Origin of the sequence: Actinocatenispora rupis (assembly GCF_016861975.1) — a bacterium.
Lineage (GTDB): Bacteria > Actinomycetota > Actinomycetes > Mycobacteriales > Micromonosporaceae > Actinocatenispora > Actinocatenispora rupis.
The window spans coordinates 281,434-339,104 of sequence record NZ_BOMB01000010.1 but is presented as its reverse complement, the minus strand read 5'-3'; the positions used below and the strand labels follow the sequence as shown (position 1 = coordinate 339,104).

The following is a 57,671-nucleotide window of genomic DNA, read 5'->3' as shown; positions in this document are numbered from 1 at the left end:
GGACGGTGGCCGTGTCGGTGAGCAGCGCGACCGGTGCCGCGTCGGCGAGCAGGTAGCGGATCCGGTCGGCCGGGTGGTCCGGCTCGACCGGCAGGTACGCGGCGCCCGCGCGGTGCACGGCCAGCAGCCCGACCACCGCCGACACGGAACGACCGAGCGCCAGCGCCACCGTCGACCCCGGCCGTACACCGGCGGCGGCGAGCCGGGCGGCGAGCGCGTCCACCCGCGCCACCAGGCCCGCGTACGTCAAGGGGCCGGTGTCGGCGTCGACGGCGACCGCGTCCGGGGTGTCCGCCGCCGCCCGGTCGACCAGGTCGACGAGGGTGGCGGGCGGCGGTGCCGGCGGGCCGGATCCGGCTTCGTCGAGCCATTTCCGCTGTTCCACGGACAGCCAGGGCGCGGCGTCCACCGGCGCGTCCGGCTCGGCCAGCAGCCCGCCGAGCAGTACCCCGAACGCGTCGGCCCACCGCCGTACGGTCTCCGGCGGGTACACGTCGGTGCGGATCTCCAGCGTGCCGGCGATGCCGTCGTCGGTGTCGCGGAGGATGCCGACGAGGTCGTGCTCGCCGCCGGTGTGCACCCGCCGCGGGTCGGCGATCGAGCGCAGCGCGGTGACGCTCGGCTGCTTCGGCAGGTGCATGAACACCCAGCGGAACAGCGGCGACCGGCCCGGCACCCGCTGCGGGTCCACCGCACCGACGATCCGCCCCACCGGTACGTCCGCGTGCGCCAGCAACCCCGGGAACTCCGCCGTGAACCGCCGCAGCAGCCCGGCGAACGTGTCGTCCGGCCCGATCCGCCACCTCGTCGGCACCGCGTTCATCACGTACCCGATGGTGCGGGCGAGGCCGCGGGCGGACCGGTTCGCGCTGGGGGTGCCGAGGACCAGGTCGGGCGCGCCGGACAGCCGGTGCGCGAGGACCGCGAACGCCGTCATGAGCACGCCGTACACGGTGGCGTCGTGCCGGCGGGCGACGTCCCGTACCGCCGCCGCGACCTCGGCGTCCAGGTGGAACGGCACCTGCTCGATGTCGAACGAGGTGGCCGGCGCGTCCGTGCCGCCGACGGTCAGCGGCGCCGGCGGATCCGCCAGGTACCGGCGCCAGAAGTCGAGCTGCGCGTCGAACACGCCGGCCCGTTCCAGTTCGCCCTGCCAGCCGGCGAAGTCCGCGTACTGCGTGGCCGGGCGCTCGTGCGGCAGCGGCGCCCCGTCCCGCACCGCCCGGTACGCCGCGGCGAACTCGCCGTGCAGTACGTCGAAGGACCACCAGTCGGTCGCGATGTGGTGCAGCGCAAGGACTAGCGTGCTGCGCCGCTCGTCCACGGTGACGAGCCGGCCGCGGATCGGCGCCTGCTCCGCCAGGTCGAACCGGGTCCGGCTGAAGTCGGCCAGCGCCGCGTCCAGGCTCGTCCCCGCGTCGGCCAGATCGACGCGCTCCAGCGGGAACTCGCCCGCTGCCGCGTACTCGACGCGCGGGTCGTCGGGCGGCCCCACCACCCGCATCCGGAGCACGTCGTGCTGCGCGCACACCGCCGACAGCGCGGCCACCAGGTCGGCCGCCACCACCGGCTCGTCGAAGTGGTACGCGCAGCACAGGTTGAGGGCGGCGGCCTCCGGGTACAGCGCCTCGAAGACCCACAGGTCGCGTTGCGCCGGGCTGAGCCGCGTCGGCGCCCCCGGCGTACGCGGCGGCACCACGGCCGGGATGTCCGCCAGCCGGCCCGCCGCCACCAGCCTGCGCAGTACCGCGACGCGCTGCTCGGTGCTCAGCGCCGCGAACCGCTCCGCCGTCCCGCTCATCCGTCCACGCCCTTTCCGAGGGTGGCGAGCCGGTGCAGGCCCGCGAGTACCTCGTCGGTGTCGAGGCCGAAGTCGACGAAGCAGGCCACCTCGTCGCAGCCGATCGCGGCCAGGTCGTCGAGGGTGGCGCGGCAGGTGTCCACCGAGCCGAGCAGGCTGCCCCAGCTCAGGTACCGGCGCAGCGCGAAGCCGGCGAGCTGGTCGAGCTGCGCGTCGTCCAGCGTGGCGGCGCGGCCGTCGCCGGCCCGGTTCGCCGCCGTCTGCCCCACGTACGACCGCAGGTACGCCAGCAGCGGTGCGTCGATCCGTTGCCGCGCACCGGTGTCGTCGACCCCGACGTACGTGTGGGCCATCAGCGTGACCGTGCCGCGTTCGGCCGTACCGGGCTGAGCGGGGGCGGACTCGTACGCCGCGCGGTACCGGACGATCTTGTCGGCCAGCTCGGCGCGGGTCTGGCCGATCGTTGCGGCGAGCACGTTCGTGCGCAGCCGGCCGGCCGCCTCCCACGTCGCCGGGTTCCCGGAACTGGTGAGCCACAACGGAAGCCGCGGCGAGAACGGCGCCGGCTGCGGCCGTACCGGCACGGGATTCCCGGTACCGTCCGGGAACTCCACCGCCTCGCCCGCCCACAACCGGCGCAGCAGCGCGATGTCCGCGTGCGCGCGCTCGCGGCGGTCCGTGTAGTGGTCCGGGGCGAGCACGAAGTCCGCCGAGTGCCAGCCGGTCGCGACCGAGATGCCGATCCGGCCCCGCGACAGGTTGTCCACCACCGACCAGTCCTCCACCACCCGCAGCGGATGGTGCAGCGGCAGCACCACGCTGCCGGCCCGGACGGCGATCCGTTCGGTGGCGACGGCGAGCGCGGCGGAGAGTACCGGCGGGCTCGGGAAGACCTGGCCGACCTGCTGGAAGTGCCGCTCCGGCGTCCACACGGCCGTGAAACCCAGCGCGTCCGCCGCCCGCGCGATCGTCAGGATCTCGTCGTACTTCGCGGCGTGCCCGCCGTCCGCGCCCGCGTCGTCCGCGCCGAAGAACATCACCGACAGGTCCACGACTCAGTCCCCCGATCCCTTGGTACGTAACGGAACCCGCGGCCGGCGCGGGATCGGCGCGGCGGCGGCGGGGCCGACCTCGGCCAGCACCCGGACCAGCCCGCGTACGGTCGGCGCGGTGAACACGTGGTTCGCCGTCGCCGCCAGGCCCTCCCGGGTGGCGATCCGCGCCGCGACCCGTACCGCGCGCAGCGAGTTGCCGCCCAGCGCGAAGAAGTCGTCGTCCGGGCCGACCGCCGGCACGCCGAGTACGTCCGCCCAGATCGCCGCGATCCGCGCCACCAGCCCGCCGTCCGCGCCCTCGATACGATGCGGCGCAACGGTTTCCGGAGTCGGCAGCGGATCGTACGCGGTGGCGGGCGGGCAGCCCGGCGGCAGCGGCGGCACCCCCGGCAGCGCCCCGATCGGCGTGTCCTCGTGCGCCGGCAGCGCGGTGAGCACCGCGACCAGCGCATCGGCGAACCAGGCCATCACCTCCCCGGCGAACTCGTCCGTCCGGTACTCCACGGTCAGCTCCACACCCGCCGGCGCACCCGTGGCGTCGTACCGGTCGGTGACGTCGACGAGCAGCGGGAACCGCGCGGCGCCGGTACGTACCACCTCCATGGGGGCGGCGACACCGGGCAGCCGCAACGTGGCGCGGGCGTTGTTCTGCAGCGCGAGGACCACGTCCGCGAGCGGGTGCCGGCCGGGCCGCCGCGCCGGGTTGAGCGCCGCCACCACCGACTCGAACGGCGTGTCCTGGTGCGCGAACGCGGCCACGTCGGCGTCGCGTACCCGGTGCAGCAGCGCGCCCACCGGGTCGCCCGCGGTCACCGCGGCACGCAGCACCACCAGGTTCACGAAGAAGCCGACCGCGTCACCCGATTCCCTGGTACGGCCCGCGACCGGCGCGCCCACCGCGACGTCCGGGCCGGCGCCCGCGGCGGACAGTACGGCGGCGAGAGCGGTGTGCAGCACCATGAACGGCGTCGCCCCGTACCGCCGGGCCAGCTCCACCAGCGCACCGTGCGCGGCCGCGTCCAGCCGGCGCAGCACGGTCGCCGCGTCCGCCGCGGGTACCGCCGGGCGGTCCGCCCGGCGCGGCAGCGCCGTACCCTCCGGCATCCCACGCAACCGTTCCACCCAGTACGCCAGCCCTGCCTCGTTCCCTTGCTCCACAACGGATCTCGGCGCCACGCGCGCCGACTGCGTGGGTGCGGTCCGGGGCGTGGACGCGTCGAGGTGGGGTTCGGGCATGTGCAGGGATCGACCCCGGGTCGCGCCGCTGTCCGGCGACCGGGTCACGCGTTCCTCGACCGCGCTCCCCCGCGTGCCGAGGCGCCCGGCGTACGCGGTGGAGAGGTCGCGGACGAGCGGCGGCAGCGACCAGCCGTCGACCGCGATGTGGTGCATGACAAGGAGAAGCGCGTGCGCCGACGGGTCCGTGGGGTCCGTGCAGAGGGTGGCGCGGATCGGTGGCTCGGCGGCCAGGTCGAACCGGTACCGGGCCGCTGCCTCGACCGTCGCCGCCGGGTCGCCGACCACCACGTCCAGGACCGGGCGCACGCTCGGGAGTACCCGGCGCACGGGTCTGCCGTCGACCGCGACGAACAGCGTGCGCAGCGACTCGTGCCGGTCGGCCACCTCGGCGAGCGCCGCCCGCAGCGCCGCCGCATCCACCGCACCGCGCCACCGGAACAGGATCGGCATCGTGTACGCGAGGCCGGCGTCCACCTGGTCCAGGAACCACAACCGTTGCTGCGCCGGGGTCAGCTCGTCGGCCGGCGTGGCGATGTGTTGTACCGCAACGGATTCCGCCGCGTCCTCGGGAGCCACGAGCGGCGCGAGGCCGGCGGGGGTGGGTGCGGCGAAGACCGCGCGTACGCCCGGCTCGGCGTCGAGGGTGGCGCGGATCCGGATCAGCAACCGCGCCACCGACAGCGAGTCGCCGCCGAGCGCGAAGAAGTCGTCGTCCGGCCCGACCGACGGCACCCCCAGCACCTCGCCGAACAACCGCCGCAACACCCCGACCACATCCACCGGTACGCCCGGCCCGGACGGCGGCTCGGTGGACGCGTCGGCCGACGAACCCGGCTCGGCGGTGTCGACCACCGACGCGACCGGATCCCCCGATGGAGCAAGGAAAGTGTCCCGCTCCGGCTCCGGGACGGCGCCGGGCAGGGCGCGGCGGTCGAGCTTGCCGGACGGGGTGAGCGGCAGCGACGCGACCGGCACGTACGCGGTGGGCACCATGAAGTCGGGCAGCGTGGCGGCGGCGTGCGCGCGGAGGTCGTCCACGCCGGGCGGCGTCCCGTCGACCACCAGGTACGCGACGAGGCGGCGGTCACCGCGGTGGTCGGTGCCGGCGGCGACGGCGGCCCGGCGTACCCGGGGGTACGCGGTGAGGACGGCCTCGACCTCGGCCGGTTCGACCCGGAAGCCGCGTATCTTGACCTGGGCGTCCGCCCGCCCCACGTACTCCAACGGCCCGTCGGCGTGCCAGCGCACCAGGTCGCCGGTGCGGTAGAGCCGGTCGCCGGGCGGACCGTACGGGCTGGCGACGAAGCGTTCGGCGGTCGCGGCGGGGTCGTGCAGGTAGCCGTGCGCGATGCCGACACCGGCGGCGTACAGCTCGCCGACCGTGCCGTCGGCGACCGGGCGGAGCCGTTCGTCGAGCACGTGCACCGCCTTGCCGCGGATCGCCGTACCGATCGGCACCGGCCCGTCGGCGGCCGGGTCGACCGGGTGCGTGGTCACGAACACCATCGCCTCGACCGGGCCGTACCCGTTGCGCAGCACCAGATCCGGGTACTCGGCGAGCGCCCGCCGGACGTGCGCCGGCGACGGCGCCTCGCCCCCCACGACCAGGTGCCGCAACCCCGCCAGCGCCGCCGGGTACTCGTCCACGACGAGGCTGAACAGGCTGGCCGACAGGTACATGGCGGTGACGCCGTGCTCGGCGACCAGCCGGGCCATCGCCAGCGGGTCGGGGCGCGAACCGGGCGCCAGCACGCACGTACCGCCGAAGCAGAGCGCACCCCAGAGTTCGAGCGCGAACGCGTCCCACGACACCGGCGCCACCGACAGCCAGACCGTGTCGGCGGTGAACGGCAGGTAGTCCTGGCCGGTGAGCGTGCCGACGATCGCCCGGTGCGGCGCCGCCACACCTTTCGGCGCGCCCGTCGACCCGGACGTGAACATCACGCACGCCGTGTCCCCCGGGTCACCGGACACCGTGCCGGCCGATCCCCCGGAACCGTTGCCCGCCAAGGAAACGCCACCGGTACGCACGCCCCCGCCGGGCGCGGGTTCGTCGGCCGGCGCGGCACCGTGGTCGCGCGGGGAATCCGCGGCGGCCACGCCAACGGGTCCACCGCCGTCGGCGGCCACCGGCACGTGGCGCAGGCCCGGAAGGGGCCGCCCGAGTACGGTGCCGGCGCGGGCGGCGGTGGCCAGGGCGGCGCGGCGGTCGGCGGGCAGGTCGGGGTCGAGTACGAGGTACGCCGCACCGGCGCGCAGCGTACCGAGGAGGGCGACGACCAGGTCGGTGCACCGGGGCAGGTGCACGGCGACGACGTCGCCGCGGCGTACGCCGGAGGCGGTGAGGCGGCGGGCGAGTCGGGTGGCGGCGGCGTCGAGATCGGCGTAGCTGAGCCGATCCGGGCCGGAGACCAGCGCGACGGCGGTGCCGCGGCGGGCCGCCTGCTCGGCGACGAGGTCGTGGACGCAGCGGTCCGCGGTCATCGGCGCAGGCTCGCGGGACGCAGGTCGGTCCAGTGCTCCGCCACGTACGCGAGGCAGTCGGCGCGGCTCGCCGCCTCCACCGCCACGCGCCAGCCGGCCGGCACGGTCACGTCGACGGGCCACAGCGAGTGCTGCTCCTCGTCGTTGACCAGCACCCGGTAGGTGGCGTCGTCGTCCTCGAACGGGTTCGTGCCCACGTCAGCCTCCCGAGGGTTGTTTCGCTGCGGCGGTGTCGAGATCGGGTACCAGCAGGTCGAGGTCGCGGACGGCGGTGGTGGCGAGGCCGGCCAGCGCGACGACGGTGCCGAGGGCGCCGGCGATCAGCAGCATGGTGGCCACCCCGGCGCCGGGTCCGGTGCCGACGACGGGGGCGAGCAGGCCGACGAGTCCGCCGCCGGTGGTGGCCTGCGGTTCGAAGACGTGGTCGGCGAGCGGGCCGGCCAGTACGGTCGCGACGGGCATCGAGACCTGCGCGACGAACACGACCGCGCCGAACACCCGGCCCTGCTTCTCCGGCGGCACCTTCGTCTGCACGATCGCCTGCATGGTGCCGTTCACGACGGGCATCAGCAGCGCGCCGACGAGGATCGCCGCGCACCAGGCCGGCAGTCCGCGGGCGGCGGCCATGGCGACCTGCGCGGACAGGCACATGCCGACGATGCCGAGCATCATGCCGCGGACCCGGTTCTTCGGGCCGCCCCACGCGGCGAGCAGCAGCCCGCCGGCGATGCCGCCGATCCCCATCGCGGTGAGGACGCTGGCGAGCGTCGCGGTGTCGTTGCCGGTGCGGGCCAGGATCATCGGCTGCACGACGGCGAACCCGAACACCATGACCAGGTTCACCGCGCAGAAGATCAGCGTGAGCCCGCGCAGGCTGGACCGGCCCAGCAGGTACCGCAGCCCCTCGGCGGAGTCGGCGAGCAGCCGCTTACGGTGCGCCGCAACGGTTTCCGGCCGGGTACGCGGCAGCCCGACCACCCGCACGGTGACGAGCGCGAACGCGAAGGTGGCGAGGTCGAGGGCGAGGATCACGCCGAGCCCGGTGGTCGCGACGAGCACGCCGGCGAGCGCCGGCCCGCACACGTCCGCGGCGCTGCGCGCGGTGGCGAGCAGCCCGTTCGCCCGTTGCAGGTTCTCCTTCGGTACGAGCAGCGGCACGGCCGACGACAGCGCCGGGTACTGTGCCGCCGCGGCCGCGCCCAGCAGCGCCACCGCCAGGTACACCTGCCAGGACTGGAGGTGACCGGTGGCGTACACGAGGGCGAGGGCGCCGATGGTGACGAGGCCGCCGGCGTCGGCGAGCTGGAGCGCGGTCCGCTTGCTGACGCGGTCGACGAGCGCGCCGGCGGTGGGGCTGAGCAGCAACTGGGGCAGCATGGCGCAGAGTGACAGCAGTACCACCCTGGTGGCCTGGCCGCCCTCGGTCCACGCGCGCACCACGAACGCGAAGCGCAGCACCGAGTTGCCGACGAGCGTGACGACCTGGCCCGACCAGACCACCCCGAACCGCCCCATACCGGCGAACCGGGTACCTCCCCACACCAGCGCGCCCGCCCCCATTCACGGTCACGGGGACTCCACGGGCCCCCTCACCCAGCGCACAGCAGCCGCAAACCCGGCCCGCCGCGTAGGCCGAAACGAACGCCGCGGACCGCTCAAGGTGCCCGAGAGTACCGTCCCGCCCCGCGTCGAGAACAAGGCTTGACATTCACCGAACGATCCGAATCCCTGCGCTGCGCCGGGCATTGCGCGCGAACCGGTCAGTCGGGTGGCGCGGTCGCGGCGTCCAGCCGATCGGCCAACTGGCTACGAACCCGGACGAGAACCGCGATCCGGTCGTCCAGTACGGGAAGCCAACGGCGCGCGGCCGGGTGGCGCGCTCGCCACCGTGGCAGTACCGGACAGTGGGTGGTCGTCGGGGCTGGGGCGGACTCCAGCAGGCAGCGGATCGTCGCCACCCGCGTCACCGCCGACGCCGGCCTGTCACCGACGGCCAGGCGGCCGTGGCCCACGCCACGCTTCGGTTCGTACCGAACGGTTCCGGTTCTAGGGTCTGGCCATGACGACCGATTCCCGCCGGACACCGCCCGCGGCCGCCGGCAGACTGGCGGACGTGCCGACACCGCCCCGCCGTACCGCCCCGCTGACGCTCGTCGCCGCGGCGGTGACGGTACTGCTGTGGGCGTCGGCGTTCGTGGCGATCCGGCAGGTGGGCCACGTGCTGTCGCCGGGTCCGGTGGCGCTGGGCCGGCTGGTGGTCGCGAGCCTGGTACTCGGCGTGGTGGTGCTGTTCCGCCGCGAACGCACCGGCGCGCCCACCGCGACGGGGTGGCCGCGCGGGCGGGCCTGGCTGCTCGTCGTGGTGTGCGGTGTCGCGTGGTTCGGCATCTACAACGTCGCGCTGAACGCCGCGGAGCGCCGGGTCGACGCCGGTACCGCGGCGATGCTCGTGAACATCGGCCCGATCCTCGTCGCCGTCCTCGCCGGCCTGCTGCTGCGCGAGGGGTTCCCGCGGGCGCTGCTGGTCGGCAGCCTCGTCGCGTTCGCCGGGGTGGTCGTGATCGGGCTCGCCACCTCGTCCGGCGGTGGCGCGGACGGCTGGGGCGTCGTCCTCTGCCTCGTCTCCGCCGTCGCGTACGCGGTGGGTGTGGTGTCGCAGAAGCCTTTGCTGGCAACGGTGTCCGCGCTGCGCGTCACCTGGCTCGCCAGTACGGTCGCGGCGGTCTGCTGCCTGCCTTACGCGCCGAGCCTGGTCCGTGAGGTCGCCGCCGCGCCGTCCGCCGCGCTGTGGGTCGTGTTCCTCGGCGTCGGGCCGACCGCCCTCGCGTTCACCACCTGGGCGTACGCCCTGGCCCGGACGAGCGCCGGCCGCGCCGGTACCACCACGTACCTGGTGCCGCCGCTGGCGATCCTGCTCGGCTGGCTGCTTCTCGGCGAGGTACCGGTGGCGCTCGCGTTCGCCGGTGGGGCGCTGTGCCTGTTCGGCGTGTGGCTGTCGCGGCGGCGTCCCCGGATCCGGACGGTGGTGGCCGGCGGGCGGCCGGAGCCGGCTGGTCCCCGACCGCCGGAGCCGTCCGCGGCGCAGCCGGTCGCCGAGCCCGACTGACCGGGAACGCTTGCCGGACAACGGAACCCGCCCGTACGACAGCGGTGGCCGGTCGGTGGATCCGACCGGCCACCGGCGCCCGCGTACCGCCTCAGGTTGCGTCGGCGCGGGCCTGCGCGGCGACGTCGCGCAGGTGCTGTTCGGCGTCGGCGGACAGCGAGGTGCGCAGGATCTTCCCGTCGAAGTGGAACGGCGCGAGCCCCGCGACCACCTTGTCCAGCGTCACCTGGTCGACGAGCAGGAACAGCGCCGCCGTACCCGGTTGCAGGGTGGCACCGATGTCCTTCATGAAGCTGTCGTCGACGCCGACGTCGGTGAGTTTCCCGGCCAGCGCGCCGCCGGCCGCACCGACCGCCATGCCCAGCAGCGGAGCGAAGAACAGCAGGCCGATCAGGCCGCCCCACATGGCACCGCCGGCCGCACCGTACCCGGTGGTGCTGCGGGTCTGGTGCAGCTTGATCTTGCCGTCCGGGCGTGCCTCCACGATCGCCGCGTCCCGGACCGTGATCAGGCCCTCCCGCTGCAGGTCGAGGATCTTCTCCCGGGCACCTTCGGCCGTCGTGACGTCGCGGTACCCGATTGCCACCAGATCGCTCATCCGTTCCCCCCGGTCGTCTGCCGCCTGGTCGAGGCCGATCGTATGGCGAACGGTGCGTCGCGGTCGGCGAACCCGAAAACCCCTCCGGTACCGTCCCGGAGGTCCGCCGCGTGGCGATGCTTCCCTTACGTACCAGCACGACGCGCTTCGCGACCGGTACGCCGAACGCCACCCGAGCACTCCACTGTGGACAGTACTGTGCCGGTGCGGTCCGCGCGGATTCCGCCGTTTCCGGCACCGTCGCGGCCCGCCGCGCATACCGTCGAGGGATACGGCATGCCGGAGGGGGAAGCCATGTCTCAACCTGCCCGGAACGGCTGGGCGGTGGCCGGATCGGTCTTCGCCGCCACGCTGCTCGTGGTGACCGGCATCTTCCAGGCGATCATGGGGATCATCGGGATCGTCCGGCACACCTTCTACCTCGTCACCCGGAACTACCTGTTCGACCTGAACACGACCAGCTGGGGCTGGATCCACCTGGTCATCGGGGCGCTCATGGTGGTGGTCGGCCTGTTCCTGTTCGCCGGCGCCAGTTGGGCGGCGGTCACCGCGATCGCGCTCGCCGCGCTGTCCGCGGTGAACAACTTCTTCTTCCTGCCGCACTACCCGTTCTGGTCGATCCTGGTCATCGCGCTGGACGTGTTCGTGATCTGGTCGCTCGCCACGATGATCAACAACCGGGCGGGATCCGGGCCGGACCGGTGGGCGCCCGAGCAGACGGTCACGGCCGGCGGGCGCTGGCCGCAGTCCAACGTCGGCACCGGCCGGCACGCCACCGCGGACGCGCCGGATCCGACCGTACGGCCCACGCGCGCCGACCAGCCGCCGCCCGGCCGCTGACCCGAGGGTGATCAGACGCGGAGTTCGGCGCCGGCACCGAGCCGGCGTACGCCGCCGAGATCCCACTCGCCGACACCGGTGACGACCAGGCGCCGCAACGCCAGCACACCCTCGTGTACCGCGACGGTCGTGCGCCCGGCGCGGACCGCCACCGTGCCCCAGGCGTCCCCGGCGGCGACCGCGTACGTGATCCGGTCGGCGCGCGGCGTCACGGTGAGCACGCCGTCGACCGCGTCGTACGTGAAGCCCTGCCAGGCGAGCAGCGTGCCCCAACTGGCCATCGCCCGGGCGTAGTGCCGGCCGCACTCGGCCTCGTCGTACGGGTTGCGCCGGGCCCCGTCGTACCGGTCGCGGACGGCGGCGACGACCCGGCGTGCCCCGGCCAGGTCGCCGGCCTGCACCAGCGCCGTGGCCGCCGTGTACTCGAAGCCCGTCATCACCTCGGAGAAGTACGAGAAGGGGCGTTCGGGGCGGTTTCCGTGCGGGTAGCTGGCGACGAGCAGGCCGCGTTCGTCGCCGAGGGCGAACCCGCGCATGTGGTTGAGGTCCCGGTCGAACCGGTCCCGCCAGTTGTACGCCAGCACCGCGCGCGCCGCGGCGTCGGTGTGCGCGGGGTCGAGCTGCGGGCCGAGGCCGACGAGCCGGGCGGCGACCTCGCCGACGAGCTGGTCGGTGAGGCAGCCGTCGCCGAGCTGGAACGGCGGGTCGGCCGGGTCGGTGGCGCCCATGGACGGATGCCGCAGCCCGTCGGCGATCTCGGCGGCGGGCGTCACGCGCTGCACGTAGTACTCGCCGTTGAACAGTTCGGTGTCCACAGTGGACTGTCCGGAGGCGCGCAGCGCGCGGCAGGTGGCGGCGAACGCGGGATCGCCCACGTGGTCGGCGATCCGGGCCGCGGCGTCCAGCGCCGCCAGGTACCAGGTGGCCTCCTGCGGGTTCGGCCCGTAGAACTCCACGTCGTACGTGTTGTGCTGGACGCCCTCCAGTACGCCGTCGCGGTCGGCGTCCCAGCCGCCCGGGATCCAGCAGAACTCCAGCGCCCGGCGCGCCGCGGGCCACAGCGTACGCAGGAGGTGGTCGTCGCCGGACAGCCGCCAGTCGTGCCACAGCCGGACGATCGCGCCGAGCTGGCCGTCCGCCGCGGCGAGCGGCCACTCGCGCGCCTTCTCGGCCAGCGGCAGCCCGATCCGGAAGCTCATCAGCCCGCGTTCGTCCGTGGCGTGCGCGAACTCCAGCGTGCGCATCGACCGGGACAGCTCCCCGAACAGGTGCGCCGTCGCGTACTCGTAGTGCCAGACGTGGGTGCAGTTGCCGTGGCAACTGCCGATCCGGTCGGCGACGCCCTCCCAGCCGAAGAAGTGCCCGTCGTCGGTGCGGAAACAGGTCTGGGTGCGCAGTGTGGACGCGGTGAACAGGGCCGCCTCCACCAGCTCCGGCGGTACGTCCTGCTCGACGAACGCCCGCACGAACGCCACCGTCCGCGCGGTCAGCCCGCCGAGCCGCGGCGCCACCTCGCGCAGCACGTCGGCGGCGGAGTCCCGGTCGCGCGCGTAGTGGTTGGCCAGCAGGCGGTCCGGGTCCATGTCCCAGTCGTCGCCCCAGTCCAGCGGCAGCCAGCGCCAGGCCCGGCGCACCGGCACGTGCCAGCCGATCAGGTACGTGAACTCGACCGTCGCGCCGGGCGCCACCGTACGGGTGTCGGCGACCGCGGCGATCGGCGTACCGGCGGGCGGGTCGGTCAGCACGCCGTCGTCGGCGAAGTCGGTCCAGAACGACAGCAGCCCGTCGCCCCAGGACAGTTCCGGCCACCGGGTACGCCGGCTGGCCCGGTCGGACGGGTCGAGCAGGCCCAGTGCCAACGATCCCGCCGCGTACGGCGCGCCACCGCGGGCGGTCAGCTCCACGCCGCCGAGCCCGGCCCCGTCGAGTACGGCGGCGGTGTGGTCGGCGCCGTCGCCGAGCGGGCTCGTCACCGCACCGAGTACGGACACGTCCAGGGGGCGCTCGCCGCGGTTGGTCACCGCGTACCGCAGCGCGGCCACCGGCAGCGAACTCGCCGGCACGTCCGACGGGACGAACGGGTTCCACGCCCGTACGGTCACCGCCACCGGCAGGTCCGGATCGCCCAGATCCAGCTGCCCCAACGGATACGCGGTACGGAACGTGGCGGCCGGGAAGCGCGGCAGGCCCTGGTTCGCGGCCGCCGACCCGTACGCCCCGTCGTACTCGGCGTCGTCGAGCGGGCCCTCCAGCGCGCGGACCGCGAGCACGGTGCCGTCGGTGTCGGCGAGCCGCAGCGCGAACAGCGACACCCGCGGCCGGTTGCCGTGGTCGGGATGGTCCAGCAGCTCCCAGTCGGTCAGGTGCCCGCGGCCGGCGAACCCGATCGTGCCGGTACCGATTCCGCCCAGTGGCAACGAGATCCGCCGCAACCGGTCACCGGTGTACTCCCGCAGCCACGGCCACTCCATCGCGCTCCCATCTCCGGACATCGCGGGAGCATAGCCAGGCCGGTACCGGTGGCGCCGCCCGACCACCGCCGGTCCCACCCCGTGCGGTCAGTGCCGCGGGCGCGGCCGCCGGCGTACGGCGAGGCCGGCGGTGACCTCGTCCACCGGTATCGGGATCCGCAACGGGCGGATCGCCAGCAGCAGCGCGGCCATCCCCAGCCCGCACAGCGTGGCGAGCAGGTGGCCGAGGTCCCAGATGGTGTGGTGCACGATCACCGGCAGCACCACGCCGACGGCCATCGCGAGCACGCCGGCGATCTTCAACCAGCCGCGGAACACCAGGACCGCGGCGACGCAGCCGGCGACCATGATGTAGCTGACGCCCACGTCGGTCGACACCGCGAGCGAGTGCGGCGCCTTCCCGGACCGGATCGCGTGCACCTCCACCAGCGCGGTGAGCAGCGAGCCCAGTACGTGCCCGGACAGCCAGATCAGGATCATCCGCGGCGTGCCGTACCGTCGCTCGGCCCAGGCGATCACCACGCAGAACACCAGCAGGTAGCCGGCGAGCCCGACCCCCTGGTCGGCCACCCACAGCCCGCTGGTCACCAACGCGCTGACCGGCTTGGTACTCAGCCGGGCCAGGTTCGTGCTCTGGATCGTCGTCAGCAGCGTGATCAGGTTCGGCGGGGCGGAGCGCTGGAGCAGCGTGGACGCCGTGAAGATCGCCGCGTACGCGAAGGTCGCCGGCGCGGTCACCACCCAGCCGTGCAGCCGCCCGGTCCACACGCTCAGCGAACGGACCGTCCGGGTCGCCGGCAGCCACACCAGCCCGACCGCGCGCAACAGGTACCAGAGGACCGCGAGGAGGACGAGGATCGCGACGACCGCCACGCCGTCCATTCTCGACCGCACCCCGCGCACCGGCCCCGACTTTGCCGGAACTGGCCCGGTTGAGCCGATCGGCGGGTTCAGGACGCCGGCGTACCGGCGGGGTGGTCGTCGGACACCGCGGCGGAGATCCCGCGGTACAGGGGGAGGTCGGACGCGTCGGCGGCCCGCAGGACGTCGCGGACCTGGCCGATGTCGCGGGCGATGCGGAGGTCGGCGCCGGCGGCGGCGAGCTCGTCGCGCAGCTGGGTCAGCATCGCGGTCGCGGTGACGTCGACGAACGGCACCGTCTCCGCGTCCAGTACGACGACGGTGGCGTGCCGCTCCGCGGCGAGCGTACGGATCCGGGTACGGACGTGGTCGGAGTTGGCGAAGTACAGGCCGGACTCGACGCGGCAGACGAGCGCGCCCGGCGGCTCCACCGCACGGGAGTCCCGGTCGAGGTCGACCCACGGCCCGTCGCCGGGCAGCCGGCCGAGGACCGCCACGTTCGGCCGGGACGACCGGTACAGCAGGAGCACGAGCGCCACGCCGATCCCGATGAACAGGCCCGGCAGCGTGTCGAACACCAGGACGCCGAGCATCGCGGCGACGGCGGCGGCGAAGTCGGCGCGGGCCGCGTGCCCGTAGATGCGGCCGAGCCGGCTCGTGGACACCCGGAACAGCCGGCGCAGCGAGGCGATGTCGACGAGTTCGACGACCGCGGCGATGACGACCGCGGCGAGCGTCGCCTCCGGCAGCTTCTCGAACAGCCCGGTCAGGAACAGCAGCGTGACGACCGTGAGGACGGCGACCGTGGCGCCGGACAGCTGCGAGCGGGCGCCCGCGCCGCCGTTCACCGCGGTCTTCGACAGGCTGCCGTTGACGACCATGCCGGACCCGAGGCCCGCCCCGAGGTTGGCGGCGCCGAGGCCGATCAGTTCGGCGTTCGCGTCGACCTCGTAGCCGTGCTTCGCCGCGTACGTCTTCGCCGCGCCCAGCCCCTCCGCGAACCCGACCAGCAGTACGCCGACGGCGGGGCCGGCCAGGTCCAGGTAGCCGTGCGCGGACACGTGCTGCGGCAGCCCCACGTGCGGCAGCCCGGACTGCACGTGCCCGACGATCGCCACGCCGTGCCGGTCCAGGTCGAACGCGTACACGAGGGCGACGCCGAGGACGACCGCGACCAGCGAGCCGGGGACGATCGGCAGCCAGCGCCGGAGCACCAGGACGACGGCCAGCGAGCCGAGGCCGATCGCGAGCGTGACCCCCTGGGTGTCGCCGAGGTGGCCGACCAGGTGGCCGAGCTGCTCGAAGAAGTCCCCGGACCCCTTCGGTACGCCGAACAGCTTGGGCAGCTGGCCGACCATGATGGTCAGCGCCAGGCCGATGATGAAGCCCTTGAGTACCGGTTCGGAGATGAACGAGGCGAGGAAACCGAGCCGCAGCAGCCCGGCGAGGATGCCGATCAGGCCGGTGACGACGGCGAGCGCCGCGGTCAGCCCCACGTACTGCGCGGTGCCGCCCTTGGCGAGGTCGGCCACGATGCCGGCGGACAGCGCGGCGGTCGCCGACATCGCGCCCACCACCAGGTGCCGGGACGAGCCGAACACCAGGTACAGCAGCAGCGCCGGGACCGCGGCGTACAGGCCGACGACGGGCGGCACGCCGGCGATCGTGGCGTACGCGAGGGATTCCGGGACGAGCACCGCCCACACGGTGAGGCCGGCGACGACGTCCGCGCGGATCCACCGCGGCCGGTACCCCCGGAACGATCGGAACACGAACACCGCGAACCCCCGAATCCCCGTACGGCGGCTGGTCCCAGCGTAGGGAGAAAGCGTCGCCGCGTCGGGCGGATCGCCGAACCCGGCCGTCGATGGACTTCGGGCCGGCGCCAGCCGGGACCGGAGCGGCGGGCGCGCGCGCACCGAGGGCGTCGGCCGCCACCGGTCCGGCACCACGCTTCCGACACCACGCTTCCGACACCGCGCTTCCGACACCGCGCTTCCGACACCGCGCTTCCGACACCGCGCGTAGACAGTGTCTACGGCCGTCTGGTAGACACTGTCCATGGAGTCCGTACGCGAGCGGCTGGTGGCCGCCGGAGTCGAGCTGGTGCTACGAGACGGCGCGGACGCGGTCGGGTTGCGCGAGATCGCGCGCCGGGCCGGGGTGTCGCACGGCGCGCCCCGGCGCTACTTCCCGACCCACCGGGCGCTGCTGTCGGCCATCGCCCGGCAGGGCTTCGCCGACCTGGCGGCCCGGTTCGCCGCCGCCGTCGACGCCGACGCGCCCCCGCGCGAACAGCTCCGCGCCCTGTCCCGCACCTACGTCGGGTACGCGGTGGAGCGGCGCGGCATGTTCGACCTGATGTTCCGGCACGACCTGCTGCGCGGCGAGGACGACCCGGACGGGCCGCGGCTGCGCGAGGCGACCCTGCCGATGTTCGACCGGATCGTCGAGCTGGTACGGCAGCACCGGCGCGCGCATCCCACCGCCGGCCGGCCCGCTCCGGCCGCGGTCACGGCCGCCGCGCTCTGGGCGAACCTGCACGGCGTCACGCAGCTGTGGGGCTGGGGCAGCATGCAGCTCGCGCTGCGTACCGGGGAGGACGGCAAGGCCCTCGACCGGCTCGTCACCGCCGCCCTCGACGCCCACCTGCCCGCGTGACCGACGTACGCGCGGCCGTGGCCGGGCACGCCGCCGCGGACGTGCGGCTGCCCGGCGTACGGCGGGGGCTTGCGCTCGCGGCGAGCGTGGCCGGGGCGATGCTCGTCGCCCTGGACGGCACGATCCTGCTCGTCGCGCAGCCCCGGCTGCGTACCGAGCTGGGCGCGGGCCTGTCCGCGGTGCAGTGGACCAGCACCGGGTACCTGGTGGCGGTGGCGGCGCTGCTGGTCGTCGCCGGCCGGCTCGGCGACCGGTACGGGCACGTCCGGCTGCTGGCGACCGGCGCGCTCGGGTTCGCCGCCGCGTCGGCCGGGATCGCGCTGGCGCCCGGGATCGGCGTCGTGGTCGCGTTGCGGGTCGCGCAGGGCGTGTTCGGCGCGCTGCTCCAACCGGCGACCCTGGCCCTGCTGCGCCTGGCGTACCCGGCGGACCGGCTCGGCCGTCCCGTCGCCGTCCGGACCGCCGCGATCGGGGTGGCGTCCGCCGCGGGGCCCGTACTCGGCGGCGCGCTCGTCGCGCACCTCGGCTGGCGCGCGGTGTTCGTCCTCTCCGCGCCGGTCGCGGTGGCCGTCGCCGCCCTCGCCCTCGCGGTACGGCTGCCCGCGCCGCGTCGTACCGGGGCACGGCTCGACCTGGTCGGCGCGGCCCTGGTCGCCGGCACCCTCGCCGCCGGCGTGCACACCCTCGTCGGCATCCCCGCGTACGGCTGGGCGTCCGCGCGCACGCTCGCCGGTCTCGCCGGTACGGCGGCCGCCGCGGTGCTGTTGACCTGGCACGAGCGGCGTACCGCGGACCCGATCGTGCCGCGGCCCGTACTGCGCTCCGCGACGGTCACCGCGGCGACCGCGATCCTGCTGCTCACCACCGCCGCGCTGCTCGGCACCCTGTTCGTCGGCACGTACCTGCTCCAGGACCGGCTCGGCCTCGACGCCCTCACCGCCGGTCTCCGGGTACTCCCGCTGACCCTGCTGATGGTCGCCGGCGCACCGGTCGCGAACACCGCCCTCCGCCGGTACGGCGCCCGGCGTACCGCGGCGGTCGGGGTGGTGCTGGTCGCCGCCGGCGTCACCGCGCTGTCGTGGACGATCGCCGCCCCGTACGTGGCGGGCGTGACGTTCGGGATGCTGGGTGCGGGGTTCGCGGCCGTCATGGTCACCGCGACCGCCGCGGTCGTCGGCGACGCGCCGCCCGGGTACGCCGGGGTCGTCGGCGGGCTCAAGCAGACCGCCATGAACATCGGCCCGACGCTCGGCATCGCCGTCGCCGCCACCCTCGGTACCGGCGGCCCGGCCACCCTCCCGGCATTGGCCGCGATCGCCGCGCTGGCACTGGTTCCCGTACTCCGGCTGCCGCGTCACTCCACTGTGGACGGTTGAGGGGCCGGCGGGCGGTAGCGTGCCCGCCGGCCCGAGGGGGAGGTGCCCGGCGTGGAGGCACCTCCGCGGCGTACGACCGCGCGGGCGGCCGCGCCCCGGTGCGCCGGTGCACGGCAGCACGGGGACGCGGCCGACGTCCGCGGCCTCCGTACGTCGCCGGCGGCCGCCGTCGGCGGCCACCCGGTGAGGTCGGTACGGCACGGATCCGTTGGTACGCCAGCGAAGTCGGCGCACGGTTCGACCGTTGCCCGGTACGTCGGAGGTCACGCTACGGCCCGCTCCCCCACCCCCGCAACGGGTTTGCCACCATCGCTCCCGGACCGGCGACGAGTCCGTTGCGCGGCACCGGATCCGCGGCACCACGGTACCGGGTCCGCAGCGTTCCCCACGTGGATCCATCGGGCGCCCGCGACACGGGCGTCGGTACTTCCCTTGCGGGGCAACGGATCCGTCGCGTCAGTCGGTGGCGAGGCGGAGGGCGAGGACCGGGCAGGCGTTGACGGCGCGCCTCGCCGCGGCCCGCAGCGCCGGCGGTACCGGACCGGCCGGCAGGATCGGGTAGCCCCACTCGTCCAGGGTGACGACGCCGGGCAGCAGCTCGGCGCACAGTCCGTGCGCCTGGCAGGCGATCGGGTCGACGGCGAGATGCGGTGCGGTCACTGCCATGTACGGTCCCGTTCGTGCGGCGCCGGCAGCGGGAGTACCGGCGGGTGCGGTCGGCAGGGGCGGCCGGACAGGTGCGCCCGGACGTCCGCGGCGAAGGCGTGGCGGACCGACCCGGCGAGGCGTACCGCGCCGGTCGGGTGCGCGCAGGCGCCGCGGCCGGCGATCACGCCGACCCGGCGTACCAGGCGGTCGTGGAGGTCGGGGTCGGGGCGGCCGGCGGCCAGCCGGGCGAGGTCGTCGGCGACGGCCGGCAGGCCGAACGCGCACGGGCCGCACTGCCCGGCCGACTCGTCCGCCAGGTACCCGAGAATCCTTGCGGTCTCGGCGATCCCGCACGCGGCGGCGGGCAGCGCGACGAGGACCCCGGCGCCGACGGTCGCGCCGTACCGGCCGGCGGGGTCGTGGGTGAGCGGGGTGCCGGGATCGGTCACCCAGGTCCCCGCGTACCCGCCGACGAGGGTGGCGGACAGCTCCGCCGTGGGCCCGCCGGCGCGGGCGAGGACGGCGCCGACCGGCGTGCCCAGCGCGATCTCGTACACGCCGGGGCGGGCGACGGCGCCGCCCACCGTGACGAGCGTCGTACCGGGATCGCCGGCCGTGCCGACCGACCGGTACCAGCCGGGCCCGTACCGGGCGATCAGGGCGAGATGTGCCAGCGTCTCGGCGTTGTCGACCAGCGTGGGCCGGCGCCGTACGCCGCGGCGCTCCGGTCGGGGCGGTTTCGCCGCCGGCCGGGCCTCGCCGGTGGTGAGGAAGCGGGTCAGCGCCGACGCCTCGCTCGCCACGTACCGCCGGGGCACCTCGGCGACCTGCCACGCCACCCCGTCCCCGGTACGCGCGGCCACCTCGGCGCGCAGCCACCCGACGAGCGGCGTACCGCGGTGCACGCACAGGACGACCGTGTCGGCGCCGAGCGCCCGCGCGGCCACCAGCGCGCCGTCGAGTACCAGGCGGGGGGCGTGGCGCAGCAGCGTGGCGTCCTTGGCGCTGGCCGGTTCGGACTCGCACGCGTTGACCACCACGACCGGCCGCCGGGACGCCGCCGCCACCGCGGCGATCTTGCGCGCGGTCGGGAACCCGGACCCGCCGCGCCCGCGCAGCCCGGCCGCGGTCACCAGCGCCACCAGCTCGCCGGGGCCGCCGAGCACCGGCGCCGGACCGTACCGGGCGCGGTGCGCGGCGAGGCCCGGCGCCGCCCCGGAGAGCAGCCGTCCCGTGTCGTTGAGCGGTTCCGCGCAGGTCACGACGCGGCCCCCCGGCGACCCGCCACCCCGCGCGGGTACGCGACGGGCCGGTTCGCTGTCGTACCAACGGGATCCGGGCGTTCGGCGCGGGCGCGGCGGCGCGGGCCGAGTACGGCGCGGACCGCCACCGCCACCGCCACGGCGGCGACGCACACCAGCGTCAGGAGGAACACCCAGCCGTGCCCGGCGTCCGTGCCCGTACCCCACGCGTGCACCACCGCGACCGGCCAGCAGGCGTACGCGAGCCAGTGCAGGACGCGCCACGGGCGGTGCCCGATCCGGCGGCGCAGCAGGCTCGTCACGACCAGTGCCAGCAGCAGGTCGAACGCCACCGCCCCCAGCCCCAACCAGACCGGCCGGTACACCGAACCGAACGGCACGACCGCGTCCAGCCACCCGATCCCCGCGTACGTGTCGACGACGCTGCTCGCGACGTGGATCCCGAGGAACGCGACCACGAGCAGCGACAGGTTGCGGTGCAGGCCGCCGAGGACGAACCGCGGCCAGCCGTCCGACGACACCCGCAGCGGGCCGAGCAGACCCAGCAGCATCGTGCCGGTCAGCAGCAGCAACGAGACCACGCCGGTGCCGCGCGCGAAGTACCAGAGGGCGGTCACGACGGCCATCCCGCGACCGTGCGGACGGTGCCGTCGACGGCGACCAGCCGGGCCGGCAACCGCGCGCCCGTCAACCAGTCCGGCGCGTCCGCACCCCGGACCACCGCCGCCGTACTCGCCGCGTTGGCGTCCACGCACCGGCCCGCGGCGACACTCACCGTCCGCCACACCGGCCCCGCCGACCACCCGGTACGCGGGTCGACGATGTGGTGCACGACCGCACCACCGCGCCGCCACGTACGCCGGGCCGTGCCGGAGGTGGCGAGCCCGCCGCCGCCGACCGTCACGACCGGGTCGCCGGGCGCGGGCCGTTCGTGGTCGTCGCCCACGCCGACCCGCCAGCCGCCGTCCGGCGCCGGCCCCGCCATCGCGACGTCACCCGCCACCGACACCAGCGCACCCACCGCGTACCGCGCGGCGATCGTGTCCGCGGCCCGGTCCGCCGCCCACGCCTTCGCCGTCGCACCCAGATCCAGCCGTACTCCCGGCGGCACCCGCAGCATCCGCCGCGCCGGCCACCACTCCACCCGACCCCAGCCCGGCGCCGGGCGTACGACGGGGCGGTGGGGCAGGTCCGCCGGCAGCGCCGCGATGTCCCGGTCGTACCCGAGTGCGGCGACCGACACCGTGGGATCCACCAGCCCGCCGGTCACCTCGGCGATCCGCAGCGCCGCGTCCACCAGGGCGGCGAGTACCGCGCCGACCGGCTGCCGGGCGCCCGAGCGTTCCACCCGCGCCAGCTCCGAGTCCGGCCGGAACCGGCTGCACGCCCGGTCCACCGCCGCCAGCACCGACCGCGCCGTACGCTCCGCGTCCGGCAGCGCCGCCGCGTCCGTCACCGCCACGTCCACCGTGCCGCCCCACAGCGGGAACCGTACGGCGGGGGCGATCACGACGACCCCGTCCGCGTCTGCGTACCGGAGCCGCCGGTGGACGACTGGGGCGCCTGGCTCGGCGGGCTCAGCGACCCGCCCTGGCCGTCGTCCCGGCTCTGGCCGTCGTCCCGGCCCGAATTCGACCCGGAACCGTTGCCCTGCCCCGAATCCGCCCCGTTCGCGCCGTCGCCGGACGAACCGGTACCGGTCGAGTTGGAACCCGAACCGGTGGACGTCGTGCCCGCCGTCCCACCGGTCGCGTGGTGCGTCGCGGCGAACACCCCGGTCAACCCTCCGGCCACCGCCACCGCGCCCGCGGCCAGCCACACCGTCGTACGGCCCAGCCGCTGCCGGCCCGCCCGCAGCCGCCACATCTCACGCTTCGTGTTCATCCGCGCCACCCCCGGTACGTCGACGGGGTCCACCGTCCGCCCGGTCGCCCAGAGCCTGCTGTCCCGGACCTGGGAACCCGCTGAAGAGGAACGGTGCCGCCGTCGTGGCGCCCACGATGGCACCGGACGATGAGGACACGATGAGACAGCTCCGGCACGTACGCCGGGCCGCGGTCCCGTCGGCCACCCCACGCACCGGTCACGCGGAGTCGCGACGCGGTGGGTCAGGCGGCGTCGCGGCGGCGGTCGACCGGGCGCAGGGCGTACCGGCGGTGGCGCCGCGCGGGGGCGGGCGTCGAGTCCTCGCCGGCCGTACCAGGGGACGGAAGGTCGTCGGGCATGGCGGTGACCGGGCCGGTGCGCGGCCGGCCGCGGCGGTCCACGACGAGCATGAGGACGAACCCGAGCAGCAGCAGTCCGTGGGTGAGCACGCGGGCGGCGGTGGCGGTGCCGGACACGAGATCGTGCGCGGAGTACGCGCCGACGAGGACGAGGAACCCGCCGAAGACCGGCAGCAGGCCGCCGGCGGCGCCGCGCCACGCGACCCAGCCGAGCCCGAACGCCAGCGCGACGTTCCACGCGGTGCTCTCGTTGAACAGGTGGCTCTCCATCGCGGCCGGCATCACCGGCGAGCCGGCGTGCCAGCCGAACAGCTGCCCGACGCCGAGGCCGAGCTGGGCGAGCGCCACCACCGCCAGCGCCACCCGCCAGCCGGTACCGCGGGGCGGCGCGGGTGGTGGTGCCGCGGCCATGATCCGGTCGGTCAGGTCCGGCGCGGGCGGCACCGGGCGTACGCGGAGCCGGCGGGTGAGCGCCACGGCCCGCTCCGACCAGTCCCGGCACGCCGCGCAGCCGGCCAGGTGCGCGTCCACCGCCGGATCGGGCCCGGCCTCCCCGTCGAGCCGCGCGGACAGCGACTCCCTGCACGTCTCGCATTCCACGTGAACAGGGTCGTCGTACCCGGCGTGGGAGTTCCCGGCCGGCTGGCCTAACCTGTGCGGCGTGACAGCCCACCGCGACGACCGGCGTACCACGGCACTCGCGCTGGCGGCCGGCGCCGGCGACCGGGCGGCGGCGGAGGAGTTCGTCCGCGCCACCGAGCGGGACGTCTGGGGCTTCCTGGCGTACCTGACGGACGTGCACCAGGCGGACGATCTCACCCAGGAGACGTACCTGCGGGCGCTGTCCGGCCTGTCCGGCTTCGCCGGGCGGTCCAGCGCGCGGACCTGGCTGCTGACGATCGCGCGCCGGGTGGTCGTCGACCACATCCGCGCCGCCGGCCGCCGGCCCCGGCTGTCCGCCGCCGACTGGGCCGAGGCCGCCGACGCCCGACAGGCCCGGCGGTACGACGGGGCCGCCGGATTCGAGGACGTCGTCGCGCTGAACGAACTGCTCGGCCGGCTCGACGACGACCGCCGGCAGGCGCTGGTGCTCACCCAGGTGCTCGGGCTCGACTACGCGGAGGCCGCCGCGGTGTGCGGCTGCCCGGTCGGCACGATCCGGTCCCGGGTCGCCCGCGCCCGCACCGACCTGCTCGACGCCACGGCCGCGGAGCACACCGACATCGTGTGACGTCTCAGCCGACGTGTACGGCAGGGCGGCGGGACCGGTCCGGCTCGGCCTGGCGGAGTACCTCGCGGGTCAGTGGCGCGATCTCGCCGTCGCCGAAGAACAGGTACCGCAGCAGGAACACCATCGGGTTGCCCTCGGTCCACGCGAAGTACACGTGGGGTGCGGTGCCGGTGGTCTCGCGGATGTGCAGCAGGACGGCGGCGATCGCGTTGGCCACCGACGCCGCGCGTACCCGCAGGATCCGGTAGCCGAAGCGCTGCTCGCCGGTGACGACCAGGTCCTCCGCGAACTCGGACGGGTCGTGCACCGTGACCTCCAGGAACAGCACCGGGTCGGCGGCCGGGATGTGGCTGTGCGCGCGCTCCTCCGCCTCCTTCTCCCGGTACTCCCGCTCGCTGCGGTCGTCCGGCTCGTTGGCGATGATGCGGACGACACCGCGCGCCTCGTCGGCGAGGAACCGCTCCGCCGTCGGGTCCAGCCGTACGGCGGTGACGCGCAGCTCGGTGGACCGGTGGATCCGCGACACCACGGACGTGACGATGATGCCGGCGATGAACAGCGACGCGATCTTCACGCCGTCCGGCCGCTCGATCACGTTCGCCACCGTCGTGTACAGGAAGACGGCGGTGACGACGGCGAACCCGACGGTCAGCGCGCGCTGCCGGCGCCGCCACGCGGACAGCGTGACGGCCACCGCGGCCGACGAGATCAGCACCAGCACACCCGTCGCGTACGCCCCGCCCTGCTTGTCGACGCTGGCGTCGAACACCCACGTGACGAGGAACGCGACCGCCGTGAACACCAGGACGAGCGGGCGGACGGTGCGCGCCCAGTCCGGCGCCATGCCGTACCGCGGGAGGAAGCGCGGCACCAGGTTGAGCAGCCCGGCCATCGCCGAGGCGCCGGCGAACCAGAGGATCAGCACCGTGCTCGCGTCGTACACGGTGCCGAAGCCGGCACCCAGGTACTCGTGGGCCAGGAACGCCAGCGCCCGGCCGTTCGCGCTGCCGCCCGGCTCGAACTCCTTCGCGGGGATGAGCACCGTGGTGGCGAAGCTGGACGTGAGCAGGAACGCGCTCATGATCAGCGCGGCGGTGGTCAGCAGCCGGCGGGCGCCGACGACGCGGCCGCCGACCGGGTCGGGATGCTTGCGGTCGGGCTTGATCAGCGGCATCACCGCGACACCGGTCTCGAAGCCGGACATGCCCAGCGCCAGCTTCGGGAACACCAGCAGCGCGATGCCCACCATCGCGAGCGGATCGGGATGCTGCGTGACGAGCAGCGCCTTCCAGTTCGCCACCAGGTCCGGGTGCTCCAGCACGTGCGCCGCGGAGACCGACACGACGACCACGTTGAGCGCCAGGTACGCGCCGACCAGGACGACGGCGATGCCGATCGCCTCCCGGAACCCCTTCAGGAACACCGCGCCGAGCAGCGCGAGCAGGACCAGGGTGACGACCATCTGGCTGCCCGCCCAGTCCTTCGGTACCAGCGGGTTCTCCAGCACGTGCGCGCTCGCGTCGGCGGCCGACAGGGTCATCGTGATGATGAAGTCGGTGGCCGCGAAACCCAGCAGTACCAGGACGAACAGCTTGCCCGCCCAGCGCGGCAGGATCCGCTCCAGCATGGCGATCGAGCCCTGCCCGTTCGGGCTGTCGCGGGCGACCCGGCGGTACACCGGGAGCGCGCCGAGCAGGGTCACCGCGAGCAGGACGAGGGTGGCGACCGGGGACAGCACGCCGGCGGCGAGCGCCGCGATGCCCGGCTGGTACCCGAGGGTCGAGAAGTAGTCGAGGCCGGTCAGGCACATGACGCGCCACCAGGGGCGCTGGTGCTCGACGGGCGCCGCGCCGTGCGCGCCGGGATGCTCGCCGGACCCCTGGTCGGCGAGCAGCCAGTCCCGGAACCGGCGCCCGCGGCCGGGCGCCGCCTGCGCCTCCGCCTCGGCCGTCTCCGTCGACGCCATGCGCTCCCCCTCCGTACCCCGGACACACCGGCCGAGAATCCTACGGCCGGGGTACGACGGGCCCGCGGTCAGGCGGTGAACTCCGCGGTGGCGACCGTCCAGGCACGGGCCTGGTCGGTCGGGGTCAGCCCCAGCCCGGGCCGGGTCGGCACCGCCATCCGGCCGTCCGCGATCTCGATGCGCTCGGCGAACAGCGGCTCCAGCCACTCGAAGTGCTCCACCCACGGCTCCGTCGGGTACGCCGCGGCCAGGTGCAGGTGGATCTCCATCGCGAAGTGCGGGGCGAGCCGCAGGTGCCGGTGGTGCGCGAGCGTCGCCACGGTCAGGAACGGTGTCACGCCGCCGATCCGCGCCGCGTCCGGCTGCACCACGTCGACCGCGTCGTACTCGATCAGCGCGGCGTGCTCGGCCGCGCCGGCCAGCATCTCGCCGCTGGCGACCGGCGTGTCCAGGGCGGCGGCGAGCGCCGCGTGCCCGGCCGTGTCGTACGCGTCGAGCGGCTCCTCGATCCACTCCAGCCCGAACTCCTCCAGCGCCCGCCCCATCCGCCGCGCCGTCGGCCGGTCCCACTGCTGGTTCGCGTCGACCATCAACGGCACGCCCGCACCCAGATGCTCGCGTACGACGGCGACCCGGCGCAGGTCGGCCGCGGTGTCCGGCTGGCCGACCTTCACCTTCACGCCGCCGATGCCGGCGGCCAGCGCTGCCGACGCGTTCGCGCACACCGCCTCGACCGGCTCGTGCAGGAACCCGCCCGATGTGTTGTAGCAACGCACCGACTCCCGGTACGCGCCGAGCAGCTTCGCCAGCGGCAGCCCGGCGCGCCGTGCCTTCAGGTCCCACAGCGCGATGTCGAGCGGCGCGATCGCCTGCGCGGCCAGCCCGGACCGGCCGACCGTGGCGCCCGCCCAGGCCAGTTCGGTCCAGCGCCGGCCGGTGTCGCTCGGGTCGGTGCCGAGCAGTACCGGGGCGATCTCGCGGGCGTGCGCGAACTGGCCGTCCCCGCCGGCCCGCTTGGCGTACCCGAAACCGAGCCCGGTCCGGCCCTCCGCGGTCCCCACCTCGGCGAGCAGCACGGCGACCTCGGTCATCGGGCGCTGCCGGCCGGTCAGCACCTTCGCGTCGCTCACCGGTACGGGCAGCGGCACCCGGACCAGGCTGAGTCGGATCCGGTCGATCGTGTCGGACATGGCCACCTCCTGGTGGTACGGGGCTTCCAGGAGTACACCCTCGGCGGCGGTTAGGGTCGGTCCCGGAACCTGCCACGCGTCGTGGTCCGACCGCGCCGGGACGTGGCGGCCGGCGCGACGGTGGTGGAGGGAGCGGCATGGCGGACGAGCCCGCGAACGGGGTCAAGTCGGCGCGACGCACGATCGCGCTGCTGGAGGCGTTCGCGGCGGACGACGCCTGGCTGTCGCTGGCCGACCTGCGCGAACGTACCGGCTTTCCGCGGTCCAGCCTGCACGGCCTGCTGCGCACCCTGGCCGACACCGGCTGGGTGACGACCGACGCCTCGGGCACCCGGTTCCGGCTCGGCGTACGCGCGCTCATCTGCGGCACCGCGTACCTCGACCGCGACCCCGCCGTCCGGTACGCCACGGAGGCGCTGGAACACGTCCGCGACGCCACCGGGTACACCGCGCACTACGCCCGGCGCGACGGTACGCAGGTGGTGTACCTGGAGACGCGGGCGTCGCGGCAGGCCGCAGTGCTCGTCTCGCGGGTCGGCCGCACGCTGCCGGCGCACGCGACCGCGCTGGGCAAGGCGCTGCTGGCCGAGCTGACCGACGACGAGGTGACGGCCCTGCTCCCGACCGTACTGACCGCACGGACCCCGCGTACCGTCACCGATCCGGCCGCGCTGCGTGCCGAGCTGGCCGCCACCCGCGAGCGGGGGTACGCGGTGGAGCGCGAGGAGGGCACGCCGGGGATCGCCTGCGCCGCGGCGGCCGTCGCGTACCGGATCCCGGCGACGGACGCGATGAGCTGCTCGCTGCCCGCCGACGCGGTCGACGACGACGAGACGCACCGGGTCGGCGTACTGCTCCGGGACGCCGCCGCCGACCTCGCCGCCCGGCTGCGCCGCGCCGGCATCCGCTGACCCAGTACGCGGGACGCGGCCCCCGGGACGCGGCACCGGATCCGCGGGTAACGGCGCGGATGCGTTGACACCACGGGGATCCACGCGGTACCACACCGCGGGGACGACGAGCCGGGAGGACGAACGTGGGCGTACAACGGGTGCTGGTGACGGGGGCGGCCGGTGCGGTCGGGCGCGAGCTGCGGCCGCGGCTGCGGCGGGACGGCCGGGTGCTGCGGCTGATGGACCTGGCCGACCAGGAGCCGGGCGACGGGGTCGAGCTGGTGACCGGCTCGGTGACCGACCTGGCGGCGACGACCGCGGCGTGCCGGGACGTCGACGCGGTCATCCATCTCGGCGGGCTGAGCCGGGAGGCCGCGTGGGCGGACGTGCTCGCCACGAACATCGACGGCACCCGTACGGTGCTGGAGGCCGCGCGGTGCGCCGGCGTACCGCGGGTGGTGCTGGCGTCGAGCAACCACGTCGCGGGGTTCCGGACGATCCGCGAGGCGACCGGCATGCCGGCCGACTCGCCCCCGCGCCCCGACACGTACTACGGGGTCGGCAAGGCGGCGATGGAGGCGCTGGGCAGCCTGTACCACTCGCGCTTCGGACTGGACGTCGTCTGCGTACGGATCGGGTTCTGCTTCCCGCGTCCGGTGTCGGTACGCACGCTGGCGATGTGGCTGTCGCCGGACGACTGCGCCCGGCTGATGGAGGCGTGCCTGGCCGCCGAGCACCCCGGGTACCGGGTGGTGTGGGGCGTGTCCGCGAACACCCGCCGGTACCTGCCGCTGGACGCCGCCGAGGCGCTCGGCTACCGGCCGCAGGACGACTCCGAGGCGTACGCCGACGCGGTGCGGGCGGCGGGTGACGACGACGTGCCGTACGTCGGGGGCGGGTTCGCGACCGCGCCCCTCGGCGAGCCGAACTGACCCACCCCGGCGCGCGCCGACGGGACGACCCGACCCCACCTGCGTTCACATCCGTGAATGACGATCACGTTACTGAATCGTTACCGCTGCACGGCTTGCCGTGGATTCGGGTGGGTGTGAGCGTGTCTGGCATATCGCTCGCACAGCACGCAACCCACGCACGCGGGCAGTACCACGAGGAGATCCCTTCCTGCCCGCACGTACCTGACGATTCGCGTCCGCTGTCGGACGGACTCCCCCGGCGGACCGCCAGCCAAGTGAGGCGATCGACGTGCAGGACGACGTGCATCCCCGCCGGCCGCTCAACCGGGCCACCCTCTACTTCTTCGGTGCCCTCGGCGGCATCCTGTTCGGCTACGACCTCGGCGTCATCTCCGGGGTGCTGCTGTTCATCAAGAAGACCTGGCAGCTCGGCGCCGTCGCGCAGGGCATGGTCGGCGGCTGCCTCGCCGTCGGCGCGGTGATCGGGGCGCTCTGCGCCGGCCGGTTGACCGACCGGCTCGGCCGCCGCCGCACGATCATGCTGGCCGCGCTGGTGTTCCTGGTGGCCACGCTCGGCTGCACGTTCGCCCCGAACGTCGGGGTCCTCGTGGCGGCCCGGTTCGCCGTCGGGCTGGCGATCGGCGCCTCGTCGGCGACCGTCCCCACGTACCTGTCGGAACTGGCGCCGACCGCCGCCCGCGGTGCCCTGGCCACGCTCAACCAGCTCATGATCGTCACCGGCATCCTCGCCGCGTACCTGGTGGACTGGGCGTTCACCGGCAGCGGCAACTGGCGCGCGATGTTCGCCGCCGCGGTCGTCCCGGCGCTGGTACTGCTGGGCGGCATGACCGTCATGCCGGAGACCCCGCGCTGGCTGGTCCGGGCCGGGCGCGAGGCCGACGCCCGTGCCGTCCTCGCCCGGGTGCGCCCGGCCGACGCGATCGATCGGGAGATCGCCGACATCCACGAGGTACTCCGGATCGACGGCGAACGCCGCGGCCGGCTGCGCGACCTGCTCACCCCGTGGATCCGACCGGCGCTGGTCGTCGCGCTGATCCTCGCGATCGGCCAGCAGCTGTCCGGCGTCAACGCCATCAACGTGTACGCGCCGACCATGTTCACCAACCTCGGCTTCGGCGACTCCACCGCGCTGCTCGCCGCGGTCGTACTCGGGGCGGTCAAGGTCGGGTTCACGGCGTGGGTGATCGCGGTGGTCGACCGGTGGGGCCGCAAGCCGCTGCTGTTGCTGGGCAACGTACTGATGGCCGGGACGCTGCTGCTGCTCGGCGTCGCCGTGACCCTGCTGTCCGACCGCATTGCCGTCGGCGTCACCGCGCTGATCCTGCTCGTCGTGTACCTCGCCGGGTACGAGCTGGGCTGGGGTGCGGTGGTCTGGGTGATGATGGCCGAGGTGTTCCCGTTGAAGGTGCGCGGGATCGGGATGGGTACCGGCAGCGTGGTGCTGTGGGCGGCCACGTTCGCGATCACGTTCGTGTTCCCGATCATGAACGACGGCATCGGCCTCGCGTACTCGGCGTGGATCTTCGCGGCGGTCAGCGTGGTGCTGTTCGTCCTGGTGCGCTGGCGGGTGCCGGAGACCAAGGGGCGCAGCCTGGAGCAGATCGAACTGGACCTGCGCGGCCGGTCGGGCGCAGCCGCGCCGGAACCGGTCGGCGACCCGGACTGACCGCCTGCCACCACGTGGACGCCCGGCCCGGGACCGCCCGGCGCCGGGCGTCCGCGCCTGCCGTACCGGCGGTGAGGCGCCGTCTTGCTGTCGTACCCGTCGCCCGGGGCGTACTTTCCGTACGGAGGGTGACGCCCGCACCGGCGGGCGGTACGGACGGTCTCGGAACGGCAGGTATCCCGCATGCGGCCACGGTCGGCCCTGCCCTGGCGAATCAGCGCCGGGTACACGGGCTGGATGGTGCTGCTCGCGGTCGCGTACTTCGCGCACCCGTCGTTCCACCTGGTCGCCTGGGGCCTGATCGGGCTGACCTGCGTCGCCGCCATCGCGGCCGGCGTGGCCCGCAACCGCCCCGCGCACATCCTCCCCTGGGTGCTCCTCGGCGCCGCCAACCTCGCCTACACCGCCGGCGACACCACGTACAACGTGATGGTGTCCGTGCTCGGCCGGACCAACCCGTACCCGTCCGTCGCCGACGCGCAGTACCTGGCCACGTATCCGCTGTTCGCCGCCGGCCTGTACGGCTTCGTCCGGTACCGCACCGGCAAGGACCGCGGCGGCCTGCTCGACGCGCTGATCGTCACCGCCGGCGTCGCCGTCCTGTCCTGGATCTTCCTCATCCAGCCGAACGCCGGCATCGGCACCTGGACCACCAAGGTCACCTCCATCGCGTACCCGCTGGGTGACGTGCTGATGCTGGCGATGCTGGCCCGGCTGGTGTTCAGCGGCGACGGCATCCGCAACGCGTCGGTACGGCTGCTCGGCATCGGCACCGTCGGCATCCTGTACTCCGACGTCTGGTACGGGCTGATCCAGCTGCACGGGCACTGGCGCCTCGGTACCGTCGTCGACCTCGGCTGGCTCGTCTTCTACTGGGCGTGGGGACTGGCGGCGCTGCACCCGGCGATGCGCGGGCTGACCGAACCGGTACGGCCGAGCCGGACGATCCCGATGCCGGTGACCCGGCTCGTCCTGATCGGCACCGCGTCCCTGATCCCGCCCGCCGTCCTCGTGGCCGAGTCCCTCCGCGGCAGGCCGACGGACGCGCTGGTCATCGGCGTGTTCTCGATGGTGCTGTTCGCGCTGGTCATCACCCGGCTGGCCGGCGTGGTCGGTACGCACCGGCAGGCCGTCGAACGCGAGCGCGTGCTGCGCCAGTCGGCCGCGGCGCTGGTGTCCGCGGTGGACTACGACCAGATCGTCGCCGAACTCCGGTACGCGGTGGGGTCGCTGCTGCCCGCGGCGAGCCCGCGCCGGGCGCTGCTCGCGCTGCGGCACGGCGACCTGGTCGCCGAGGTCACCGAGGGCACCGGCCCGGCCTGGTCGGTCGACGTGACCGGACCGGCCCGCGAGGTACTGCTCGGGCGGCAGCCGGGCCGGATCATGCCGGTGACCGACCTGGGCGGCCCGCTCGCCGCCCGGTTCGCCGAGTTCCCCGCCGTCCTGGCGTACCCGCTGGCGACGCACCGTACGTCCGGGGACCGGCCGGCGGGGCTGCTGCTGGTCGCCGCGGACAAGCGCGCGCTGAGCGGCGCCTGGGACTCGCTGATCACATTGGCCGCGCAGGTGGCGCTCGCGGTCGAACGGGTCGCGCTGGCCGAGGAGGTCGGCCGCCGCAACAGCGAGGCGTACTTCCGGACGTTGGTGCACAACGCGTTCGACGTGATCCTCATCGTCGAGGACGACGACACCGTCCGGTACGCCAGCCCGTCCGCGGCGAGCATGTTCGACCACCGCCCCGTCCTCGGTACGCGGTTCCCGGAGCTGGTGCTGCCCGGCGACCGGGACCGGGTCCGCGCGTCGCTTCAGGAGATGCGCCGGGTCGCCGGCGACGGGCAGGACGAGTGGCGGCTGCGGTCCCGCGACGACGCCGCCGCGCACGTCGAGGTCCGGTACTCCGACCTGCGGCGCGACCCGACCGTACACGGGCTGGTGTTGACGCTGCGGGACGTGACGGCGCAGCGCGAACTGGAGCGCGAACTGTCGCACCGCGCGTTCCACGACGCGCTGACCGGGCTGCCGAACCGCGTGCTGTTCACCGACCGGGTGGAGCACGCGCTGACCCGGGCCCGGCGTACCGGGAAGCTGGTGGCGGTGCTGCTGATCGACCTGGACGACTTCAAGGTCGTCAACGACACGATGGGGCACCCGGTCGGCGACGAGCTGCTGACCACGGTCGCGGCACGGCTGTCCGGCTCGGTACGCGACTCGGACACCCCGGCGCGGCTGGGCGGCGACGAGTTCGCGCTGCTCGCCGAGGACGTCGGTACGGTCGCCGACGTCGAACGTCTCGCCGAGCAGCTCACGCGTACGTTGAGCACCCCGTTCCGGCTGGGTGGCGGCGTGACGCGGACGTCGGCCAGCATCGGCGTGGCGACCTCGCTGGAGTCGGAGACGGGCGACGACCTGCTACGGCACGCCGACCTGGCGCTGTACGCGGCGAAGGCCGCCGGCCGCCGCCAGTGGTGCCGGTTCCAGCCGCACCTGCACACAGGCATGATGGAGCGCCGCGCGTTGCAGCTGAGCCTGGAGGAGGCCGTGCAGGGCGCCGAGTTCCGCCTGCGGTACCAGCCGATCGTGGAGCTGTCGACGGGCCGGATCGTCGGGCTGGAGGCGCTGGCGCGCTGGCCGACCAGCCAGCACGGCGTCCTGCTGCCGGACCGGTTCATCGCGCTGGCCGAGGAGACCGGGCACATCGTGCAGCTCGGCGCCTGGGTACTGGAGTCGGCGACGCGCGACCTGGCCGCCTGGCGCGCGACCGACGCGGCGGGCGGCGAGCTGCGGGTCAGCGTCAACATGTCCGCGCGGCAGCTGCGCGAGCCGGGCTTCGTCGACCTGGTACGCGACGCGCTGGCGTCCAGCGGCCTGCCGCCGGGCGCGCTGCTGCTGGAACTGACCGAGAGCATCCTGATGGGCCGGGACGAGAACATCGAGGCGGATCTGTTGGCGCTCAAGGAACTCGGCGTCGGCCTGGCCATCGACGACTTCGGCACCGGGTACTCGTCGCTCAGCTACCTGCGCGAGCTGCCGATCGACATGATCAAGATCGACAAGTCGTTCGTCCGGGACATCGCGCGCTCGCCGGCGGACCTGCGGCTGACCGACGGCATCGTCCGGATCGCCGCGACACTCGGGCTGTCCGCGGTGGCCGAGGGCATCGAGTCCGCGGAGCAGCGCGACCTGCTCGCCGACATCGGCTGCCGGTACGGCCAGGGCTACCTGTACTCGCGTCCGCTGCCGCCGGAGGAGGTCGCCGACCTGCTGCGTACTACCAACAGGGGGTAGCCCATCGATGACGTACGGGCCATCATGGCGGGTCACGGATACCCACGAGGGAGGACGGTGACGATGACCGGGACGGCCACCACCCGCTGGACGGAGCTGGAGCACCTGCTCGCGCGGCATCCGATGAGCGACGCGGTCATCGACGAGATCCGGGGCCGGGAACTGCGCGTCGGCGACCACTGGCTCGTCGACTTCGCCTCCTGCAACTACCTGGGCTTCGACCTCGACGCGGAGATCCAGGACGCGATCGGGCCGCTGGTCCGCCGCTGGGGTACGCACCCGAGCTGGTCGCGGCTGCTCGGCAGCCCCCGGCCGTACGTGGAGATCGAGGACCGGCTCACCGACCTGCTCGGCGCCCCGGACACCCTGGTACTGCCCACGATCACGCTGATCCACTCGGCCGTCATCCCGGTCCTCGCCGAGAACGGCACCGTGTACGTCGAGGCCCGCGCGCACCGCTCCATCTACGACGGCGCGCGGGCCGCCACCGCGTACGGGGCGACGTTGCGGCGGTTCCGCGCCGAGGAGCCGGACGCGCTGGCCGCGATGCTGCGCGACGACGGCGCCGGGCCGCGGCTCGTGTGCCTGGACGGCGTCAACTCGATGACCGGCAACGTCCCCGACCTGCCGGTACTCGCGGACGTGTGCCGCGCCGCCGGCGCCCTGCTGTACGTCGACGACGCGCACGGCTTCGGCCTGGTCGGCGAGCGCCGCACGGACGAGACCTCGCCGTACGGGATGCGCGGGAACGCGGTGGTGCGGCACCTCGGCGGCACGTACGACGGGGTGGTCCTGGTCGGCGGGTTCTCCAAGGCGTACTCGTCGCTCGCGGCGTTCCTGGCGCTGCCGACCGAACTGAAGGAACACCTGAAGGTCGCCGCCGCGCCGTACCTGTACTCGGGGCCCTCACCGACCGCCTCGCTGGCCACCGTACTGGCCGGGCTGGACGTCAACGAACGCCGCGGCGACGCGATCCGCGCCGACCTAGCCCGCAAGACCGCCCGGGTGCTGCACCACGTGCACGGGCTCGGCCTCAGCACGCCGAACACCAGCGGGCTGCCGATCGTCGAGCTGCCGCTCGGCGACCGCGGCGACGTCGCCGAGATCGGCCGGTTCCTGTGGGACCGCGGCGTGTACGTGACGCTCGCGCCGTACCCGCTGGTGCCGCGGGCCGAGGCCGGCGTACGGATCCAGGTCACGGCGGCCAACACGGACGCCGAGATCGACCGGCTCACCGACACCCTGACCGCCCTCGACCAGCGGTACCCGGCGCCGTGACGCGCAACGCGGACGCCGACTGGGACCGCTGGCCGGTCACCACGTACCTGGCGGAGAACTACCGGGTCGTGCACCCCAGCGACGCCGCCGTCATCGCCGCGCACTCCGCGTACTACCGGCGGATCCCCGCCGGGTCGCTGGACCGCACCGTCGAGCTGGGCGCCGGGCCGAACCTGTACCCGCTGATGCTCGCGTCCGCGGCCAGCCGGCACATCGACGCCGTCGAGACCAGCGCCGCGAACGTCGCGTACCTGCGGGCGCAGGTCACCGGCGGGGCCGACCCGAGCTGGGCGGCGTTCCACGACGAGTGCCGGCGGCACAACCCGGACCTGCCCGACCTGCCCACCGCGCTGTCCCGGGTACGGGTCCGGCACGCCGACCTCACCAGTGCCGTCGGCGCCGGGTACGACCTGGCGTCGATGCACTTCGTCGCGGAGAGCGTGACCACCGACCCGGCCGAGTTCCGCGCGCTGTGCGGTGCGTTCGCCGCCGCGGTACGCCCCGGCGGGCACCTCGTCGCCGCGTTCATGAACGGCATGCCGACGTACTCCCTCGGCGACGGGTCGACGTGGCCGGGCCTGCCGGTCGACGCCGACACCGTGGCCGAGGTGTTCGCGCCGCTCACCCGGGAGTGCGTGGTGACGGTCGTGCCGCGCGACGAGACCCTGCCCGCGTACGGCGACGACGGCATGATCGTGCTGCACGGCCGCACCCGCGCTCACCGCACCTGATCCGGGGCCGGCGGGCGCGGATCGACCGGCGTCCGGACCGGGTGCGCCGCCCCGGTTCGGCGGCGCCGGCCGGGTTCAGCGGGGTCGCCCCGGCCGACCGGTCCCATGGCGGCCGGGTCGGCGGAGGTCCACCTTGCGGACCCGGCCCCGGCGGCCGGATCGACCGGGGTCCGGACCGGGTGCGCCGCCTCGATCACCGCCACCGCGGCCAGGCAGTGCCGTTCACCGAACCGCGGGCCGATCACCTGCACGCCCCGCGGTACGACCTCGACCGGGCCGACCGGTACGGCGACCGCGGGCAGGCCGAGCAGGTTGACCGCGACCGTGGCGCGCAGCCCGCTGATCACCGCGTCCGCCGCGTCCGGACCGTCGACGTCGGTACCCGCCCGGAACAGCGGCCGGGCGTACACCGGGGCGAGGACGAGCGGTGTCCGGCGCTGGTGCTCGGCCCAGGCGCGGGCGATCCGGTGCCGGGTGGTGAACAGTTCCGCGTAGCCGTCCAGGTCCAGCCGCGGTACCAGCTCGAACACCAGGTCCATGAACCGGCGCGCGTCCTTCGCGGCGAGGTGTTCCACCGCGGGCCAGGTACGCCGCGCGTCGGTCGCCATCAGCCGGGCCCAGGTCTCCGCCGCGTCGGCCAGCGCGGGCGGCGCCACGTCGAGCACCTCGTACCCGTCGGCGGCGAGCGCGCCGGCCGCCCGGTCCAGCGCCGCCGCCACGCCCGGGTCGTACGGCACGCCGGGCATCTCGCGGACGACACCGATCCGGCGCGGCGCCTCCGGCGCGTGGTCCGCCGGCACCGGCACGTACCAGGGGTCGCGCGGGTCGGGTGCGGTCATCGCCGCGAACGCCGGCCACAGGTCGGCGACCCGCCGCGCCATCGGCCCCGGCACCTCGATGAGCTGGAGACTCATCGCCGGTACGGTCGCCGTCGCCTGCGGGATGCGGCCGAGCGTCGGGCGCAGCGCGACCGTACCGGCGCACATCGACGGGAACCGGAGCGAGCCGCCCAGGTCGTTGCCGACGCCCAGCACGCTCATCCCGGTCGCCAGCGCGACCGCCTCGCCACCGCTGGACCCGCCCGGGGTGAGCGCCGCGTCCCACGGGTTGACGGTGGCGCCGGTGAGACCGGAGTCGGTGTGCCAGCGCAGCGCGAAGTCCGGCATCGTGGTGCGCGCCAACGGAATCGCGCCGGCCCGCCGCAGGTTCGCCACCACCGGCGCATCGGCGTACGCGACGGCGTCGGCCAGCGCCGCCGCGCCACAGGTCGTCGCCGAACCCGCCACGTCGACGTTGTCCTTCACCGTCACCGGAACGCCGTCCAGCGGCCCGGCCGGCAGCCCCGCCGCGAGCCGCCGGTCCGCGGCCGCCGCCGCACGCAGCGCGTCGTCGGCGAGGACCTGGCGCACCGCGTTCACCGCCGGGTCGACCTCGGCGATGCGCTCCAGCACCGCCCCGACCAGCTCGGTACTGGTCAGCTCGCGGTCGCGCAGCCGCCGGGCGGCCTCCGCCGCGCCGTACGTGAGGATCTCGGGGACGGTCATCGGGTAGCTCCTTCGGACGGCCGCACACGAGACGCGGCACGGTCGGGGACGGGGATCGCGGTCGCCGCGGTGAGCACGGCGGTGCCGACGACGACGAGCCACGCGTACCCGAAGGCCGCGGGGCGGGCGCCGAGTACGGCGACGAGCAGCGCCACGCCCACCGCCGAGCCGAGCTGCCGGGCGGTGGCCAGGACGGCGGAGCCCACGGCGAGGTCGCCGGGCGGTACCACCCCGGCGGTGGCGAACAGCGCGGGTTGCAGGAACCCGTTGGCCACGCCCCACAGCACCATGCTCGGCAGCACCACCACCGCGTACGTGGTGCCGCCGGCCACCAGCGGTACGACGCCCGCCAGCGCGAACAGCGGGGCGCCGACGAGGATCGCGCCGCGGCGACCGGTACGGGCCAGCAGCCGGCCGGCGACCGGCGACACCAGGCCGGCGACCAGCGGGCCGGGCGCGATGCCGGCCGCGGCGCGCAGGACCGACCAGTGCCAGGGGCCGGTCAGCAGCAGCGTGGTGCCGAGCAGCAGCGTGGCGAAACCCAGGTAGTACGCGGCGACGCCGAGCACACCGGTCCGGAACGCCCGCACGGCGAACAACCGCGGCGGTACGACCGGGTCCGGGTGCCGGCGCAGGTGCACCGCGAACGCGCCGGCCAGCCCGAGCCCACCGGCGAGCAGCGGCGCCACCAGCGCGGGCGGCCAGGCCGCGGCCTCGGTCAGCGCAGTACAGGTCAGGCCGGTCGCGCCGAGCGCCAGCAGGACGCCGCGGACGTCGAGGCGCCCCGCCCGCACCACCTCGGTACGCGGCAGCACGGCGCGGCCGGCGACCAGCGCCGCCAGCGCCAGCGGTACGCCGACGAGGAAGATCCAGCGCCAGCTCCCCGCGACCAGCAGGCCGCCGAGTACCGGGCCGCTGCCGGCGGCGACGGCACCGACGGCCGCCCACGTACCGACGGCCGCGCCGCGTTGCCGCGCCGGGAACGCGGCGAGAGCCAGGCCGAGCGACGTGGGCAGGACGACGGCGGCGCCGACCGCCTGCACCACCCGGCAGGCCACGAGTACGGGGAGGTCGGGGGCGAGCGCGCAGCCCAGCGACGCGGCGCCGAACACGGCGAGCCCGGCGAGGAACGCGCGACGCCGACCGTACGAGTCGGCGAGCTGGCCGGCGGGCACCAGCAGCGCGGCGAGCACGATCGTGTATCCGTTGAGGATCCAGGACACCTGCGCCAGTCCGGCCGGCGCGAAGTCACGCCCGAGCGCGGGCAGCGCGATGTTGACCACCCACAGGTCGAGGATGGCGAGGAACTGCGCGGCGGAGACCACGGCCAGGACGGCCCAGCGGCGGGCGGTGTCGGTCACGCCCACCACGATCCCGGCGGCACGGCCCCGGAACGAGTGGCAACAATGCCATTAAGAGCTAAAATCTTGCCATGACGCGTCACCGGGTCGCCCTGGCCGTCGCCGACCAGGTCCCGATCTACGAGGCCGCCGTGCCCTGCGAGGTGTTCGGCCGGCCCCGCCCCGACATCGCCGACCCCTGGCACTACGACTTCCGGGTCTGCTCCGCCGATCCCGGCCGCACCCGTACCGGTGGGGGCTTCCTCGTCGACACCGGGTACGGGCTGGCCGAGCTGGCCGCCGCCGACACCGTGATCGTGCCGGCCTGCGCCGACCCGCGCGTACCGCAACCGCCCGGGCTCGTCGCCGCCGTCCGCACCGCGTACGAGGCCGGCGCCCGGATCGTGTCGCTGTGCACCGGCGCGTTCGTACTCGCCGAGGCCGGGCTGCTCGACGGCCGGCGCGCCACCACGCACTGGATGCACGCCCGCACCCTCGCCACGCGGTACCCGGCCGTCACCGTCGACGAGACCGCCCTGTACGTCGACGAGGGCGACGTCCTCACCAGCGCGGGCACCGCCGCCGGCATGGACCTCTGCCTGCACCTCGTCCGGCTCGACCTCGGCGCCGAGATCGCCAACCTCCTCGCCCGGCGCCTCGTCACCCCGCCGCACCGGACCGGCGGCCAGGCACAGTACGTCGAGGCGCCGGTGCCGGCCCGCGACGACGACAGCCTCGCGCCGCTGCTCGACTGGGCGCTCGCGCACCTGCACGAACCGCTCACCATCGCCGACCTCGCCCGGCACGAACACCTCACGCCGCGCACCCTGATCCGCCGGTTCCGGGCGGCCACCGGCACCGCGCCGCTGCGCTGGCTGCTGACCCAGCGCGTACAGCGGGCGCGGACCCTGCTGGAGTCCACCAGCGAACCGCTCGGCCGTATCGCCGACGAGTGCGGTCTCGGCAGCGAAGCCAACCTGCGCCACCACTTCACCCGGCTGGTGGGCGTGGAACCGACGCCGTACCGGCGCACGTTCCGCGCCCGGCAGAGCCGCTGACCCGGCCCTCAGTAGCGGCGGGCGCCCAGCCAGCGCGTCGTGAAGTACGGCGTGTCGATCGACTGGATGGTGACGGTCTGGCCGACGTCCGGCGCGGCGATCATCCGGCCGTCACCGAGGTACACGCCGACGTGCGAGGCGTCGCCGGGCGGGCCCTCGGTGTGGAAGAAGACCAGGTCGCCCGGGCGCAGCCGGTTGCGCGGCACCGGCGTCCCCATCGCGTACTGTGCCTCGGACGAGTGCGGCAGGTCGACGTGCACGTGCGCCCAGGCGTACAGGGCGAGGCCGGAGCAGTCGAAGCCGACACCGGGCGTCGTACCGAGGGTCGGGCCCCGCGTGTCCCCGCCCGCGAACACGTACGGCACGCCGAGCTGCGACGCGGCCGCCGCGACGACCGCCGCCGCGCCGGCGTTCGAGGTGAGCCGCTGGCGGGTGCACACCGCGGTGATCCGGTCCACGATCGCGGTCGCCAGCGGCTCCAGCGGCGCGTACGCCAGCGGGTACGCGGAACGCTGCACCGCCTGCGCCGCCCGGGTCAGTGGCATGATGCGCCAGCCGGGCACGGCCGTGAGCCGGGCGTAGAAGGTCGCCGCCGACGCCGCCGGGTCCATGATCTCCGCCGGGTCACCCCAGCCCTGCGACGGCCGCTGCTGGAACAGTCCGAGCGAGTCGCGGTCCCCGTACGGCAGGTTGCGCAGGCCCGACTCCTCCAGCGCCGTCGCCACCGCCACCACGTACGCCCGGGTGGGGAGGCCCATCAGCTCGCCCACCGACACGATCGTCTCCGCGTTCGCCATCATCTCCGGCGTCACCCCCGCCGCGGCGAGGCTGCCCGGCCCGCGCCCCGCCGGGCAGGTCCCGAACCAGCCCGCCGGCGGCACATACCCGGTGTACGGCGCCGACGGCCCGTCCCCGGTCACCCACGGCGCCTGCTCCCGCGGCAACCCGCTCCCCCATCCCGTACTCCCGAGTCCGCCGCCCGGGTTCGCCGGCGACGCCGTACCGTGCCGGGCCGGCGCGCCGCCATGGTGCGCCGGCGGCCGGTGCGTCGTCGTACGCGGGTGCGACGGCGCCGGCGAGGTCGGCCGCGCGTGCGACCCGGACGGCGACGGCGACGCGGGATGCGACGGCGGACCCGACGACGCGGACGCACTCGGCGACGGGGACGACGGACTCGGCGACGCGGGCGTACCTGGCGACGAGGACGACGGGCTCGGCTTCCCCGGACTGGACGCCGACGGGCTCGGCCTACCCGGACTGGACGCCGACGGGCTCGGCTTCGGTGAGCCTGGCGCATTCGAGGGACTTGGCTTGGGCGAGGCGGGCGCCGTCGACGGACTCGGCTTCGCCGGACTCGACGCCTTCGACGGACTCGACGCCGACGGGCTCGGCCTCGGGGAAGCGGGCGCCGTCGACGGGCTCGGCTTGGCCGGCGCGGACACGGTGGGCGGGGCTGCCGGTGCGCTCGACTTCGCCGTACCGGCCGTGGTCGGCGGCCCCGACGCCGACGGGCTCGGCTTCGCCGCGGCGGGTTGCTTCGCCTTCGGTGCGGCCGGACCCTTCGGTGCAGCCGGGTGCTTCGCGGCCGGGTGCTTCGGCGCCGCGGGGCGCTTCGCGGCCGGGTGCTTCGCGGCCGGATGCTTGGGCGCAGCCGGGTGCTTCGCGGCGGGGTGCTTCTCGGCCGGGTGCTTCGGCGCCGCGGGGTGCTTCGGTGCGGCCGGATGCTTCGCGGCCGGATGCTTGGGCGCAGCCGGGTGCTTCGCGGCGGGATGCTTGGCGGCCGAGTGCTTCGGCGGGGGCGGTGGCTTGGGCGGGCTGGACGACGGCGACGGGCTGGGGGACGGCGGGTGGGTGGCCCGGGCGGCGACCGGTGCCCCGGCGAAGGTCTGCGGCGGGCTCGACGCCGACGGTGCCGCGCCCTCCTCTCTGGTACCGGGTGCGCCGCGTGCGGGGGTGCCGGGGCTGGCCGACGGGGCGGGGGACGAACGGGACGGCGCGGCCGGGGCCGGGACGACGGCGGGCGCCGCGGCGCGGCCCGTACCGGGGGCGGCGGTCGGCAGGAGCGCGTACGGCGAGGCGGGCGGGACGGTCAGGGCGACGGCGACGGCAGCACCGAGTACGGTCGCGGCGGCAAGGCCGGGGCGCGGCGTACGCGGGTGCCGGCGCATCGGTACCTCGGATCGTCGGGGCTGTCACGGTGCGGTCGACGTACCCATGGCGGGCGGAAGTCGACCTTCCTCACTGTCCGCCCGCGCCGCGTTCCGCGCCCCCGCCGGACCGGCACAGTCGTCCGAACCGGGACGCCGGACCGCCCGATCGTGTTACCCCGGCCGGGTCAGTCGGCGTGCGCGATCTCCGCGGCGGTGGTCCAGCGGGCGAGCAGCCGGGTGCCGCGCCGGGTGCCGTGGTTCTCGAACCATTCGACGGTCCAGTCCGTCTCGTCCCAGATGGCGCGCAGGGCGAGCACGTCCCGGCCGTACCCGGTGGTGGTGAGGTCGCGCAGCGGCGCGGTGCCGAGGCCCGGGTAGTACACGTCGCAGGCGGCCTGTTTGGCGGCGGTCGCGGCGTCCGGCAGCGGCACGGCGAACGGGAACCCGCCGCCGCCGGCCAGCCCGACCGGTTCGGGTGCGAGGCCGGCCTCGGCGAGGGTCAGCTCGGCGAACAGTACCTGCCGGATCGGCAGGCAGGCGGCGAGCACGATGGGGAACTTGCAGGCGGCGACGGCGGCGTGCACGGCGATGTGGTCGGGGTGGCGGGTGATGCCCTGGTCGCCGGTGGTCAGCACGATGTCCGGGTCGAGCGCGGCGGCCACGGTACGGATCGCGCCGGCCAGCTCGGCCCGGTCCGCCCGCGCCGGACTGTACGGCCCCGGCACGTGGCCGTAGTCGCGCCAGCGGCCGGCGCCACCGAGCGGGATGGTGCGCCGGGCGCCGAGCAGGGCGCACGCCTCGCGCCACTGGTCGCTGCGCTGCTCGGCGGCGCGTACCCAGCCTTTCTCGCCGTCCTCCGGCCGCCACAGCGCGCCTTCCCCGAGGGTCGCGGAGAGCACCGACACCTCGGCGCCGGACGCGGCAAGCCCGGCGAGAACCCCGCCGAGGAACAGCGTCTCGTCGTCCGGGTGCGCGACGACCGCAAGTACACGCATGACACGCAGACTACGGACCGGCCTCACCCGCGGTGCCCCGGAGTGTCCGGTCCGGCCGCCGCCAGGGCGTGCGAACGTGCCACCCGTACGGGTGAAATATGCCCTGATGAGGCTGTTTGCCGACGAACGCGATGCCGGTGGGTACGGTCACCGTCGCCCATTCGGGGCGGAACGACGATTCGCGCCATCTGACGGCGGCCGGGTCACCGGGTCGTCACCCGCCCGCGGCCGTCGGTACGCCCGCCGGCAAGCCGCCGTGCGACCGGTACCGGCAGGGTGACCGACGAACGGGCAGGTCGCCGCGAAAGGGACACCGGATGCGAGGCAACGGGCATGTGGTCGTCGTGTCGGCCAGCGTCGGCGCCGGGCACGACGGCGCCGCACGGGAGCTGGTCCGCCGGCTCCACGCGCACGGCTACGACACCGACACGTACGACTTCTGTCGGCTGCTGCCGGCCCGCTCCGGCGACCTGGTACGCAACGGGTACCGGTGGCAGCTGCGCCGGGCGCCGCGCAGCTACCAGTGGCTGATCGGCGCGCTGGAACACCCCTGGCTCTCCGCCGGTACGGCCGCGCTGACCGCCGGCGCCGACCGGCGGCTGCTGCGTACGGTGCGGTCCGACACGGTGGCCGTGCTGTCCACGTACCCGCTGGCGAGCCTGGCGCTGGGGCGGCTGCGGCGACGCGGGCTGCTCGGCGTACCGGCGGTGACGTACCTGACGGACCTGTCGGTGCACCCGCAGTGGGTCGGCGCCGGCGTCGACGCGCACCTGGCCCTGCACGAGTCGACGGCCGAGGCGGCGCGGCTGCTCGGCGCCACCGGCGTACGGGTGGTGCGGCCGGCGATGGACCCGCGGTTCCGGCCGGCGACCGGGCCGGACGAGGTGGCCGCGGCGCGCCGCCGGTTCGGTTTGCCGGCGGGGCGGCTCGCGCTGGTGGTCACCGGTTCGCTCGGGCTGGGCGAGCCGGCCGGTACGGCGGCGGACGTGGCCGCCACCGGCCTCGCCACCCCGGTCGTGGCCTGCGGCCGGCATCCCGCGCTGCGCCGCCGGCTCGCCGACCGGCCCGACGTGGTGGCGCTCGACTGGGTCGACGACATGCCGACCCTGCTGCGCGCCTGCGACATCGTCATCCAGAACGCCGGCGGGCTCAGCTCGCTGGAGGCGCTCGCCACCGGCATCCCCGCGATCACGTACCGGTGCATCCCGGGGCACGGGCGCGCCAACGCCCGCGCGCTCGACCGGGCCGGACTGATCCCGTGGGTCACCACGCCGGACGGGCTCGCGCCGGCGCTGGCGTACCACCTGGGTCGGCGGGTGGACCGCGACCCGTTCGGGCCGGCGCCGGACCCGGTCGACCTGCTCGCCGGACTGGCCGGCGCGGCACCCGCCGCCGCCTGAGATCCCGGCGCGGCACCCGCCGCCTGAGATCGCAGCGCGGTGACCGGAGTCACCGCCAGGGCTGTCACACTGTCCGCCGCCACGGTGTCTATCCGGTGAAGGCAACCATGCTGGAGCAGGGAGAAGAACCGTGGAAGCACGACTGAACTACTTCGAGAACCCCGTCGCCACCAAGTTCGTCAAGGGTCTCATCGGCGCCGGGCGTGCCGTCGCCAACTCGTCCCTGCCCGAGTCGACCGTGCTGCTGGTCGAGATCCGCGCCAGCCAGATCAACGGCTGCGGGTACTGCGTCGACATGCACACCAAGGACGCCGCCGCGGCCGGCGAGACCGACATCCGGCTGCACCTGGTCGCCGCGTGGCGCGAGGCCACCGTGTTCACCGAGGCCGAGCGCGCCGCCCTGGAACTCGCCGAGCAGGGTACCCGGATCGCCGACGCGGCAGGCGGAGTCAGCGACGAGCTGTGGGCCACCCTGCGCAAGCACTACGACGACGAGCAGCTCGCCGCGCTGGTCTGCACGCTCGCCGCGATCAACGCGTTCAACCGGCTCAACGTCATCACCCAGCAGCCGGCCGGCGACTACGTCCCCGGCCAGTGGAGCTAGCCGTACGCCTCGCGCGAGGCCCGCGTACCGCTCCGGCGGGCGCGGGCCGCCGCGTGTCCGTGCCGCCGCGGTGCCCGGCCGCACCGGGTCGACAGCAGCACCGCGGTGCACTGGAAGCGTTGCGGCGCAAGGGTTCCGTCAGGCGGCGTCGCTGCGCGGTGCCTCGGTGGCGGTACGGCGGCGCAGCGGTGACGCGGCGGCGAGCCCGGCGCCGAGGAGCATCACGGCGCCGCTGACGACGAGCGTGGCGCGCAGCCCGACCGCGGCACCGAGTACGCCGCCGAGGAGGGCGCCGAGCGGCTGCGTGCCGTACACGAGGAAGCGCCAGGTGGCGTTGACGCGGGAGAGGAGCCCGGGCGGGGTCAGCGTCTGCCGCACCGTCTGCTGGTTGACGCCGTACAGCGCGGGACCGGTGCCGCGCAGCAGTTGTGCCAGCACCGGTACGGCGACGAGCAGTGCGGGCGGGCCGGCGGTGGCGGCGAGCACCGGGCCACCGACGCCCGCCAGTACCATCCCGGCGACGAACGCGCGGCCAGGCCCGAGCCGGCGCGTGACCGGGGTGGCGAGCAGCGCGCCGAGGATGCCGGCCAGACCGGCGACGGCGACGAGCAACCCGACCGCCGTGGTGCCGAACCGCAGCGTACGGACCAGGTAGAGGAGCAGGACGACGGCCTGGAGCTGGCCGCCGAACGCGCCGAGGGTGGCCGCGAGGGTCACCGCGCGAAGCACGGGATCGCCGACCATGGCACGGATTCCGGCGACGACGTCGGCGCGCAGCGAGGCCCGCGGGGCGACCGGCGCGAGCACCGGCCCGGGCGTACGGATGCGGGCCTTGCAGGCGAGCGCGACCACGAACGACACCGCGTCGGCGACGATCGCGACGGGCGCGCCGAGCGCCGTCACGAGCAGCCCGGCGAGCGCGGACCCGCTGGTGTCGACGGTCGCGTTGCTCAGCATCAGCGCGCTGTTGGCCGGCAGCAACCGTTCCCGCGGCACCAGGTGCGGGGTGAACGACTGCGCGGTGACGGTCTCGAACAGGTTGCCCGCGCCGGCCAGCAGGACCACCACGTACAGCTGCCACATGGCGAGCAGGCCGGTCAGCGCCAGCACCGGCACCGCGGCGAGCAGTACGGCCTGGGCGGCGTCGGCGAGCACCAGCACCCGCCGGTACGGCAGGCGCCCGATCCACACGCCCGCGGGAAGCCCCAACACCAGATGCGGCACCAGCGCGGCGGCGCCGAGCAACCCCATCTGTACCGGGGAGGCGTCGAGCAGGCCGACGGCGGTCAACGGCAGCGCGACGCGGGTGACGCTGGATCCCAGCAGCGACACCGTGTTGCCGGCGAACAGCCGCCGGAAGTCCGGGTACCGGCCGAGCACCCGGGGCGCGTGCACCATTCGCCGCACCGTACCCGGATCGGGCGGGATCGCCCACCGTGCGGCGGATCCGCGGTCAGGACGAGCGCACCAGCCGCAGCACGCCGAGGCCGCCGCGCACCGCGACGGCCTCGAAGCGTACGTCGTTGAGCGAGGCGAACCGGCCCTGCCGCGGCCCCGAGCCGATCGCGCCGCTCACCCCGGCGGCGAGCGTGATGTCGATGCCCGCCGCGCCCACCGAGTCGACCGTGACCGTGCCCCCGCCGTTCCGGTCGGCGAACCGGAACGAGGTGCCCGCCTCGACCAGCACCTCGCACGTACCGTCCGCGCACGCCGCGGTGTTGCGGCCGTCCCGGGCGCGCATCGGCCCGCTGGTCAGCGGCGGTCCCGTCGTCGGGGAGGGCGACGGCGACGCGGTGGCCGACGACGGCCCGGATCTGGTGGCCGACGACGACCGGGTGGCCGACGGTACGGGCCGCGCACCCCCGTTGTGCGACGCGCAGCCCGCGCCGGCGAACACCCCCAGCGCGGTCATCGTGACGGCGACGGTACGACGCATGGCGCCCTCCCTTCGCCGCACGTTGTACCGGCACCCCGCCGGGACCGGTCCCGCGCGCGTCACCGCAGCGCGGCGACCTCCGGCGGTACGACGGAGTGCGGGCGGGTGGCGCGCAGGCGCTGGCGTACGTCGGCGGGGTGGTGGGCGAGGACGGCGTCGGCGTGGGCCGCGGGCAGGGCGTTCCACCAGCGGAGGGTGGCGGCCGTACGGGCGTCGGCGGTGGGCGTGCCGTACAGGCGGAGACGGCCGAGACCGCCGTCGGGCAGGATGTCGAGCCGCACGCGCCGCACCGCGCGGTCGCCGGCGAGCCGGAACCGGTGGTACGTGTCGGGTTGCAGGCGCGTCTCGGCGAGCAGCGTGACACCGGCGGGATCGGTTGCGGTGAGCCGGATCCCGCCGGGCGCGTTGCCGAGGAAACGGCGCGCGTCGACCTCCGCGACCCGCGGCACCCCGGGTACGCCGAGCGCCAACTCGACCCACTCGTTGCCCGGGGTACGCCGGCGGGCGGTCTCCCAGCCGTCGCCCATGGTGCGGCCGGGGTCGGGCAGCAGAAGGTTGTCGGGCGGGGCGAAGAAGCCGTCACTGGCGGCGACCGCCCGCCCGCCGAGCGCGGCGGCGACGAGGTCGACGGGGCCGGCGAGGTCGCGCGGGTCGGGTACCGGGTCGCCGTGCACGCGCAGCCGCGCGACGCCCCCGTCGGGCCGGATCCGCAGCCGTACGTGGGTGTAGCGGTGCGGGTCGGTGACCGGGAACTCGTGCACGGCGTCGCCACCGAGCGGGGTCTCCGCGACCAGCGGTACCCAGTCGGTCAGTTCGTCGACGGTCGGGTACCCGTCGGCGGCGGTGGCGTCGACGGCGCAGCGCGGCGGGTAGTTGCCGACGAAGTACGCGGTGTCGACGACGACGGTGCGCACCACGCCGGGCGCGCCGAGCCGTACCACCGCCCAGTCCTCGCCGGGGGTACGCCGGCGGCGGGTCTCCCAGCCGTCGTACACCTGGCCGTGGCCGTCGAACGTGTGCGCCGCGTGGGTCGGCGCGGCGGGCTCGATCAGGTTCTCCTTGGCGGCGAAGAAGTCGTCGTTGGCGGCGATCACGGTGCCGCGCAGCGCGGCGGACGCCAGGTCGGTCATCGGGCACTCCCCTGTCCGGCGAGCAGCCGCCCGGCCGCCGCGCCCTCGTCGGTCACCGCGACACCGCGCAGCCAGGTACGGCGGACCACGCCGGTCAGCGTCCACCCCGCGTACGGGCTGACGGGGTGCCGGTGCCGCAGCCGTGCCACGTCCACCGTGAACGTCTCGTCCGGGGCGAACGCCACCAGGTCCGCGTCGCACCCGACCGCCAGGGATCCCTTGGTACGCAAGCCGACCAGCGCGGCGGGCCCGCTCGCCATCCACCGTACGACGTGAGCCAGCGGGTACCCGCGGCGGCGGGCGCCGGTCCACGTGAGCGGCAGGCCGAGCTGGAGCGAGGAGACGCCGCCCCAGGCCGTCGCGAAGTCGCCGCTCTCCTTCAGGTCCGCGGTGGCCGGCGAGTGGTCGGACACCACGCAGCCGACCGTACCGGCGGCGAGGTGGTGCCAGAGCCGTTCGCGGTTGGCGGCGTCACGTACCGGCGGGCAGCACTTGGCGGCGGTCAGCCCGTCCGGGATCGTCTCGGCGGCGAGGGTCAGGTAGTGCGGGCAGGTCTCGGCGGTCAGCGGCGAGCCGGCGATCAGCGGCGCCACCCCGGCGGACGACACGTGCAGGACGTGGATCCGCGCGCCGGTCCGTTCGGCCAGGTCCGCCAGCCGTGCCACCGCCCGGTACTCGGCGGCCGGCGGCCGGCTGTCCAGGAACCCGGCGTACCGGCGGCCCGGTGCGGGCTCGCGCAGTTCGGCGGGGTCCTCGGCGTGCACGATCAGCAGCGCACCGAGCCGGGCGGTCTCGGCCGCGACGGCCTCCAGTTCCGCCGGCGACAGGTGCCCGAACTCGGCCACCCCGGACGGCGACAGGAAGCACTTGAACCCGAACACGCCGGCCTCGTGCAACCGGGCCAGTTCGGGCAGGTTTCCCGGGACCGCGCCACCCCAGAAGCCCACGTCGACCCGGCAGGCGCCGTCCGCCGCGGCCCGCTTGGTACGCAGCGCGGGCACGTCCACGGTCGGCGGGATGCTGTTGAGCGGCATGTCGACCAGCGTGGTCACCCCGCCGGCCGCGGCCGCCGCGGTCGCCGTCGCGAACCCCTCCCACTCGGTACGCCCGGGCTCGTCGACGTGCACGTGCGTGTCGACCAGGCCGGGCAGCAGCGCCACGTCCGCCAGGTCCACGTCGCTGTCCGCACCCCGGCGGCTCGCGTACTCCTCGACGGCGACGATCCGTCCACTGTGGACGTACACGGCGGCGGGGCGCTCGCCGTCGGGCAGCACCGCGCGCCGGGACCGTACGACGAGGTCCGCGGTCACGGGCGCGCCGCCCGGTACGCGTGCCAGTCGCCCAGGTCGGTGATGTCCGCCAGCTCCCCCCGCTCCGGTACGTCCCGGCGCAGCACGGTGGCGAGCGCCCACGCGCCGTCGACGAGTTCGACCGCGCCGAGTTCGAGGTCGTCGGGTTCGGCGGGGAGCAGGGCGCGGCCGAGCGTGGCGAGCGGCAGATCGTACAGCTCGCCGCCGAAGCTGCCGCCGCCCGACTCGACCCGCCGCAGCGCCGGAAACCGCCCCGCCACGGCGAAGCACCGGTACGCCGGGGCGGTGCGGGTGACGGCGACCAGCGGTGCGCCGCCCAGCTGGTCGTGCAGCCGGCCGCCGCGCATCCCGTCCCCACTCAGGAACATCAGGGCCATCGCGTCCTCCTCGTACCGGGCGGGTGTCCCGCCGCGTGGCTGGATCCGTCCACATCGGACAGTGGGCGGGTGCTGCGGTACCGGACCGTACGACTCAGCCGGTGATGTCCTGCGGGCGTACCGGGATGCGGGTGAGCGGGCGGCCGGTGGCGGCGCGGATCGCGGCGACGACCGCGGGGGCGGCCGAGATCGTCGGCGGCTCGGCCACCCCACGCAACCCGTACGGCGCGTGCGGGTCGGCCAGTTCGAGTACCTCGACGGGCATCGGCGGCGTGTCGAGGATCGTCGGGATCAGGTAGTCGGTGAACGACGGGTTGCGGACGATGCCGCCCTCGACCTGGATCTCCTCCATCAGCGCCAACCCCATCCCCTGCACGCTGCCGCCGTGGATCTGGCCGACGAGCGCGCCCGGGTTGACGGCCTTCCCGACGTCCTGCGCGGCGGCCAGCTCCACCACCCGGACCAGGCCGAGTTCGGTGTCCACGTCGACGACCGCGCGGTGCGCGCAGAACGCGAACTGCAGGTGCGCGAAGTCCTGCCGGCCGGTGTCCGGATCCATCGGCGCGGTACGCCGCGGCCGGTACACGGCGGTCTCGTCGATCTCGCCGTCCGCCAGCAGCTCCGCCAGCGGTACGAGTACCGCGCCGCCCGCGTCGACCACGTTGCCACCGGCCAGGTCCAGCCCGTCCCGTACGCCGGTGCGGGCGCGGGCCCGGTCGAGTACCCGGTCGCGGACCGCACGGCAGGCGGCGCGCACCGCCCCACCCGTCAGGTACGTCTGGCGCGACGCCGACGAGGATCCGGCGTTGCCCATCGACGTGTCGGCGGGCGGGATCACGACCCGGTCGACGCCCAGTTCGGTCCGCGCGATCTGCTGCTGCACCGTGACGTGGCCCTGCCCGACCTCCACCGCCGCGGTCCGTACGACCGCCACCGGCTCGCCGCCGACCACGCCCAGGCGTACCCGGGCGGTGGAGTGGTCGTCGAAGCCCTCGGAGAAGCCGACGTTCTTGAAGCCGACGGCGTACCCGATGCCGCGGCGGACGCCCTCGCCGTGCGTGGTGTTGCCGGCGCCGCCGGGCAGCCCGAGCGGATCGGTGCCGGGATCCGTTGGTGGCACAGGCATGTCGCGTACTGCGGTGAGGATCTCGCGGACCGCCGCGGCGCTGTCGACCACCTGCCCGGTCGGCATCGTCGAACCCTGGTGCAGCGCGTTGCGCAGCCGCAGCTCGACCGGGTCGAGGCCGAGCGCGGCGGCCAGCCTGTCCAGCTGCGACTCGTACCCGAAGGCGGCCTGGACGGAGCCGAACCCGCGCATCGCCCCGCACGGCGGGTTGTTGGTGTACATGCCCCACACGTCCATGTGCACGTTCGGCACCTCGTACGGGCCGGCGCCGAGGCTCGTCGCGTTGCCGACCACCGCCGGCGTGCTCGACGCGTACGCCCCGCCGTCGAGGACCACTGATCCCTTGACGTACACCAGTTTCCCGTCCCGCGTCGCCCCCGTCTCGTACGACAGGGTCGCCGGGTGGCGGTGCACGTGGCCGAAGAAGGACTCCTCGCGGGAGTACACGAACTTGACGGGGCGTCCGGTGCGCAGCGCCAGCAGGCACGCGTGGATCTGCATGGACAGGTCCTCCCGCGCGCCGAACGCGCCGCCCACGCCGGCCAGCGTCAGCCGTACCTTGTCCTGCGGCAGGCCGAGGCACGGCGCGATCTGGCGCTGGTCGGCGTGCAGCCACTGGGTCGCCACGTACAGGTCGACGCCGCCGTCCGCGGCGGGCACCGCCAGCCCCGACTCCGGCCCGAGGAACGCCTGGTCCTGCATGCCGATCGCGTACTCCCCGCGCACCACCACGTCCGCCGTGGGCGCGGGGTCACCGCGCCGGATCCGGGCGTACCGGACGATGTTGCCGTCCGGGTGGACCCGGGGCGCGTCGTCGGCGCGGGCCGCGGCGGCGTCCGTGACCGGCTCGCGTACCGCGTAGTCGACGCGGATCGCCGCCACCGCACGGCGTGCCGTCTCCGGGTGGTCGGCGGCCACCACCGCCACCGCCTCGCCCTGGTACCGCACCTCGTCGATCGCGAGTACCGGCTGGTCGCTGACGACGAGGCCGAAGTGCTTGCTGGGGCCGGGAATATCGGCGTGCGTGAGCACCGCGTACACGCCGGGCAGGGCGAGCGCGGCGGAGGTGTCGACGCCGCGGATCCGGGCGCTGGGGTGCGGGCTGCGCAGCGTCGCGCCCCACAGCATGTCGTCGGCCCACAGGTCCGAGGAGTACGCGAACTCGCCGCGCACCTTCAACACCCCGTCGGGTCGCTGCGGGCTGTGGCCGATCCCGCCGGCCACGTCCGCCGTCAGGTCCTGCGCGGTACGCGCCGGCACGGTGCTCACCGCCCCGCCTCCCGCATCCGCCGCGCCTGTACCCGGAGCCGCCGGCCGGCGTCCACTGTGGACACCGTACGGAGGGTGCCGCCGGACACCACCGGACGGCCGCCCACCAGCAGCGTGTCCACCGGCGGCGGCGGGCCGAGGACGAGCGCCGCCACCGGATCGGCGATGTCGCCGTGGTCCAACCCGTCCAGCCGCCACACGGCGATGTCGGCGAGCTTGCCGACCTCCAGCGACCCCAGTTCGGTGTCCCGGCCGAGGCACCGGGCACCGCCGAGCGTCGCCATCCGCAGCGCCTCCCGTACGCCGAGGGCGGTGGGGCCGCCGCGCCCGCGGGCCGCGAGTACCGCCTGGCGCAGCTCGGTCACGAGCCCGCCGTCCTCGTTGGACGCCGGCCCGTCCACCCCCAGCCCGACCGGTACGCCGGCGGCCAGCAGCTCGCACACCGGGCTCACGCCAGACCCGAGGCGCCCGTTGGAACTCGGGCAGTGCGCGGACCCGGTCCCGGTGTCCGCCAGCCGCGTCACGTTCGCCGCGGACAGGTGCACGGTGTGCGCGAGCCACACGTCGGATCCCAGCCACCCCAAGCGTTCCAGGTACTCCACCGGCGTGCAGCCGTGCTCGTCGAGGCACTGGCGTTCCTCGTCGAGGGTCTCGGCGAGATGCGTGTGCAGCCGCACCCCGTACTCCCGCGCCAGGTCCGCCGCACCCCGCAACAGCCCGGTACTGACGGAGAACGGCGAGCACGGCGCGACGCCGACCCGTACCATCGCGTCGGGTGCCGGGTCGTGGAACTTCTCGATCGCGGCGGCGGTCGCGGCGAGCGCGCTGCCGGTGTCCTCGACGATCGTGTCCGGCGGCAGCCCGCCGTCCGACTCGCCGCGGTCCATCGACCCGCGCGTCGGGTGGAACCGCAGCCCCACCTCGGTCGCGGCGGACACGGTGGCGGACAACAGATCCCCGACGCCGGCCGGGAAGACGTAGTGGTGGTCGGTGGACAGCGTGCAGCCGGTCAGCGCGAGCCGGGCGAGGCCGGCGGTGGCCGCCGCGTACACCACGTCGGCGTCCATCCGCGCCCACGCCGGGTAGAGCTGCACCAGCCACTCGAACAGCGTCGCGTCCACCGCGAGCCCCCGGTACGCCCACTGGTACAGGTGGTGGTGGGTGTTGACGAGGCCGGGCGTGACCAGGCAGCCGGTGACGTCGACGCGCCGGCCGGGTTCGTCGGCGGGCGGCGGACCCGGCCGTACGGCGGCGATCCGGCCACCGTCCACGATCACGTGCCCCACCGGGTACTCGTCGCCCGAGACGGTCACCACGTACCCGCCGGCGAGCACCGTACGGCCGGTCACGCCGGGCTCCCGGCGGCCAGCCGTACCGCGTCGAGGATCTTCTCGTACCCGGTGCACCGGCACAGGTTGCCGGACAGCGCCTCGCGGATCTGCGCGTCGTCCGGCGACGGTACACGGGCCAGCAGGTCGTGCGTGGCGACGATCAGGCCGGGTGTGCAGAAGCCGCACTGCACCGCGCCGGCCGCCAGGAACGCCCGCTGCACCCGGTCCAGCTCGCCGTCCACAGTGGACAGACCCTCCACGGTACGGACCGCGTGGCCGGCCGCCTGCCCGGCCGCGACCAGGCACGCGCACACCGGCCGGCCGTCCAGGTACACCGTGCACGAGCCGCACTCGCCCTGCTCGCAGGCGTTCTTGGCGCCGGGCAGCCCGGCCCGCTCGCGCAACGCGTAGAGCAGGCTCTCGCCCTCCCAGACGTCGTCGAGCACCCGCTCGGTGCCGTTGATCTCGATGGTCACGCGCATCGCCGTCCCCCGTCCCGAAACTCCCGCCACGCCCAGGTCAGCGTCCGCCGCGCCAGCACCGCCAGCGCCGTCCGCCGGTACGCCGCGGTCGAGCGCACGTCGTCGATCGGGTCGGCCGCCGCCGCGACAAGCTCCCCGAAACGCTGCACCAGCACCGCCGGCAGCGGCGACCCGACCGTCCACAGTCGACGGTCCGCGAACTCCGCCCCCGCGTACGCCTCGGCGTCCGGGCAACGGCGCGGGGTCGGCGCCGCCGAACCGATCGCCACGCGTACCGCGCCGGTCGCGGGGGCCAGCTCCAGCGCCAGCGAGCAGACCGCGATGACCATCGCGTTGCGGGTACCGACCTTCGCGAACTGCTGCGGCCCGGCCGCGACCGGCACGTGCACCGCGGTGATCAGTTCGTCGGCGGCCAGCGCGGACCGCTTCACCCCCAGGTACCAGTCCGCCGCCGGTACCAGGCGGGTGCCGCGCGTGGAGGCCACCTCGACCGTCGCGCCAGCCGTCAGCAGCGGCGGGTGCGCGTCGCCCGCCGGGGACGCCGAACCGAGGTTGCCGCCGACCGTGCCGCGGTTGCGGATCTGCGGCGAGCCGACCGTCCGCGACGCCATCGCCAGGCCGGGCAACGGATCCGCCAGCTCCGCCATGATCCGCGCGTACGAGACGCCGGCGCCGAGCCGTACCGTGTCGGCGGTGCGGTGCCAGGTGTCCAGCTCGGCCAGCCCGGCGAGATCGAGCAGCGCGCCGGGCCGCCGCCGGTCGAAGTTCATCTCGACCATGACGTCCGTACCGCCGCGGATCGGCACCGCGTCGGGCCGCTCGGCGCGCATCGCCAGCGCCTCGTCGAGCGTGCGCGGTCTCAGGAAGTCCACCGCCGCCCCCTACAGCTCCACCAGCGCCGCGGGCGCGTCGTCACGCCGCACGGTCCCCTCGACCAGCCCGTACGGCCGGTCGCCGGCAAGGAACACCGCGTTCGGGTTGTCCCGGCCGAACGGCGCCAGGTCCACCAGGTAGTGGTGCCGGTTCGGCAGCGACAGCCGCACCTCGACCAGCTCGTCCCGCTCGGCGAGCACCTGCCGGCCCATCGCGTAAAGGGTCTGTTGCAGGGACCGCGAGTACGTGCCGGCGAACGCGGCGAGCAGGGCCCGGCGTACGGCGGCGAACGAGGCGGCCCAGTCGCCGTCCGTGCCGCGGTGCCGCCAGCGGGCGTCGATGTCCGTGGCGAGGATCCGGTCCTTCGTCTCCGGCAGCGTCGTGTACCGGTCGACAGCGTACCCGACGAACTCCGAGTCGGTGGTGTTGAGCACGGTCAGCCCGCGCAACCCGGACACCACCTCGGTACCGGCGGCCGCGTCGTGCACCACCCGCGCCGTCCGGGTGTACCGGCCGGACCGGCTGAACGAGTGCGGCGCCGGCCCGTCCGCGCCCTCGATCCGGTCCCACTCGTACTCGGCGAGCGTCACGACCGCCCGGCCGATCGCCGGCTGCGTCGCGACGAAGTGCCGCGCCAGCCGCAGCCCGAACTCCTCCACCTCGCCGACCCCGTCCGCGGCGAAGGCGTACACGGTGTTCTTCTGGGTGTCGGTGGGCAGCACGTGCGCGTTGTCGCCGGACAGGTGCACGGCGGTCAGCTCGCCGGACAGCGCCACGTCGACCGTCAGGTCGGTGATCCGGTGCCACGCCTCGCCGCGGTCCACCCGCACCAGCCGCACCCCGGCCTTGCCGTACCGGTTGTCGCCCAGGACGATCGCCATGCGTCAGCTCCCTCGGTAGGTCGAGTACGCGAAGGGGCTGAGCAGCAGCGGCACGTGATGGTGCCCGGCGCGCACCGTGAACGTCACCGCCACCTCCGGGTAGAACCCGTCCGTCCCCGTCGCCGCGAACCACGCCCCCGTGTCGAACACCAGCCGGTACGTCCCCGGCGGCAGCTCGGCCGCCGCCCGCCACCGCCCGTCGTCGGACGTCACCCCCGCCTCGTCCACCTGCCCGCCCGGCGCGGCCAGCGGCCCCGTCAACCGCACCGGTACACCCGCCGCCGGGCCACCCCGTACCGCGTCGAGGACGTGCGTGGACAGCGTGCTCACCGCCGCACCGCCAGCTCGTCCAGCAGCCGCCCCAGCCGCAGCCGGGCGATCGCCGCCAGCTCCCGCCGTACGACGGCGCGTTCGGTCGCCGGGTCGTTGTCGAGTCGTTCCCGCAACGCGGCCAACACCTCCCCGGCGCCCAACCCGTCCGCGCACACCAGGAACACGTGCCCGAACCTCCGCCGGTACTCCTCGTTCGCGGCGGCCAGCTCCCCCGGGTCACCGTCCGCCGCCGCCGACTGCTCGGTCGCCGACCACGCCGCGGAACGACCCGTACCGGGGCGGCCGATCGGTGGATGGTCGGCGAGCGCCACCACCACCGCCGGCCAGTCCAGACCCGCCGAGGCCCGGTCCGCCGCGCCCACCACCGCCACCCGGTCCGCGTACGGCCGGCCGGCGGCGACCGCGTCCGCCCAGCCCGGGGCGGCGCAGCAGACCCGCAGCCGGTCGCGGGCGTCGGCCGCACCGTTGAACGCGCGTACCCCGTCGTCGGTCACCCAAACTCCCCCGCACGCCGGTGGCTGTCGGACCCGCCCAGTAGAACCCGGCGGGACGGACCGAACCAGGCACGGAAGCTCCGAAAGCGGCGGTCCGACGCGTCCCGCCGCTCGTACGTTCCTACGAGGGTGCGGGGGCTACCGTGGGTGGGCGGTCCGCCGAGGAGGACACCGTTTGAGGATTCGTACCCTGCTGGACATGCCCGATCTCCGGCTTCGCCTGCTGACCGGGGACACCGCGCTGGACCGGCAGGTGCGCTGGGTGTACACGACGGACCTGCGCGACCCGCGGCGCTACCTGGACGGCGGCGAGCTGGTCCTCACCGGCATGATGTGGCGCCGCGACCCCGCCGACTCCGAACGGTTCGTGGCGGCGCTCGCCGCCGGGCACGTCGCCGCGCTCGCCGCCGGGTACGGCGGGAGCGACCTCGCCGGCGTACCGGACGACCTGGTCGACGCCTGCCGCAAACACGACGTCGTACTCCTGGAGGTGCCGGCGGAGGTGTCGTTCGCCGCCGTCACCGAACGGGTCGCCCGCGAACTGTCCGCCGGCGGGGACGGTCCGGACGCCGGCGCCGCCCGCTGGCGGGACGCGCTCAACGCCCTGGTCGTCGCCGGAGCCGGTACGGGCGCGGTCTGCGCGCTGCTGTCCGACGAGACCGGCATGGACTGCTGGCTGCTGTCCGCCGGCGGGCGGCTCGTCGCCGGCGCGGACGGGCTGCCCGCCGGCACCCGTACCCGGCTCGCCCGGGCGTACCTGTCGGCGGACGCGCTGCCGCGCCGGGTCCGCGTCGACGGCGGCACGTACACGCTGATCGCGGTGGCGCCCCGGCAGCAGCGCATCGCCGGCTGGTGCCTCGCGCTCCGCGGCGACGTCGACACCGCCCCGCCGTACGCGAAGGGCGCGGTGACCGAGGTGTGCACGCTGCTCGCGCTCGAATGGTCCCGGTACGACGAGGCGCTCGCGGTCGCCGCGCGGCAGGGCGAGCACCTGGTCGCGCCGGCGGCCTCCGCGGCGGAGACGGCGTCCCGGCTGGCCGTCGCCGGCTTCGACGCGGACGAACCGGTCGCCGTGGCCGTCGCGTACGGCGAGCCGGGCGTACCCGTGCTGCGGGAACTGTGCGCCGGGCTCGACGGCCGCTGGCTCGTCACCCGGCACGGCGAGGAGGCGGTCGCGGTCGTCCCCGTCGCCCTCGACCGGTACGACGCGCTCCTCGCCGACCTGCGCGCCCGCGC

At 75.1% G+C, this 57,671-nt stretch carries 48 protein-coding genes (2 of these 48 only partly in view); 15 read left to right on the top strand and 33 right to left on the bottom strand.

Annotated elements, in window-relative coordinates; all coding sequences use genetic code 11:
- The 5 genes in view from Aru02nite_RS09725 to Aru02nite_RS09705 are tightly spaced (at most 3 nt apart) and all read right to left on the bottom strand, a layout consistent with a single transcriptional unit that may run on beyond the window.
- On the bottom strand, nt 1-1,801 hold the beginning of the coding sequence (locus Aru02nite_RS09725) for a non-ribosomal peptide synthetase (RefSeq protein ID WP_203656826.1). Its footprint begins 2,759 nt before the window's first position; 1,801 of the gene's 4,560 nt are visible here — the first part of the coding sequence; the start codon lies at nt 1,799-1,801; the stop codon falls past the left edge of the window.
- Nucleotides 1,798-2,853, bottom strand: a complete 1,056-nt coding sequence (locus tag Aru02nite_RS09720; protein WP_203656824.1) for a MupA/Atu3671 family FMN-dependent luciferase-like monooxygenase — start codon at nt 2,851-2,853, stop codon at nt 1,798-1,800. The genes Aru02nite_RS09725 and Aru02nite_RS09720 overlap by 4 nt, the downstream gene beginning before the upstream one ends.
- 3 nt (nt 2,854-2,856) lie before the next feature.
- Nucleotides 2,857-6,579 (bottom strand): non-ribosomal peptide synthetase, encoded by a 3,723-nt coding sequence (locus Aru02nite_RS09715; protein WP_203656822.1) that lies wholly within the window; start codon nt 6,577-6,579, stop codon nt 2,857-2,859.
- Nucleotides 6,576-6,776 (bottom strand): MbtH family protein, encoded by a 201-nt coding sequence (locus tag Aru02nite_RS09710; RefSeq protein WP_203656820.1) that lies wholly within the window; start codon nt 6,774-6,776, stop codon nt 6,576-6,578. The genes Aru02nite_RS09715 and Aru02nite_RS09710 overlap by 4 nt, the downstream gene beginning before the upstream one ends.
- A gap of 1 nt (nt 6,777) precedes the next feature.
- Nucleotides 6,778-8,139, bottom strand: coding sequence for an MFS transporter (locus tag Aru02nite_RS09705; RefSeq protein WP_203656818.1), 1,362 nt, complete (start codon nt 8,137-8,139; stop codon nt 6,778-6,780).
- A 499-nt stretch (nt 8,140-8,638) separates the two neighbouring features.
- Between Aru02nite_RS09705 and Aru02nite_RS09700 the strand changes: the two genes are divergently transcribed.
- The gene (locus Aru02nite_RS09700) at nt 8,639-9,685 is read left to right on the top strand and encodes a DMT family transporter (RefSeq protein WP_203656816.1); all 1,047 of its coding nucleotides are present in this window, start codon (nt 8,639-8,641) and stop codon (nt 9,683-9,685) included.
- Nucleotides 9,686-9,776: 91 nt separating this feature from the next.
- Here the strand turns inward: Aru02nite_RS09700 and Aru02nite_RS09695 are convergent, their stop codons facing one another.
- Nucleotides 9,777-10,283, bottom strand: a complete 507-nt coding sequence (locus tag Aru02nite_RS09695) for a DUF1269 domain-containing protein (RefSeq protein ID WP_203656814.1) — start codon at nt 10,281-10,283, stop codon at nt 9,777-9,779.
- Between the two features lie 294 nt (nt 10,284-10,577).
- Between Aru02nite_RS09695 and Aru02nite_RS09690 the strand changes: the two genes are divergently transcribed.
- On the top strand, nt 10,578-11,123 hold the full coding sequence (locus Aru02nite_RS09690) for a DUF7144 family membrane protein (RefSeq protein ID WP_203656812.1): 546 nt from the start codon (nt 10,578-10,580) through the stop codon (nt 11,121-11,123).
- Nucleotides 11,124-11,134: 11 nt separating this feature from the next.
- Here Aru02nite_RS09690 and Aru02nite_RS09685 read toward each other — a convergent pair whose 3' ends face one another.
- The 3 genes from Aru02nite_RS09685 to Aru02nite_RS09675 all read right to left on the bottom strand — a co-directional run bounded on the left by Aru02nite_RS09685 (nt 11,135) and on the right by Aru02nite_RS09675 (nt 16,233).
- Nucleotides 11,135-13,615: a GH116 family glycosyl-hydrolase gene (locus Aru02nite_RS09685; RefSeq protein ID WP_203656810.1), complete on the bottom strand. Its 2,481-nt coding sequence runs from the start codon at nt 13,613-13,615 to the stop codon at nt 11,135-11,137.
- Between the two features lie 66 nt (nt 13,616-13,681).
- Entirely contained in the window at nt 13,682-14,467 is a 786-nt protein-coding gene (locus Aru02nite_RS09680; protein WP_203656808.1) for a rhomboid-like protein, read from the bottom strand.
- Between the two features lie 77 nt (nt 14,468-14,544).
- Nucleotides 14,545-16,233, bottom strand: a complete 1,689-nt coding sequence (locus tag Aru02nite_RS09675; protein WP_239076571.1) for a SulP family inorganic anion transporter — start codon at nt 16,231-16,233, stop codon at nt 14,545-14,547.
- Nucleotides 16,234-16,516: 283 nt separating this feature from the next.
- Between Aru02nite_RS09675 and Aru02nite_RS09670 the strand changes: the two genes are divergently transcribed.
- Both Aru02nite_RS09670 and Aru02nite_RS09665 read left to right on the top strand, forming a co-directional pair.
- A complete protein-coding gene (locus tag Aru02nite_RS09670; RefSeq protein ID WP_203656804.1) occupies nt 16,517-17,116 on the top strand; it encodes a TetR/AcrR family transcriptional regulator in 600 nt (199 codons plus the stop codon).
- Nucleotides 17,113-18,492: an MFS transporter gene (locus tag Aru02nite_RS09665; RefSeq protein ID WP_203656801.1), complete on the top strand. Its 1,380-nt coding sequence runs from the start codon at nt 17,113-17,115 to the stop codon at nt 18,490-18,492. The genes Aru02nite_RS09670 and Aru02nite_RS09665 overlap by 4 nt, the downstream gene beginning before the upstream one ends.
- 456 nt (nt 18,493-18,948) lie before the next feature.
- Here Aru02nite_RS09665 and Aru02nite_RS09660 read toward each other — a convergent pair whose 3' ends face one another.
- The 6 genes from Aru02nite_RS09660 to Aru02nite_RS09635 all read right to left on the bottom strand — a co-directional run bounded on the left by Aru02nite_RS09660 (nt 18,949) and on the right by Aru02nite_RS09635 (nt 23,227).
- The gene (locus Aru02nite_RS09660) at nt 18,949-19,158 is read right to left on the bottom strand and encodes a ferredoxin (protein WP_203656799.1); all 210 of its coding nucleotides are present in this window, start codon (nt 19,156-19,158) and stop codon (nt 18,949-18,951) included.
- The gene (locus Aru02nite_RS09655; protein ID WP_203656797.1) at nt 19,149-20,402 is read right to left on the bottom strand and encodes an NADH-ubiquinone oxidoreductase-F iron-sulfur binding region domain-containing protein; all 1,254 of its coding nucleotides are present in this window, start codon (nt 20,400-20,402) and stop codon (nt 19,149-19,151) included. The genes Aru02nite_RS09660 and Aru02nite_RS09655 overlap by 10 nt, the downstream gene beginning before the upstream one ends.
- Nucleotides 20,399-21,028: a ferric reductase-like transmembrane domain-containing protein gene (locus Aru02nite_RS09650; protein WP_203656795.1), complete on the bottom strand. Its 630-nt coding sequence runs from the start codon at nt 21,026-21,028 to the stop codon at nt 20,399-20,401. The genes Aru02nite_RS09655 and Aru02nite_RS09650 overlap by 4 nt, the downstream gene beginning before the upstream one ends.
- Nucleotides 21,016-21,912, bottom strand: coding sequence for an FAD:protein FMN transferase (locus Aru02nite_RS09645; RefSeq protein ID WP_203656793.1), 897 nt, complete (start codon nt 21,910-21,912; stop codon nt 21,016-21,018). The genes Aru02nite_RS09650 and Aru02nite_RS09645 overlap by 13 nt, the downstream gene beginning before the upstream one ends.
- The gene (locus tag Aru02nite_RS09640) at nt 21,909-22,286 is read right to left on the bottom strand and encodes a hypothetical protein (protein ID WP_203656788.1); all 378 of its coding nucleotides are present in this window, start codon (nt 22,284-22,286) and stop codon (nt 21,909-21,911) included. Before Aru02nite_RS09640 ends, Aru02nite_RS09645 begins: the two co-directional genes overlap by 4 nt.
- 224 nt (nt 22,287-22,510) lie before the next feature.
- Entirely contained in the window at nt 22,511-23,227 is a 717-nt protein-coding gene (locus Aru02nite_RS09635) for a zf-HC2 domain-containing protein (protein ID WP_203656787.1), read from the bottom strand.
- A 61-nt stretch (nt 23,228-23,288) separates the two neighbouring features.
- On the opposite strand from Aru02nite_RS09635, the gene Aru02nite_RS09630 reads away from it, so the two are divergent.
- Entirely contained in the window at nt 23,289-23,858 is a 570-nt protein-coding gene (locus Aru02nite_RS09630; RefSeq protein WP_203656786.1) for a sigma-70 family RNA polymerase sigma factor, read from the top strand.
- A gap of 4 nt (nt 23,859-23,862) precedes the next feature.
- On the opposite strand, the gene Aru02nite_RS09625 is transcribed toward Aru02nite_RS09630, so the two are convergent.
- Nucleotides 23,863-25,824 (bottom strand): APC family permease, encoded by a 1,962-nt coding sequence (locus Aru02nite_RS09625; protein ID WP_203656785.1) that lies wholly within the window; start codon nt 25,822-25,824, stop codon nt 23,863-23,865.
- Between the two features lie 68 nt (nt 25,825-25,892).
- Nucleotides 25,893-27,014 carry an L-talarate/galactarate dehydratase gene (locus Aru02nite_RS09620; protein WP_203656784.1) on the bottom strand — a complete coding sequence of 374 codons (1,122 nt, stop codon included), beginning with the start codon at nt 27,012-27,014 and terminating at the stop codon, nt 25,893-25,895.
- 137 nt (nt 27,015-27,151) lie between these two features.
- Between Aru02nite_RS09620 and Aru02nite_RS09615 the strand changes: the two genes are divergently transcribed.
- The 6 genes from Aru02nite_RS09615 (at nt 27,152) to Aru02nite_RS09590 (ending at nt 35,802) form a co-directional block, all read left to right on the top strand.
- Nucleotides 27,152-27,925, top strand: coding sequence for an IclR family transcriptional regulator (locus Aru02nite_RS09615; RefSeq protein WP_203656782.1), 774 nt, complete (start codon nt 27,152-27,154; stop codon nt 27,923-27,925).
- Between the two features lie 125 nt (nt 27,926-28,050).
- Entirely contained in the window at nt 28,051-28,839 is a 789-nt protein-coding gene (locus Aru02nite_RS09610) for an NAD-dependent epimerase/dehydratase family protein (protein WP_203656780.1), read from the top strand.
- Nucleotides 28,840-29,110: 271 nt separating this feature from the next.
- Nucleotides 29,111-30,508, top strand: coding sequence for a sugar porter family MFS transporter (locus Aru02nite_RS09605; protein ID WP_203656778.1), 1,398 nt, complete (start codon nt 29,111-29,113; stop codon nt 30,506-30,508).
- A gap of 183 nt (nt 30,509-30,691) precedes the next feature.
- Nucleotides 30,692-33,793 (top strand): putative bifunctional diguanylate cyclase/phosphodiesterase, encoded by a 3,102-nt coding sequence (locus Aru02nite_RS09600; RefSeq protein ID WP_203656776.1) that lies wholly within the window; start codon nt 30,692-30,694, stop codon nt 33,791-33,793.
- Nucleotides 33,794-33,856: 63 nt separating this feature from the next.
- The gene (locus Aru02nite_RS09595) at nt 33,857-35,071 is read left to right on the top strand and encodes an aminotransferase class I/II-fold pyridoxal phosphate-dependent enzyme (protein ID WP_203657011.1); all 1,215 of its coding nucleotides are present in this window, start codon (nt 33,857-33,859) and stop codon (nt 35,069-35,071) included.
- Nucleotides 35,068-35,802 carry a class I SAM-dependent methyltransferase gene (locus Aru02nite_RS09590; protein WP_203656774.1) on the top strand — a complete coding sequence of 245 codons (735 nt, stop codon included), beginning with the start codon at nt 35,068-35,070 and terminating at the stop codon, nt 35,800-35,802. The genes Aru02nite_RS09595 and Aru02nite_RS09590 overlap by 4 nt, the downstream gene beginning before the upstream one ends.
- Here the strand turns inward: Aru02nite_RS09590 and Aru02nite_RS09585 are convergent.
- Nucleotides 35,790-37,346: an amidase gene (locus Aru02nite_RS09585; RefSeq protein WP_203656772.1), complete on the bottom strand. Its 1,557-nt coding sequence runs from the start codon at nt 37,344-37,346 to the stop codon at nt 35,790-35,792. The two genes, Aru02nite_RS09590 and Aru02nite_RS09585, sit on opposite strands and share 13 nt — an antisense overlap.
- Nucleotides 37,343-38,707 carry an MFS transporter gene (locus Aru02nite_RS09580; protein ID WP_203656763.1) on the bottom strand — a complete coding sequence of 455 codons (1,365 nt, stop codon included), beginning with the start codon at nt 38,705-38,707 and terminating at the stop codon, nt 37,343-37,345. The genes Aru02nite_RS09585 and Aru02nite_RS09580 overlap by 4 nt, the downstream gene beginning before the upstream one ends.
- Before the next feature lie 71 nt (nt 38,708-38,778).
- On the opposite strand from Aru02nite_RS09580, the gene Aru02nite_RS09575 reads away from it, so the two are divergent.
- Nucleotides 38,779-39,744 carry a DJ-1/PfpI family protein gene (locus tag Aru02nite_RS09575; RefSeq protein WP_203656761.1) on the top strand — a complete coding sequence of 322 codons (966 nt, stop codon included), beginning with the start codon at nt 38,779-38,781 and terminating at the stop codon, nt 39,742-39,744.
- Between the two features lie 8 nt (nt 39,745-39,752).
- Here Aru02nite_RS09575 and Aru02nite_RS09570 read toward each other — a convergent pair whose 3' ends face one another.
- Entirely contained in the window at nt 39,753-40,688 is a 936-nt protein-coding gene (locus tag Aru02nite_RS09570) for a C40 family peptidase (RefSeq protein ID WP_203656759.1), read from the bottom strand.
- Between the two features lie 1,391 nt (nt 40,689-42,079).
- Nucleotides 42,080-42,889: a PIG-L deacetylase family protein gene (locus tag Aru02nite_RS09565; RefSeq protein ID WP_203656757.1), complete on the bottom strand. Its 810-nt coding sequence runs from the start codon at nt 42,887-42,889 to the stop codon at nt 42,080-42,082.
- A 317-nt stretch (nt 42,890-43,206) separates the two neighbouring features.
- On the opposite strand from Aru02nite_RS09565, the gene Aru02nite_RS09560 reads away from it, so the two are divergent.
- On the top strand, nt 43,207-44,289 hold the full coding sequence (locus Aru02nite_RS09560; protein WP_203656748.1) for an MGDG synthase family glycosyltransferase: 1,083 nt from the start codon (nt 43,207-43,209) through the stop codon (nt 44,287-44,289).
- 130 nt (nt 44,290-44,419) lie between these two features.
- Entirely contained in the window at nt 44,420-44,893 is a 474-nt protein-coding gene (locus tag Aru02nite_RS09555; protein WP_203656746.1) for a carboxymuconolactone decarboxylase family protein, read from the top strand.
- Between the two features lie 138 nt (nt 44,894-45,031).
- Here the strand turns inward: Aru02nite_RS09555 and Aru02nite_RS09550 are convergent, their stop codons facing one another.
- The 12 genes from Aru02nite_RS09550 to Aru02nite_RS09495 form a co-directional block, all read right to left on the bottom strand.
- Nucleotides 45,032-46,291 (bottom strand): MFS transporter, encoded by a 1,260-nt coding sequence (locus Aru02nite_RS09550; RefSeq protein WP_203656745.1) that lies wholly within the window; start codon nt 46,289-46,291, stop codon nt 45,032-45,034.
- A gap of 55 nt (nt 46,292-46,346) precedes the next feature.
- Nucleotides 46,347-46,829: a hypothetical protein gene (locus tag Aru02nite_RS09545; protein ID WP_203656742.1), complete on the bottom strand. Its 483-nt coding sequence runs from the start codon at nt 46,827-46,829 to the stop codon at nt 46,347-46,349.
- A gap of 59 nt (nt 46,830-46,888) precedes the next feature.
- Nucleotides 46,889-47,959, bottom strand: coding sequence for an allantoicase (gene alc, locus Aru02nite_RS09540; protein WP_203656740.1), 1,071 nt, complete (start codon nt 47,957-47,959; stop codon nt 46,889-46,891).
- Complete coding sequence (gene allB / locus Aru02nite_RS09535; protein ID WP_203656738.1) at nt 47,956-49,269, bottom strand: allantoinase AllB; 1,314 nt, start codon at nt 49,267-49,269, stop codon at nt 47,956-47,958. The genes alc and allB overlap by 4 nt, the downstream gene beginning before the upstream one ends.
- Nucleotides 49,266-49,646 (bottom strand): allophanate hydrolase-related protein, encoded by a 381-nt coding sequence (locus tag Aru02nite_RS09530; RefSeq protein WP_203656736.1) that lies wholly within the window; start codon nt 49,644-49,646, stop codon nt 49,266-49,268. Before Aru02nite_RS09530 ends, allB begins: the two co-directional genes overlap by 4 nt.
- Nucleotides 49,647-49,740: 94 nt before the next feature.
- A complete protein-coding gene (pucD, locus tag Aru02nite_RS09525) occupies nt 49,741-52,041 on the bottom strand; it encodes a xanthine dehydrogenase subunit D (RefSeq protein WP_239076569.1) in 2,301 nt (766 codons plus the stop codon).
- Entirely contained in the window at nt 52,038-53,390 is a 1,353-nt protein-coding gene (locus Aru02nite_RS09520; protein WP_239076568.1) for an 8-oxoguanine deaminase, read from the bottom strand. The genes pucD and Aru02nite_RS09520 overlap by 4 nt, the downstream gene beginning before the upstream one ends.
- Nucleotides 53,387-53,854, bottom strand: coding sequence for a (2Fe-2S)-binding protein (locus Aru02nite_RS09515; protein ID WP_203656734.1), 468 nt, complete (start codon nt 53,852-53,854; stop codon nt 53,387-53,389). Before Aru02nite_RS09515 ends, Aru02nite_RS09520 begins: the two co-directional genes overlap by 4 nt.
- A complete protein-coding gene (locus tag Aru02nite_RS09510) occupies nt 53,845-54,726 on the bottom strand; it encodes an FAD binding domain-containing protein (protein ID WP_203656732.1) in 882 nt (293 codons plus the stop codon). Before Aru02nite_RS09510 ends, Aru02nite_RS09515 begins: the two co-directional genes overlap by 10 nt.
- A 9-nt stretch (nt 54,727-54,735) precedes the next feature.
- Nucleotides 54,736-55,608, bottom strand: a complete 873-nt coding sequence (pucL, locus tag Aru02nite_RS09505) for a factor-independent urate hydroxylase (protein WP_203656730.1) — start codon at nt 55,606-55,608, stop codon at nt 54,736-54,738.
- 3 nt (nt 55,609-55,611) lie between these two features.
- The gene (uraH, locus tag Aru02nite_RS09500) at nt 55,612-55,938 is read right to left on the bottom strand and encodes a hydroxyisourate hydrolase (protein ID WP_239076566.1); all 327 of its coding nucleotides are present in this window, start codon (nt 55,936-55,938) and stop codon (nt 55,612-55,614) included.
- A complete protein-coding gene (locus tag Aru02nite_RS09495) occupies nt 55,935-56,435 on the bottom strand; it encodes a 2-oxo-4-hydroxy-4-carboxy-5-ureidoimidazoline decarboxylase (protein ID WP_203656728.1) in 501 nt (166 codons plus the stop codon). The genes uraH and Aru02nite_RS09495 overlap by 4 nt, the downstream gene beginning before the upstream one ends.
- Before the next feature lie 199 nt (nt 56,436-56,634).
- Here Aru02nite_RS09495 and Aru02nite_RS09490 point away from each other — a divergent pair, with 199 nt between their 5' ends.
- Nucleotides 56,635-57,671, top strand: the 5' portion of a protein-coding gene (locus Aru02nite_RS09490; RefSeq protein ID WP_203656726.1) for a PucR family transcriptional regulator. Its footprint extends 454 nt past the window's final position; 1,037 of the gene's 1,491 nt are visible here — the first part of the coding sequence; it begins with the start codon at nt 56,635-56,637; its stop codon lies beyond the right edge, outside the window.

What these genes read in the sequence shown, in the direction of transcription:
- Aru02nite_RS09715 (WP_203656822.1), bottom strand. Translation starts at nt 6,579, where the DNA reads ATGACCGCGGACCGCTGCGTCCACGACCTCGTCGCCGAGCAGGCGGCC.
- Aru02nite_RS09705 (WP_203656818.1), bottom strand. Translation starts at nt 8,139, where the DNA reads ATGGGGGCGGGCGCGCTGGTGTGGGGAGGTACCCGGTTCGCCGGTATG.
- Aru02nite_RS09700 (WP_203656816.1), top strand. Translation starts at nt 8,639, where the DNA reads ATGACGACCGATTCCCGCCGGACACCGCCCGCGGCCGCCGGCAGACTG.
- Aru02nite_RS09695 (WP_203656814.1), bottom strand. Translation starts at nt 10,283, where the DNA reads ATGAGCGATCTGGTGGCAATCGGGTACCGCGACGTCACGACGGCCGAA.
- Aru02nite_RS09690 (WP_203656812.1), top strand. Translation starts at nt 10,578, where the DNA reads ATGTCTCAACCTGCCCGGAACGGCTGGGCGGTGGCCGGATCGGTCTTC.
- Aru02nite_RS09685 (WP_203656810.1), bottom strand. Translation starts at nt 13,615, where the DNA reads ATGTCCGGAGATGGGAGCGCGATGGAGTGGCCGTGGCTGCGGGAGTAC.
- Aru02nite_RS09670 (WP_203656804.1), top strand. Translation starts at nt 16,517, where the DNA reads ATGGAGTCCGTACGCGAGCGGCTGGTGGCCGCCGGAGTCGAGCTGGTG.
- Aru02nite_RS09660 (WP_203656799.1), bottom strand. Translation starts at nt 19,158, where the DNA reads ATGGCAGTGACCGCACCGCATCTCGCCGTCGACCCGATCGCCTGCCAG.
- Aru02nite_RS09650 (WP_203656795.1), bottom strand. Translation starts at nt 21,028, where the DNA reads ATGGCCGTCGTGACCGCCCTCTGGTACTTCGCGCGCGGCACCGGCGTG.
- Aru02nite_RS09640 (WP_203656788.1), bottom strand. Translation starts at nt 22,286, where the DNA reads ATGAACACGAAGCGTGAGATGTGGCGGCTGCGGGCGGGCCGGCAGCGG.
- Aru02nite_RS09625 (WP_203656785.1), bottom strand. Translation starts at nt 25,824, where the DNA reads ATGGCGTCGACGGAGACGGCCGAGGCGGAGGCGCAGGCGGCGCCCGGC.
- Aru02nite_RS09620 (WP_203656784.1), bottom strand. Translation starts at nt 27,014, where the DNA reads ATGTCCGACACGATCGACCGGATCCGACTCAGCCTGGTCCGGGTGCCG.
- Aru02nite_RS09615 (WP_203656782.1), top strand. Translation starts at nt 27,152, where the DNA reads ATGGCGGACGAGCCCGCGAACGGGGTCAAGTCGGCGCGACGCACGATC.
- Aru02nite_RS09600 (WP_203656776.1), top strand. Translation starts at nt 30,692, where the DNA reads ATGCGGCCACGGTCGGCCCTGCCCTGGCGAATCAGCGCCGGGTACACG.
- Aru02nite_RS09595 (WP_203657011.1), top strand. Translation starts at nt 33,857, where the DNA reads ATGACCGGGACGGCCACCACCCGCTGGACGGAGCTGGAGCACCTGCTC.
- Aru02nite_RS09585 (WP_203656772.1), bottom strand. Translation starts at nt 37,346, where the DNA reads ATGACCGTCCCCGAGATCCTCACGTACGGCGCGGCGGAGGCCGCCCGG.
- Aru02nite_RS09575 (WP_203656761.1), top strand. Translation starts at nt 38,779, where the DNA reads ATGACGCGTCACCGGGTCGCCCTGGCCGTCGCCGACCAGGTCCCGATC.
- Aru02nite_RS09565 (WP_203656757.1), bottom strand. Translation starts at nt 42,889, where the DNA reads ATGCGTGTACTTGCGGTCGTCGCGCACCCGGACGACGAGACGCTGTTC.
- Aru02nite_RS09560 (WP_203656748.1), top strand. Translation starts at nt 43,207, where the DNA reads ATGCGAGGCAACGGGCATGTGGTCGTCGTGTCGGCCAGCGTCGGCGCC.
- Aru02nite_RS09550 (WP_203656745.1), bottom strand. Translation starts at nt 46,291, where the DNA reads ATGGTGCACGCGCCCCGGGTGCTCGGCCGGTACCCGGACTTCCGGCGG.
- Aru02nite_RS09545 (WP_203656742.1), bottom strand. Translation starts at nt 46,829, where the DNA reads ATGCGTCGTACCGTCGCCGTCACGATGACCGCGCTGGGGGTGTTCGCC.
- alc (WP_203656740.1), bottom strand. Translation starts at nt 47,959, where the DNA reads ATGACCGACCTGGCGTCCGCCGCGCTGCGCGGCACCGTGATCGCCGCC.
- Aru02nite_RS09530 (WP_203656736.1), bottom strand. Translation starts at nt 49,646, where the DNA reads ATGGCCCTGATGTTCCTGAGTGGGGACGGGATGCGCGGCGGCCGGCTG.
- Aru02nite_RS09515 (WP_203656734.1), bottom strand. Translation starts at nt 53,854, where the DNA reads ATGCGCGTGACCATCGAGATCAACGGCACCGAGCGGGTGCTCGACGAC.
- pucL (WP_203656730.1), bottom strand. Translation starts at nt 55,608, where the DNA reads ATGGCGATCGTCCTGGGCGACAACCGGTACGGCAAGGCCGGGGTGCGG.